The 57,671-nt window shown below is 73.2% G+C and carries 45 protein-coding genes and 1 pseudogene (2 of these 46 only partly in view); 30 read left to right on the plus strand and 16 right to left on the minus strand.

Annotated features, from left to right (window positions below; translation table 11 throughout):
* Positions 1-257: the final stretch of an agmatine deiminase family protein gene (locus tag FHR36_RS11550; RefSeq protein WP_253796163.1), read on the plus strand. Its footprint begins 919 nt before the window's first position; only the last 257 of its 1,176 coding nucleotides appear in the window; the start codon falls outside the window, past its left edge; it ends in the stop codon at positions 255-257.
* Here FHR36_RS11550 and FHR36_RS11555 read toward each other — a convergent pair.
* The gene (locus tag FHR36_RS11555) at positions 254-907 is read right to left on the minus strand and encodes a TetR/AcrR family transcriptional regulator (protein ID WP_253796164.1); all 654 of its coding nucleotides are present in this window, start codon (positions 905-907) and stop codon (positions 254-256) included. The genes FHR36_RS11550 and FHR36_RS11555 overlap by 4 nt on opposite strands.
* 107 nt (positions 908-1,014) lie before the next feature.
* Here FHR36_RS11555 and FHR36_RS11560 point away from each other — a divergent pair, with 107 nt between their 5' ends.
* The 5 genes from FHR36_RS11560 (at position 1,015) to FHR36_RS11580 (ending at position 4,812) form a co-directional block, all read left to right on the plus strand.
* On the plus strand, positions 1,015-2,190 hold the full coding sequence (locus FHR36_RS11560) for an agmatine deiminase family protein (RefSeq protein WP_253796166.1): 1,176 nt from the start codon (positions 1,015-1,017) through the stop codon (positions 2,188-2,190).
* Positions 2,191-2,336: 146 nt separating this feature from the next.
* Positions 2,337-3,038, plus strand: a complete 702-nt coding sequence (locus FHR36_RS11565) for a hypothetical protein (RefSeq protein ID WP_253796168.1) — start codon at positions 2,337-2,339, stop codon at positions 3,036-3,038.
* 34 nt (positions 3,039-3,072) lie between these two features.
* Complete coding sequence (locus tag FHR36_RS11570) at positions 3,073-3,477, plus strand: hypothetical protein (protein WP_253796169.1); 405 nt, start codon at positions 3,073-3,075, stop codon at positions 3,475-3,477.
* A gap of 42 nt (positions 3,478-3,519) precedes the next feature.
* Positions 3,520-4,083 carry a YbaK/EbsC family protein gene (locus FHR36_RS11575; RefSeq protein ID WP_253796170.1) on the plus strand — a complete coding sequence of 188 codons (564 nt, stop codon included), beginning with the start codon at positions 3,520-3,522 and terminating at the stop codon, positions 4,081-4,083.
* 27 nt (positions 4,084-4,110) lie between these two features.
* Positions 4,111-4,812 carry a ribonuclease H family protein gene (locus FHR36_RS11580; RefSeq protein WP_253796171.1) on the plus strand — a complete coding sequence of 234 codons (702 nt, stop codon included), beginning with the start codon at positions 4,111-4,113 and terminating at the stop codon, positions 4,810-4,812.
* Between the two features lie 19 nt (positions 4,813-4,831).
* Here the strand turns inward: FHR36_RS11580 and FHR36_RS11585 are convergent, their stop codons facing one another.
* On the minus strand, positions 4,832-5,545 hold the full coding sequence (locus FHR36_RS11585) for a TNT domain-containing protein (protein WP_253796172.1): 714 nt from the start codon (positions 5,543-5,545) through the stop codon (positions 4,832-4,834).
* Positions 5,546-5,705: 160 nt separating this feature from the next.
* Positions 5,706-6,545 (minus strand): Cof-type HAD-IIB family hydrolase, encoded by an 840-nt coding sequence (locus FHR36_RS11590; RefSeq protein ID WP_253796173.1) that lies wholly within the window; start codon positions 6,543-6,545, stop codon positions 5,706-5,708.
* 87 nt (positions 6,546-6,632) lie between these two features.
* Here FHR36_RS11590 and FHR36_RS11595 point away from each other — a divergent pair, with 87 nt between their 5' ends.
* On the plus strand, positions 6,633-7,625 hold the full coding sequence (locus tag FHR36_RS11595) for an asparaginase (protein ID WP_253796174.1): 993 nt from the start codon (positions 6,633-6,635) through the stop codon (positions 7,623-7,625).
* Positions 7,626-7,642: 17 nt separating this feature from the next.
* On the opposite strand, the gene FHR36_RS11600 is transcribed toward FHR36_RS11595, so the two are convergent.
* Positions 7,643-8,440 carry a class I SAM-dependent methyltransferase gene (locus FHR36_RS11600; protein WP_253796175.1) on the minus strand — a complete coding sequence of 266 codons (798 nt, stop codon included), beginning with the start codon at positions 8,438-8,440 and terminating at the stop codon, positions 7,643-7,645.
* A gap of 330 nt (positions 8,441-8,770) precedes the next feature.
* Between FHR36_RS11600 and FHR36_RS11605 the strand changes: the two genes are divergently transcribed.
* From FHR36_RS11605 to FHR36_RS11625, 5 genes are all read left to right on the plus strand, one after another.
* A complete protein-coding gene (locus tag FHR36_RS11605; protein WP_301329983.1) occupies positions 8,771-11,044 on the plus strand; it encodes a M4 family metallopeptidase in 2,274 nt (757 codons plus the stop codon).
* A 201-nt stretch (positions 11,045-11,245) separates the two neighbouring features.
* Entirely contained in the window at positions 11,246-12,568 is a 1,323-nt protein-coding gene (locus FHR36_RS11610; protein ID WP_253796178.1) for an MFS transporter, read from the plus strand.
* A gap of 35 nt (positions 12,569-12,603) precedes the next feature.
* Positions 12,604-14,424 carry an asparagine synthase (glutamine-hydrolyzing) gene (gene asnB, locus FHR36_RS11615; protein WP_253796180.1) on the plus strand — a complete coding sequence of 607 codons (1,821 nt, stop codon included), beginning with the start codon at positions 12,604-12,606 and terminating at the stop codon, positions 14,422-14,424.
* Between the two features lie 41 nt (positions 14,425-14,465).
* Positions 14,466-15,746: a cytochrome P450 family protein gene (locus tag FHR36_RS11620; protein WP_253796181.1), complete on the plus strand. Its 1,281-nt coding sequence runs from the start codon at positions 14,466-14,468 to the stop codon at positions 15,744-15,746.
* A 95-nt stretch (positions 15,747-15,841) separates the two neighbouring features.
* On the plus strand, positions 15,842-16,786 hold the full coding sequence (locus FHR36_RS11625) for an L-tyrosine/L-tryptophan isonitrile synthase family protein (RefSeq protein ID WP_253796183.1): 945 nt from the start codon (positions 15,842-15,844) through the stop codon (positions 16,784-16,786).
* 69 nt (positions 16,787-16,855) lie between these two features.
* Here the strand turns inward: FHR36_RS11625 and FHR36_RS11630 are convergent, their stop codons facing one another.
* The 9 genes from FHR36_RS11630 to FHR36_RS11670 form a co-directional block, all read right to left on the minus strand.
* Positions 16,856-17,638: an ABC transporter ATP-binding protein gene (locus tag FHR36_RS11630; RefSeq protein WP_253796185.1), complete on the minus strand. Its 783-nt coding sequence runs from the start codon at positions 17,636-17,638 to the stop codon at positions 16,856-16,858.
* Positions 17,635-18,699, minus strand: a complete 1,065-nt coding sequence (locus FHR36_RS11635; RefSeq protein ID WP_253796187.1) for a FecCD family ABC transporter permease — start codon at positions 18,697-18,699, stop codon at positions 17,635-17,637. Before FHR36_RS11635 ends, FHR36_RS11630 begins: the two co-directional genes overlap by 4 nt.
* The gene (locus FHR36_RS11640) at positions 18,700-19,773 is read right to left on the minus strand and encodes an ABC transporter substrate-binding protein (RefSeq protein ID WP_253796189.1); all 1,074 of its coding nucleotides are present in this window, start codon (positions 19,771-19,773) and stop codon (positions 18,700-18,702) included.
* A 49-nt stretch (positions 19,774-19,822) separates the two neighbouring features.
* Entirely contained in the window at positions 19,823-20,308 is a 486-nt protein-coding gene (locus FHR36_RS11645) for a copper chaperone PCu(A)C (RefSeq protein WP_253796190.1), read from the minus strand.
* Positions 20,305-22,536: a heavy metal translocating P-type ATPase gene (locus tag FHR36_RS11650; protein ID WP_344587721.1), complete on the minus strand. Its 2,232-nt coding sequence runs from the start codon at positions 22,534-22,536 to the stop codon at positions 20,305-20,307. Before FHR36_RS11650 ends, FHR36_RS11645 begins: the two co-directional genes overlap by 4 nt.
* On the minus strand, positions 22,533-22,739 hold the full coding sequence (locus tag FHR36_RS11655) for a hypothetical protein (RefSeq protein WP_253796191.1): 207 nt from the start codon (positions 22,737-22,739) through the stop codon (positions 22,533-22,535). The genes FHR36_RS11650 and FHR36_RS11655 overlap by 4 nt, the downstream gene beginning before the upstream one ends.
* Before the next feature lie 43 nt (positions 22,740-22,782).
* Entirely contained in the window at positions 22,783-23,448 is a 666-nt protein-coding gene (locus tag FHR36_RS11660; RefSeq protein ID WP_253796192.1) for a sigma-70 family RNA polymerase sigma factor, read from the minus strand.
* Positions 23,449-23,578: 130 nt separating this feature from the next.
* Entirely contained in the window at positions 23,579-24,364 is a 786-nt protein-coding gene (locus FHR36_RS11665; RefSeq protein ID WP_253796193.1) for a hypothetical protein, read from the minus strand.
* Positions 24,365-24,652: 288 nt separating this feature from the next.
* Positions 24,653-26,599: a potassium transporter Kup gene (locus FHR36_RS11670; protein ID WP_253796194.1), complete on the minus strand. Its 1,947-nt coding sequence runs from the start codon at positions 26,597-26,599 to the stop codon at positions 24,653-24,655.
* A gap of 283 nt (positions 26,600-26,882) precedes the next feature.
* Between FHR36_RS11670 and FHR36_RS11675 the strand changes: the two genes are divergently transcribed.
* From FHR36_RS11675 to FHR36_RS11715, 8 genes and pseudogenes are all read left to right on the plus strand, one after another.
* On the plus strand, positions 26,883-27,086 hold the full coding sequence (locus FHR36_RS11675; protein ID WP_253796195.1) for a hypothetical protein: 204 nt from the start codon (positions 26,883-26,885) through the stop codon (positions 27,084-27,086).
* A 33-nt stretch (positions 27,087-27,119) separates the two neighbouring features.
* Complete coding sequence (locus FHR36_RS11680) at positions 27,120-27,458, plus strand: SAV_915 family protein (protein WP_253796197.1); 339 nt, start codon at positions 27,120-27,122, stop codon at positions 27,456-27,458.
* On the plus strand, positions 27,455-28,003 hold the full coding sequence (locus FHR36_RS11685) for an Lrp/AsnC family transcriptional regulator (RefSeq protein ID WP_253796198.1): 549 nt from the start codon (positions 27,455-27,457) through the stop codon (positions 28,001-28,003). Before FHR36_RS11680 ends, FHR36_RS11685 begins: the two co-directional genes overlap by 4 nt.
* A 5-nt stretch (positions 28,004-28,008) precedes the next feature.
* Positions 28,009-29,384: pseudogene (lysA, locus tag FHR36_RS11690) on the plus strand (diaminopimelate decarboxylase).
* 64 nt (positions 29,385-29,448) lie between these two features.
* The gene (locus FHR36_RS39260; RefSeq protein WP_308199285.1) at positions 29,449-31,941 is read left to right on the plus strand and encodes an ATP-binding protein; all 2,493 of its coding nucleotides are present in this window, start codon (positions 29,449-29,451) and stop codon (positions 31,939-31,941) included.
* A 234-nt stretch (positions 31,942-32,175) separates the two neighbouring features.
* On the plus strand, positions 32,176-34,161 hold the full coding sequence (locus FHR36_RS11705; protein ID WP_253796759.1) for an APC family permease: 1,986 nt from the start codon (positions 32,176-32,178) through the stop codon (positions 34,159-34,161).
* A 369-nt stretch (positions 34,162-34,530) separates the two neighbouring features.
* On the plus strand, positions 34,531-37,125 hold the full coding sequence (locus tag FHR36_RS11710) for a DUF4118 domain-containing protein (RefSeq protein ID WP_253796199.1): 2,595 nt from the start codon (positions 34,531-34,533) through the stop codon (positions 37,123-37,125).
* A complete protein-coding gene (locus tag FHR36_RS11715) occupies positions 37,122-37,796 on the plus strand; it encodes a response regulator (RefSeq protein WP_253796200.1) in 675 nt (224 codons plus the stop codon). The genes FHR36_RS11710 and FHR36_RS11715 overlap by 4 nt, the downstream gene beginning before the upstream one ends.
* Before the next feature lie 55 nt (positions 37,797-37,851).
* Here the strand turns inward: FHR36_RS11715 and FHR36_RS11720 are convergent, their stop codons facing one another.
* Positions 37,852-39,357: an outer membrane protein assembly factor BamB family protein gene (locus tag FHR36_RS11720; RefSeq protein ID WP_253796201.1), complete on the minus strand. Its 1,506-nt coding sequence runs from the start codon at positions 39,355-39,357 to the stop codon at positions 37,852-37,854.
* 418 nt (positions 39,358-39,775) lie between these two features.
* Here FHR36_RS11720 and FHR36_RS11725 point away from each other — a divergent pair, with 418 nt between their 5' ends.
* Positions 39,776-41,251 (plus strand): GlnX family signal transduction membrane protein, encoded by a 1,476-nt coding sequence (locus tag FHR36_RS11725; RefSeq protein ID WP_253796202.1) that lies wholly within the window; start codon positions 39,776-39,778, stop codon positions 41,249-41,251.
* Between the two features lie 6 nt (positions 41,252-41,257).
* Here FHR36_RS11725 and FHR36_RS11730 read toward each other — a convergent pair whose 3' ends face one another.
* Together FHR36_RS11730 and FHR36_RS11735 are read right to left on the minus strand one after the other, a co-directional pair.
* Positions 41,258-42,802 (minus strand): Na+/H+ antiporter, encoded by a 1,545-nt coding sequence (locus tag FHR36_RS11730; RefSeq protein WP_253796203.1) that lies wholly within the window; start codon positions 42,800-42,802, stop codon positions 41,258-41,260.
* Between the two features lie 329 nt (positions 42,803-43,131).
* A complete protein-coding gene (locus FHR36_RS11735; protein ID WP_253796204.1) occupies positions 43,132-43,887 on the minus strand; it encodes a DUF4118 domain-containing protein in 756 nt (251 codons plus the stop codon).
* A 368-nt stretch (positions 43,888-44,255) separates the two neighbouring features.
* On the opposite strand from FHR36_RS11735, the gene kdpB (FHR36_RS11740) reads away from it, so the two are divergent.
* The 9 genes from kdpB (FHR36_RS11740) to FHR36_RS11780 form a co-directional block, all read left to right on the plus strand.
* Complete coding sequence (gene kdpB, locus FHR36_RS11740; protein WP_253796760.1) at positions 44,256-46,337, plus strand: potassium-transporting ATPase subunit KdpB; 2,082 nt, start codon at positions 44,256-44,258, stop codon at positions 46,335-46,337.
* A gap of 142 nt (positions 46,338-46,479) precedes the next feature.
* Positions 46,480-46,908, plus strand: a complete 429-nt coding sequence (locus FHR36_RS11745; RefSeq protein ID WP_253796206.1) for a hypothetical protein — start codon at positions 46,480-46,482, stop codon at positions 46,906-46,908.
* Positions 46,909-47,276: 368 nt separating this feature from the next.
* A complete protein-coding gene (locus FHR36_RS11750; RefSeq protein ID WP_253796208.1) occupies positions 47,277-48,113 on the plus strand; it encodes an SDR family NAD(P)-dependent oxidoreductase in 837 nt (278 codons plus the stop codon).
* Positions 48,114-48,317: 204 nt separating this feature from the next.
* The gene (locus FHR36_RS11755; RefSeq protein WP_253796209.1) at positions 48,318-50,180 is read left to right on the plus strand and encodes an APC family permease; all 1,863 of its coding nucleotides are present in this window, start codon (positions 48,318-48,320) and stop codon (positions 50,178-50,180) included.
* Between the two features lie 336 nt (positions 50,181-50,516).
* On the plus strand, positions 50,517-50,606 hold the full coding sequence (gene kdpF / locus FHR36_RS39860) for a K(+)-transporting ATPase subunit F (RefSeq protein WP_037971201.1): 90 nt from the start codon (positions 50,517-50,519) through the stop codon (positions 50,604-50,606).
* Positions 50,607-50,608: 2 nt separating this feature from the next.
* On the plus strand, positions 50,609-52,270 hold the full coding sequence (kdpA, locus tag FHR36_RS11765; RefSeq protein ID WP_253796210.1) for a potassium-transporting ATPase subunit KdpA: 1,662 nt from the start codon (positions 50,609-50,611) through the stop codon (positions 52,268-52,270).
* The gene (gene kdpB, locus FHR36_RS11770; RefSeq protein WP_253796211.1) at positions 52,270-54,363 is read left to right on the plus strand and encodes a potassium-transporting ATPase subunit KdpB; all 2,094 of its coding nucleotides are present in this window, start codon (positions 52,270-52,272) and stop codon (positions 54,361-54,363) included. Before kdpA ends, kdpB (FHR36_RS11770) begins: the two co-directional genes overlap by 1 nt.
* 17 nt (positions 54,364-54,380) lie before the next feature.
* Positions 54,381-54,998: a potassium-transporting ATPase subunit KdpC gene (gene kdpC, locus FHR36_RS11775; RefSeq protein ID WP_253796212.1), complete on the plus strand. Its 618-nt coding sequence runs from the start codon at positions 54,381-54,383 to the stop codon at positions 54,996-54,998.
* A 175-nt stretch (positions 54,999-55,173) separates the two neighbouring features.
* Positions 55,174-57,671 carry the 5' portion of an ATP-binding protein gene (locus FHR36_RS11780; protein ID WP_253796213.1) on the plus strand. 58 nt of this gene lie beyond the right edge of the window, so only the first 2,498 of its 2,556 coding nucleotides appear in the window; the start codon lies at positions 55,174-55,176; the stop codon falls past the right edge of the window.

Genomic DNA, 57,671 nt, shown 5'->3' on the forward strand with positions numbered 1-57,671 from the left:
AACTCACCGAACCCGACTTCACCGTCATCGGCGACCGCGGCAAGGACTTCCTCGCCACCTACCTCAACTACTACGTCGTCAACGGCGGCGTCATCGTCCCGCGCTTCGGCGACCGGGCCGCGGACGACCGCGCCGCCGGCATCCTCGCCGACCTCCACCCGGGAAGGAAGGTCACCCAGGTGTCCATCGACCACATCGCCTCCGGCGGCGGGGGCATCCACTGCTCCACCCAGCAGCAGCCCGCCGTCCCTGGTTAGGCGCCGCCGGTCCGGTCGGCGGTGGCGGCGAGGGCGGCCATCAGCGTCCGCAGGACGGTCTCCGCGTCCACCGCCGCGTCCAGGGAGCGGATCGCCGCGAGGCCGTCCACCGCGGAGGCGAAGGACTCACCGAGCGGCAGCGGGTCGACGCGGCCCGGGCGCTCCTCGGCCAGCACCCGGAACAGCCGGACGAAGCAGGACCGCCAGCGCCGGTACTCCGCGTCCAGACTCTCCCGCACCCGCTCGTCGCCCAGCGCGAGCCAGTGCAGCGCGGAGTGCAGGTGCGCCAGGTCCGGGCTCTCCGGCCGGGTCAGCAGGGCGATGACCCGCTCGGCCCGGTCCGCGAAGCCACCGGGACCGTCCACCGCCTCCTCCAGCGGGGCGATCCACTCCGGGCGGATGTCCTCGACCACGGCGACGATCAGGTCGGTGCGGTCCTGGAAGTGGTAGTGGCACATCCCGTGCGAGACCCCGCAGAGCGCCGCGACGTTGCGGGTGGTGAACCGTCCCGCGGTCTCGCCGGCGAGGAGCGTCCGGGCGGCGGCGATCAGCCGGGCCCGGGTCTGCTCGCCCTTCGCCGCGCGGCTGCTCCTGGCGGGGGCCGCCGTCCCGGTGGTCGCGGGGCTCTGTTCCTTCGCACGCGTCGCCATGGCGTCACTGTAACGAAGTCCGGTCCAACTCATTGACCGAGCGCTTGGTCAGTTTTACGATTCCGGTCAACCCCGTTACCCCGACGGGCAGTTGACTGGAGTTCCTGATGACCCCCCACACCCCGGACGACCGGTCCCTCGGTCGGCGGAGATTCCTCACCGCGGCCGGACTGGCCGCCGCCGGCGCCGCCGTGACCGCGGCGACCGGCTCCTCCGCCCTCGCGGCGGCCACCCGCGCACCGGGCGGGCGATCCGGCGCGGCCCAGCCCCTCGCGGGAGCCTTCGCCGTCCCGGCCGAGGACGTCCGCCACGCCCGCACCTGGATGGCCTGGCCCGACTCCACCACCATCTGGAAGAGCAAGCTCAGCGGCGTCCAGTCCAACATCGCGCTGATCGCCAAGACAATCGCCAAGTACGAGCCGGTCATCGTGTGCGCCAACCCCGCCAGCGCGGCCAAGGCCCGGTCCATGTGCGGCTCCGCCGTCACGGTGATCGACACCATCCCGGTGGACGACTGCTGGATGCGCGACACCGGCGCGGTGTTCCGCACCGACGGCACCGGCCGGATGGACGCCGTCGGCCTCAACTTCAACGGCTGGGGCAACCGGCAGACCCACGCCAAGGACGCCCTGGTCGCCCAGCGGATCGCCGCCTACGTCGGCGTGCCGTTCACCGCCGCCGGCCTGACCGCCGAGGGCGGCGCCATCGAACAGGACGGCGCCGGCACCCTGATGGCCACCCGCAGCAGCATCATCAACAGCAACCGCAACCCCGGGAAGAGCCAGGCCCAGATCGAGGCCGCGATGTGCGCCGCCTACGGCGCCACGAAGGTGATCTGGTTCGACGGCATCGCCGGCCAGGACATCACCGACGACCACGTCGACGCCACGTCCCGCTTCCTCGCGCCGGGCTCCGGCGTGGTCCAGATGCCGCTGGCGAGCGACACCGACGCCTGGGCCCAGGACGCCCGCAAGCAGTACCAGATCCTCTCCACGGCCACGACCGCCACCGGCGGCCCGATCGTCGTCACCAAGATCCAGGGCCCCGACTACTACAAGATCCGCTCCACCAGCGCCGACTTCGTCGCCGCGTACGCCAACTACTACGTCTGCAACGGCGCCGTCATCTCCGCCCAGTTCGGCGACACCTCGGCCGACTCGGCGGCCAGGTCCACCCTGGCCCGGCTGTTCCCCGGCCGCACGATCGAGCAGCTCAACATCGACTACCTGGGCGCCGGCGGCGGCGGCATCCACTGCGTCACCCAGCAGCAGCCCGCCGTCTGACGTCCCGTCGTCCGTCCGGCCGCCCCGTGATGGACGGGGGCGGCCGGCTCCGCGATTCCTCCCCCTCCCGAGAGGTGGAATTGTCGTGATATCCGGGCATACTGCCCCGCGAGAGCACGCGTCCCCGCGTCCGGGAGGGAACCACCATGAGCAGCAACGACGCGGTCGGACAGACCTGGGCGGCCGACCAGGACCGGCGGACGGTGATGCGACTGCGCCTCGGCGTCGGCGTGATCGGCGTCCTGCTGCCGATCGCCCTGCCGGTCGGCAACTGGATCGTCGTCCGACTCGGCGGCCACACCGACATCCTGCCCGGCAGCATGAGCGGCGCGTACTGGACCAGCACCCGGAACATCTTCGTGGGCGGCCTCTGCGCGCTCGGCGTGTTCCTGATCGGCTACCGCTACAACCGGCGTGACGACCTGTGGAGCAGCACCGCCGGCTGGGCCGCCATCGGCGTCGCGCTCCTGCCGACCGCACCGCGGTCCCCGAGCGACACCCAGGCGGTGATCGGCGCGGTGCACCTGACGCTCGCGGCGGTGCTGCTCTGCGCCCTGGCGGCCTTCTGCCTCCAGTCGTTCCGCGACCCGGCGGCCGCGGACCGGCGGGGCGCCAACCGGGCCTACCTGACGGCCGGTTCCCTGATCCTCCTGTTCCTGGCGGTCGCCGTGTTCGCCGGGCTGAGCGGCTGGGGCAGCCACTGGACGCTCACCCCGCTGTACCTCTGCGAGGCGCTCTCGGTCTGGGCGTTCGGAGCCGCGTGGATCGGCGCGGCGGTCGAACTCGGGGCCTTCGCCCGGACCCGCGACCTGCTGAACCCGAGCCGGGTCCGCCCGTCCTTCGGTTAGGGCCACTGTCCGTGCGGGTCGGTAGGGTCCGCCCATGGCTGAATTCACCAACCGCCGGTCGATCACCTCGGCGCAGGAGCTGACCCCCGTCCAGGTCGAACAGGTCAGGCTCTGCGGCCTCGCCTACGACGGCGAGGACCTCCCGGCGGGGTGCCGGCTCGGCGCGGACGGCGACGACGAGGAGACCGTGCTGTCGTTCTGCGAGGTGTGGGACGTGGTCGCCGACGGCGCCGCCCGGTACGAGGCGTGGTTCTACCAGGTGGACAGCGGCTCGGTCTTCCTGGCCGGGACGACCGAGATGGTCGCCGAGATCATCCAGTGCGGTCTGCAGTGCGCCGATGCCGAGCGCAGGACCGAGCTCGGCACGGCGATGGTCACGGCCGGTCTGCTGCCCGCCTCCGACTCCGCGTACCAGGAGTTCCTGCACGCTCGGGGCTGAGATCGATCGGCCCGGCGGGCGGGCGCGGGTAGAGTCCGGCCCATGACTGAGACCGTGCAGGCTCCGTTCGGCAGGTTCGAGATCGTCCGCGCGGCCCTCGAGGTCCACGGCGACCTCGCGGCGCCGGTGGCGGACGCCCTGCGGAGCTGGGAGGCGCCCGGGGCGGCGGAGTCGGTGCTGTACGTGGACACCGATCCTGAGAAGGCGGACACGCAGGTGTTCTGCGAGACCTACGACGTGGCGCCGGAGGTCTCCGCGAACTGTGTGGTGGTCGCCGCCAAGCGCGGGGGAGAGGTCACCCTGGCCGCCTGCCTGGTGCGCGCCGACACCCGGCTGGACGTCAACACGGCGGTCCGCAAGCGGCTGGGGGCGCGCAAGGCGTCCTTCGCTCCCATGGACGTCGCGGTCGCCGAGACCGGGATGGAGTACGGCGGCATCACGGCCGTCGGTCTGCCGGGTGGCTGGCCGCTGCTGGTCGACGAGGCGGTCGCCGCCACCCCGTACGTCCTGATCGGCAGTGGGCGCCGCCGCGGCAAGCTGATCCTTCCCGGTTGGGCGGTGGCGAGCCTGCCCGGCGCCGAGGTGCTCCCGGGCCTGGCGGTCTGACCGGTCCGTCCCTGGCATGATCGAGGCATGAACGAGCGCATCATCGCGGCCTGTGACGGGGCGGCCAAGGGCAACCCGGGTCCGGCGGCCTGGGCCTACGTGGTGGCGGACAGTGCCGGGGTGCCCCAGCGCTGGGAGGCGGGACCGCTCGGCCACAGCACCAACAACGTGGGCGAGCTGACGGCGTTGGAGCGGCTGCTGGCCGCGACCGACCCCGACGTGCCGCTGGAGGTCCGGCTGGACAGCACGTACACCCGGGACTCGGTGACCAAGTGGCTGGCAGGCTGGAAGCGCAACGGCTGGAAGACCGCCGCGGGCAAGCCGGTGGCCAACCGCGAACTGATCCAGCGGATCGACGCCCTGCTGGAGGGGCGGGACGTCACCTTCGTGTACGTCCCCGCCCACCAGGTGAACGGCGATCCGCTGAACGCCCTCGCGGACAAGGCTGCCAGCGGCGCGGCCCGGACCCAGCAGGCCGCCGGCGGGACCGCCGTGGACCTTCCCGCGCCGGACCCGGCGGCGGCTGCCCCGGCGCGCCGCGCACGCCCCTCCTCCTCCGCGGAATCGACCGCGACCTCGACCGGGCGCCGGTCCAAGCCCGGTGGACCCACGCTGGCCGCCCGCTACCCCGGGGTCTGCGCGTGCTCCCGTCCGTACGCCAAGGGCGAGCGGATCACCAGGGTGGGCAGCGGCTGGGGACACCCCGCCTGCGCCGCCGCGCACGCCTGACGCCGCCCCGCCGACCTGCTCAGGAGGTGTGGCCGGTGTCGACGCACTGCTCGGGTGCGGCGGTCTTCAGGTACTCGTGCTTGACCAGGTTGGCGACGTTGTAGGTCTCGGCCGGGTCGAAGTCGGTCGGCTTCAGCGCCGGGTCCAGCCACTCCTGGACGCCGAACCCCGGCTGGGCGAACCCGGCGGCGATGTGGCCCGCCTGGACTCGGAAGTCGCGGTTCACCACGTAGCAGTGGTAGCCGTTCCCGTCGCCGTTGAGCGAGTCCGGCGGCAGGGCGCGCTTGGCGTACGGCGTGCCGCCGGTGGCGAGGTACTTGCCGGAGTCGGCGCCGAAGCGGTCCAGCAGCCCGCCCGGCGTCATGGTCCTCTCGTGCATGTCGAGTTCGCCGTTGAGCTCCGCGAAGCCCCGGTTGTTCGGGTACTTCCACAGCTCGCCGGTGCGGTACCAGTCGAGGAACTGGGTCGGCTGCAGGCCGCCGAGGCGGCGGTAGCCCTTCAGCAGTTGGCCCACCGGTCCCGAGGTCGGCAGGACGGCGGGGCCGAGCTCGGGGCGGCCGCAGTAGTAGACGGCCGGGTTGTCCGGCGGCAGGAGGTCCGGACAGTCCGCGGGCAGGGCCCGGGTGGCCGCCGCCGGGGCGGGCGCGGCGGCCACGGCGTCCCCGGCCGCGGCGAGCAGCGTCAGCGGCAGCGCGACGGCGATGGACATCGAGGCGAGGGTGAGAGAACGCATGCGCGGCTCCAATGGGCGGAGGGCGGGAACGCGAGGCGCGGTGCGGAGGGCAGGGCGGTCGCGCGGTAACCGCCATTGCACACGGAAACCGGTCGGCATGCGAAGAACCTCGGCGGCGGTGGGTCGGACAGCACACCGGCGGGCTAATTGATATGACGAATCATCGGACGGGCGCGGCCGGTTCCGGGGCCGTCCCTCGGGCGAAGAGCCGTTCCAGCACGGCGGCCACGCCGTCCTCCTCGTTGGAGCCGGTGTGCCGCGCAACCGCCGCCAGGACCCTGGGGTGCGCGTTGGCCATCGCGTACCCGGCGCCGGCCCAGGACAGGATGGTCAGATCGTTGGGCATGTCCCCGAAGGCGACCACCTCGGCGGCGTCGATGCCCCGCGCCGCACACAGGTCGGCGAGCGTGCCCGCCTTGGTGACGTCGGCCGCGCCGACCTCCAGCAGCCCCGCACCCCCGGAGTGGGTGAACGACGCCAGCGGCCCGGCCGACTCCTCGGCGGCGGCCAGCATGGCGTCCGCGTCGCCGCCGGAGCGCCAGGCCAGCAGCTTCACGATCGGCTCGTCGGTCACCCACAACTCGTCGTTGCCGGCCACCGCGAACTCGGCGTGTTCGTCCCCGGCGTGGCGCAGCCCGAACTCCGGTGCGTACAGCACCCGGTGGCCCGTCTCGACGGCGAACCCGACCCCGGGCACGCTCCGCGTCAGCGCCTCGGCCACCCGGCGGGCGAGCTGTGGCGCGAGTGTGTGCGAGGCGACCACGGTCCGGGAGTCGATGTCGTACACCAGGGCCCCGTTGCTGCACACCGCCGTCCCGGTCAGCCCGTACGCCTCGGCGAGCGCGTCGATGTACCGCGGCGGCCTGGCGGTGACCACGACCACCTCCGCCCCGGCGTCGGCGGCGAGCCGCAGGGCCCGTACGGTGCGTTCGGAGATGGTCCTGCCCGCGCGCAGCAGGGTGCCGTCGAGATCGGTCGCCACCAGGCGGAATCGTGTCATCGCTGGATCCTACGACGGGCCGGTAGATTGCCGGACGGGCGGTCCGCCGCCGCTGCCCGGTTCGCGCGAGAGAGGGAGTCAGCAGCCTTGAGCACCCGAACGGTTGGGGTCTTCTCGCTGGGCGGGACGATCGCGATGACCACCGACCCGGCCACCGGTGGGGTGGTGCCGGCCCTGTCCGCCGGGGACCTCCTCGACGCCGTGCCCGCCCTGCGGAGCCTGGACGTCGAGCTGCAGGTCCACGACTTCCGGCGGCTGCCGGGCGCCTCGCTCGGCTTCGAGGACCTGTACGCACTGTCGGACGCCGTCGCCGACGCCTTCCGGAGCGGGTGCGACGGGGTCGTGGTCACCCAGGGCACCGACACCATCGAGGAGACCGCCCACCTCCTCGACCTGTTGCACGCGGGCGACCGGCCGATCGTCGTCACCGGGGCGATGCGCAACCCGACCCTGCCCGGGGCGGACGGTCCGGCCAACCTGTACGCCGCCGTCCTCGCCGCGGCCGACCCGGCGCTGACCGGCGTCGGGGCGGTGGTCGTCCTCGGCGACGAGATCCACGCGGCGCGTGCGGTCCGCAAGTCGCACACCACCAGCCCGGCGGCGTTCACCTCGCCGGCCAGCGGGCCGCTGGGCGGCCTGTACGAGGGCCGCGCCCACCTGAACCGTCCGCTTGCCCGCAGGGTGGCCTTCCCCGGTCGGCCGGTCCGCGCGGCCCCGCGGGTCGGCCTGTACACCGCGACGCTCGGCGACGACGGCGCCCTCCTCGCGGGCATGGCCGCGGCGTGCGACGGGCTGGTCGTCGCCGCCTTCGGCGTGGGCCATGTCCCGCAGTCCTTCGTCGCCGTCCTCGGGGACACCGCCGCCCGCATTCCGGTGGTGCTCACCAGCAGGATCGGCAACGGCCCGGTCCTGTCGGCGACGTACGGCTTCCCCGGTTCGGAGAAGGACCTGCTCGACCGGGGCCTCGTCCGCGGCGGCCACCTCGACGCGTACCGGGCGCGGATCCTGCTGCACCTCCTGCTCGCCCAGGGGCGTACCCCTGCCGAGATCGCCGACGCCTTCCGGGCGCTGGCCGACTGACGGGCCCGGGGCTCGGGTCAGGGCCGCCGGCCCCAGGCGGTGAGCATGCCGGCCGACAGTGCGGCGCACTCGTCGGAGTCCAGGTAGCGGACCGCCTCGTCCACGGCGGCGTCGTCCACGAGGCCGGTGGCCACCATGGCGGCCCTGCTCCGCTCCCAGGTGTCCGCCCAGAAGCGGCTGATCGGGCTGCCCGGCAGCAGCGGCGGCACGTGGAGTTCGGCGCCGACCCGGCGCAGCCCGGCCGCGTGCAGCAGTTGCGGGTACGACGGCACCCAGGTGACGTCCGTGCCGATGGTCGCCCGCAGTCCCTGCCACATCGCCCGCATCGCCGCGCGGTACGGCGTGCCGGGCGTCCGGTCGCCGGTCAGGTCGACTGCGTCACTGAGCACCAGGACCCCGCCGGGCTCGACGAGATCGGCGAGGGTGGCGATCAGGCGCCGGTACGCGGGCAGGTGCATCAGCACGAAGCGGGCGTGGACCAGCCGGAACCGGCCGGGCGCGAAGCCGGGCGCGGTGATGTCGGCCTCCAGCAGGTCAAGCCCGGGTCGCCGGGTGAGGAACCGGACGTCGCGGTCGACCGCGAGCACGCTCGCCACCCCGAGCTCTTCGAGGAGCCGGCGGGACACCGTGCCCGTGCCGGCGCCCACGTCCAGGCAGTGCCACCCCGGCCCGACCCCGAGCGCCCGCAGCCGCGCCAGCGTGATGTCGTCGTAGGCGAGGGCGCCGAAGTCGATGCGCTCGCCCTCGCCCGCCTGCTCGGGCCGGAAGACGGCCTCGCCGTACCGGCTGGCGGCGTCCGCGTCGAGCTCTCCCATGGCCGGACCCCTTCACCCGCCGAACGGCAACGACCGACGGCCGCCCCGTCGATCCTGCACCGGCGCCCACCGTCACGACCGAGGCGCGCCGACCTCGGCGGGATCCGTCACCCAGGGGTGCTGCCGCCATCTGTACGTACCCGTTGAACCGGGGCTACGGATGGCAACCCTGACGGTTCCTCGGCGAGGATTCCGCTCACCGGTGCGCACTGACATGTCCGCACCAACCCCACTGTGCAACGCACCAACGCACCTCCAGTCCCGTCCGGCGGCAACGAGCCGTCCGGCCGTCACCGGCCCCACCCTCGGGCCGTCGCAGAAGGAGTTCCGTTGTCACGTTCCCCCCGCAGAGTCGCGGCCGTGAGCGCCTGGATCGTCGGCGCCGCCCTGGTCACCGCGACCGTCCCCGCCGGCGTCGCGAACGCCGGATCCGGTCCCTCCGCCCAGTCGTCCACGCTCTCCGTCCAGCCGCTGGCCGGCGCGCTGGCCGCCCCGCTCAGTGCGGGCGAGCAGTCGGCGCTGCTGTCTGCGGCCGAGGCCGGCGCCGCCCGGACCGCTGCCGCGCTGCAGCTGGACGCCCGCGAGACGCTGAAGCCGCGCTCGGTGCTCAAGGACGCCGACGGCACGGTCCACACCCGCTACGACCGGACCTTCGCCGGTCTGCCCGTGCTCGGTGGCGACCTGGTCGTGCACACCGCCCCGGACGGCTCGATCAAGGGCGTCGACAAGGCCGCCAGGGGGCCGGTGGCGGTGGCCTCCACCACCCCGGCCAAGAGTGCCGAGGCGGTGAAGAGCTTCTCGATCGGCCGGGCCGAGGCGGCCGGTGCCAAGGAGGCGAAGGCCGACTCGGTGCGGTCCGTCGTCTGGGCGGCCGGTGGTACCCCGGTGCTGGCCTGGGAGACCGTGGTCGGCGGCTTCCAGCCGGACGGCACCCCGAACGAACTGCACGTCATCACCGACGCCACCACCGGCGCGAAGCTGTTCGAGCGCCAGGCCATCGAGGCCGGCACCGGCACCGGCCAGTTCAATGGCGAGGTGACCATCGGCACCACCAAGTCCGGCTCCGGCTGGACCATGACCGACGCCGCCCGGGGCAACCACACGACCAGCGACCTCAACGGCGGCACCTCCGGCACCGGGGCGCTGTTCACCGACGCGGACGACGTGTGGGGCAACGGCAAGCAGAGCGACCGTCAGACCGCCGGCGTGGATGCCGCCTTCGGCGCCCAGGCGACCTGGGACTACTACAAGAACGTCCACGGCCGCACCGGCATCAAGGGCGACGGCGTCGGCGCCACCTCCCGCGTGCACTACGGCAACGGGTACGTCAACGCGTTCTGGGACGACAGCTGCTTCTGCATGACGTACGGCGACGGTGCGGGGAACAACAACCCGCTGACCTCGCTGGACGTCGCCGCCCACGAGATGACCCACGGCGTCACCTCCGCCACGGCGGGCCTCGAGTACTCCGACGAGTCCGGCGGCCTGAACGAGGCCACCTCCGACATCATGTCCGCCGCGGTGGAGTTCTACGTCAACTCGCCCGCCGACCCCGGCGACTACCTGGTCGGCGAGAAGATCAACGTCCGCGGCGACGGCAAGCCCCTGCGCTACATGGACAAGCCGTCCAAGGACGGCTTGTCCGCGAACTCGTGGTACCCGGGCCTCGGCTCGCTCAATGTGCACTACTCCTCCGGCCCGGCCAACCACTGGTTCTACCTCGCCTCGGAGGGCAGCGGCGCCAAGGTGGTCAACGGCGTTTCCTACGACAGTCCGACCGCCGACAACGTCCCCGTCACCCCGATCGGCCGGGACGCCGCCGCGAACATCTGGTACCGCGCGCTGACCACGTACATGACCTCCACCACCGACTATGCCGGCGCCCGCACCGCCACCCTCAAGGCCGCGGCCGACCTCTACGGCATGAACAGCACCACGTACCTCAACACCGCCAACGCCTGGGCCGGCGTCGCGGTCGGCAGCCGGATCACCCCTGGCGTCACCGTCGTCAACCCCGGCACCCGGTACACCGTGGTCAACAAGGCGGCGAGCCTTCAGATCCAGGCCAGCAGCACCAACCCGGGTGCCCTGTCGTACGCGGCCACCGGACTGCCGGCCGGCCTGTCGATCAACGCCTCCACCGGCCTGATCTCCGGCACCCCCACCAAGCTCGGCACCCGCAGCGTGACCATCAAGGTCACCGACAAGACCGGCGCCGGCTCCACGGCGGCCTTCACCTTGAACGTGGTGACCAAGATCACCACCTTCGAGAACACCGACGACGTCCAGATCCCCGACGTCCGCCCGGCCGCCTACTCCGACATCACCGTCAGCGGCCTGAGCGGCAACGCGCCCAAGACCCTCAAGGTGGGCGTCGACATCAAGCACACCTACCGGGGTGACCTCGCCATCGACCTCGTCGCCCCCGACGGCACCACGTACCGGCTCAAGGACGAAGACGTGATGGACCCGGCCCACGACGTCATCACCACCTACACGGTCAACGCCTCCGGCAGGGTCGCCAACGGCACCTGGCGACTCAAGGTCCAGGACCTGGACGTCGGCTACCGCGGCTACATCGACAGCTGGAAGCTGACCTTCTGACCGGCTCCCGGCACTATGGAGGGCCCGCGCCTCACGGCGCGGGTCCTTCCACACGTCGGCCTCCGGGAACGCGTTCGGGCCCATGCCTCGCAAGTGTGTTCGCAAGGTCGTGGCGATGTTCGGGAACTCGCGGCGGCCGGTGGCCGACTGCTGTGACGGGTGCCGTCGACCGGCGGTGCCCGTCACGACGGGGGGACCGGAATGGGGCCGGACGGGCAGGACCGCTGGAGCCTGGTCGCGGTGGCGGGGATGCTGTCCTTCGTCGCGATGCTCGACATGAACATCGTGAACGTGGCGCTCGCCGACCTGTCCCGTGACCTCCAGGTCTCCACCGAGACGGCGCAGTGGGTGGCGCTCGGCTACCAACTCCCGCTCGTCGCGCTGCTGTTGCCCGCCGGGCGCTGGCTGGACCAGGTCGGTGTCCGGCCCGCACTGCTGTCGGCCGTGGCGGGGTTCGCGCTGTGCAGTGCGCTGGCCGCCGCCGCGCCCGGGGCGCTCTGGCTGATCGCCGTCCGGCTGGTCCAGGGAGCCTGCGGGGCGGCGCTGTTCGTACTGATGCCGGTGCTGGCGGCGAGGTCGGTCCGGCCGGAGCTGCGCGGCCGGGCGATGAGCGTGCCCGCGACCCTGGGCCCGCTCGGTGCGGTCACCGGACCGGCCGCCGGCGGCTTCCTGCTGGACCACCTGGGCTGGCGGGCGATCTTCCTGGTGAAACTCCCGGTCTGCCTCGCGGCCTGGCTCCTCGCCCGCCGGAACGCGCCGGGCGGTGGCCGGCTCCGACGGCCCGACCCGGCCTCGCTCCTCGACGCCGCCCTGATCGGTGGCGCGGTGGCCGCGCTGCTGCTGGCGCTCAGCCTGTCACCGGCCTCACCCGCCTGGTTCCTGCTGGCTCTTGTGGCCGTCCCGCTGGCCGTGCTGTGGTTGCGCACGCCGGGCGGCGGGCCGGTGCGCGCGGTGCTGCGCGAGGGCGGCACCTACGGCGTCCACGGCGCGGTGCTGTGCGTCGCCGCGGGCTTCGGGGCCGTGCACTACCTGCTCGCTCTCCATCTCCAGCGCGACGAGGCGGTGAGCGCCACCGCCACCGGGCTGACGGCGCTCTGCTTCCCGCTCGCGATGGGCGTCGCCGGGCCGCTTGGCGGGCGGCTGGCCGACCGCGTCGGGGCGCGCCGGACCGCCGCCCTCGGAGCGGCCGTCACCGCACTCGGCCTGCTGCTGCTCGTACCGCTGGACGGCACCCGGTCGCTGCCGGACGTCGCCGGGCGGCTCGCCCTCGCCGGCGCCGGCATGGGCCTGTACGGCGGGCCGGTCCAGGCGCTGGTGATGACCTCGGCCCCGCCGCAGCGGGCCGCGACCGCGGGATCGGCCGTCCAACTCGCCCGCAGCCTCGGCTTCACCCTCGGCCCGGCCCTCGGGGCCGCCGCCTGGGGCCTGGGCGGTCTCCGGGCCGGCCTCGGCCTCGCCGCAGCCTGCGCCTGCCTCGCCGTGCCGCTGATCGCCCGGGCCGGCCGCCCGGCACCGACTGCCTGACACTTCTCACTCCCGCCCACCAGGAGGGCACTCGTATGTGCGGAATCACCGGCTGGGCGTCCTTCCGCCAGGACGCCCGCACCCACGCCCCGGTCATCGCGGCGATGACCACCACCATGGCCCTGCGCGGCCCCGACGCCGGCGGCGTCTGGCTCGGCCCCCACGCCGCCCTCGGCCACCGCCGCCTGGCGGTCATCGACCCGGACGGCGGCGCGCAGCCCATGGCGGACGGCGGAACCGTCCTCAGCTACAGCGGCGAGCTGTACAACCACCACCTGCTGCGCGCCGAACTCCGCCGCCTCGGCCACGAGTTCCGCACCCGCAGCGACACCGAGGTGGTGCTGCGCGCCTACCGGGAGTGGGGCGAGGCACTGGTGCACCGGCTGGAGGGCATGTACGCCTTCGCGGTCTGGGACGAGCGACGCGAGCGACTGCTGCTGGTGCGCGACCGCCTCGGCGTGAAGCCGCTGTTCTGGGCTTCCGTCGACGGCGGCCTCGCGTTCGGCTCCGAGCCCAAGGCGCTGTTCGCCCACCCGGAGATCAGCCCCGCCGTGGACGCGGACGGGCTGCGCGAGGCGTACAGCCTGGTCTTCGGCACCGGCGCCACGCTCTGGGCGGGCGTGCGCGAGGTCGAACCGGGCGGTCTGCTCACGGTCGGCCGGGACGGCGTGCGGGAGCGCCGGTACTGGCAGTTGGAGGCAAGGCCGCACACCGACGACCTGACCGCGACCGTCGCGCAGGTCGGCTCCCTGCTGAACCGGGCCGCCCGGGCGCAGCTGGAGGCGGACGTCCCGCTGTGCAGCCTGCTCTCCGGCGGTCTGGACTCCACCGTGCTCACCGCCCTCGTCGCCGACGAACTCCGGCTCGCCGAGGGGCCGCAGGCACGGCTGCGCTCGTACGCGGTGGACTACAGCGACCAGGCCGAGCACTTCACCGGCGACGTGCTGCGCACCGGGCACGACACCCCGTACGCCGTCGAGGCCGGCGCGTTCATCGGTACCGACCACTCCACCGTCGTGCTCGACCCGCACCGGCTGCTCGACCCCGAGCAGCGGCTGGCGGTGGTCGTCGCCCGGGACTCGCCGATCGGCGTGGGCGACATGGACACCTCGCTCCACCTGCTCTTCGGCGAGATCCGCCGGCACTCGACCGTCGCCCTCTCCGGTGAGGCCGCGGACGAGGTCTTCGGCGGCTACCCGTGGTTCCACGACCCCCGGGCGCTCGCCGCGGACACCTTCCCGTGGCTGCTGGTCACCGGCGACGGGGCGGCGATGCCGCTCCACCCGGACCTGGCCGCGACCCTGCGCATCGGGGAGTTCCGGGCCGACACCTACCGCGCGGCGCTGGCCGCCGTGCCGCACCTGGACGGCGAGAGCCGCGAGGAGCACCGGCAGCGCGAGCTGCAGCACCTCTCGCTCACCCGCTGGCTGCGCCAGCTGCTGCACCGCAAGGACCGCCTCTCCATGGCCCGCGGCCTGGAGGTCCGCGTCCCGTACTGCGACCACCGGCTCGTCGAGTACGCCTTCAACACGCCGTGGGCGATGAAGAGCCACGACGGACGGGAGAAGAGCCTGCTGCGGTCGGTCGGCACCGGCATCGCGCCCAAGGCGGTGCTGTGGCGACCCAAGAACCACTACCCGGCCACGCACCACCCCGACTACAACCGCGGCCTCCAGCGGCTGGCCCGCGAGGCGTTCGACGTGCCGGGCGTGCGCGACATCGCCGACGAGACCGCGATCGGGACCGGCCTCGACACCCCCGCCGACCGGCTGTCCTGGCCGCAACGGCTGCGCCTGGAACGGGTGGTGGACCTCGGCCTCTGGCTGGACCACTACCGGCCGACCCTCAGCCTATGACCTCACCGCCCGACCTCGAGACCCGCGAAGGGACCACCCGCATGACCACCTCCGACCAGAGCCCCGACACCACGCCGCGGTGCCCGGTCACCGGCCGGGCGGCCGGCGAGCCGATCCCCCTGTACGGCAGCGAGTACAAGAGGGACCCGTACGACCTCTACCGCCGGATGCGCGAGGCCGGGCCGGTGCACCGGGTCCGCTTCCCCTCCGGGATCGCGGCCTGGCTGGTCACCGGCTACGAGGCCGCCCACCGAGCGCTGAACGACCCGCGCCTGGGCAAGAACCACGGCCTCGGCAACGACAACTGGCGCGCGCTCGCCTCGATCATGCCCGAGCCGCAGCACTCGCAGCTCCAGGTCCACCTGCTGCACCAGGACCCGCCCAAGCACACCGCGATGCGTCGACTCGTCCTCGACGCCTTCGCCCCGCGCCGCGTCGAGGCCCTGCGCCCGCGCTTCCAGCAGCTCGCCGACGCGCTGGTCGACGACCTGCCGGAGACCGGCGGGGCCGACCTCGTCCAGGCGTTCGCCGCACACTTCCCCTTCCGGGTCCTGGCGGAGGTCATCGGTCTGCCACCGCAGTGGGCGAGCCGGTTCGACCGCGACTGGGGCAAGGTCGTCCAGCCGGTCGGACCCCACGACCCGGGCCGGCCGGCGTACGAGGCGCGGCTGCGCGCCCTGCAGGCGTACATCGCCGATGTCGTCGCCGACCGGCGCGCCCACGGGGCGGACGACCTGCTCAGCCGCCTGGTCGCGGCCCACGACGGTGGCGAGCTGAGCCGGGAGGAGCTCGACTCGATGGTCTTCCAACTGCTGGTCGCCGGCCAGGAGCCGGTCACCAACCAGATCAGCACCATGCTGGTCACCCTGCTCCGCCACCCCGACCAGCTCGCCCGGCTGCGCCGGGAGCCTGAGCTGCTGCCCCGCGCGATCGAGGAACTCCTGCGCCACGACAGCGCGTTCGAGCTCACCACCTGGCGGTTCTTCGCCGAGGACAGCGACCTGCACGGCACCCGCATCCCGGCGGGGGACTCGGTGATCGTCTCCCTGTGCGCGGCCAACCGCGACCCCGAGCACTTCCCCGACGCCGACACCCTCGACCTCGACCGCACCCCCAACGCCCATCTCGCCTTCGGCCACGGCATCCACTTCTGCCCCGGCGCGGCCCTCGCCCGTGCCGAACTCCAGGTCGCCATCGGCACGTTGGTGACCCGCCTGCGCGGCCTGCGCGCGGCCGGCGACCTCGACCGCCTCGGCTGGATCCCCGCCGTCCTGGCGCGGGGCGTCAACAGCCTGCCCGTGCGCTACGACCGGCGCGTCTGACCGGCCCCGAACCCATCCGCCCCGCCCGCAGGCGGTCCGGCCGACCGATCCGAGTCGCCGGGCCGCCGTCCCGCCATGCCCTCGTGGAGGACCGCATGCCGCCCGTCTCCACCATCGACCCGCTCGCCGCCACCGTCGAACGCACCTGCGCGGCGGTGCTCGACCTGCTGCTGCCGCACCGCCGCGCCACCGACCCGCAGCCCCGCGCCGTCGCTGCGGACTTCCCCGAACAGCTCGGCCAGTTGGCCCGGTTCGTCGCGGCCGGGGAGGAGATCGTGTTCACCCTGCCCGGCTTCCCGTGCAAGTCGCCCAGCCCGGCCAAGGTCCTCGGACACCTGCCCGACGAGGGCGAGCGCCTCTCCCTCACCTTCCTGAACGAGCTGTGCGCCGCGGTGGGGGAGGTGTACCGGCCCGGCGCGCGGATGGTCATCTGCTCGGACGGCCACATCTTCGGCGACCTGATCCGGGTACCCGATCACCACATCGACGCCTACTCCGACGAACTCGCCGCGATGATCCGGCGCGAGAAGCTCGACCGGCTGTCGGTCTTCGACCTGCGCAACGTCCTGGGCGCCCTCCCGTACGACGAGAAGCGCGCCCACGTGCACGCCCGGTACGCCCCCACCGTCGAGGAGCTGCGGGCCGAGGCGAGGGCGGACGAGGGCGCGCGTGCGCTGTACCTCGGCATCACCCGCTTCCTCACCGAGGACACCGTCGACTTCACCGGCACCAGATCCGCGCTCCAGCGCGAGTGCAGACGGCGGGCCTACGGCGTCATCCAGCGCAGCCGCGCCTGGGGGGACCTGATCGCCGAGCACCACCCCCGTACGGTGCGGCTCTCCATCCACCCGCAGCCGCGGGGTGCGGCCAAGTTCGGCATCCGGCTGCTCGATGCCGAGGACGCCTGGACGACGCCGTGGCACTCCGTGGTCGTCCACCGGGCGGACGGAGGACGGCAGTTGATGCGACGCGCGGACGCCGAGCAGTGCGGCCGCGTGGTGCTGCGGGACGGCCGGCCGAGCCACTTCGAGGCCGGGTAGGACGGCAACGGGTCCCGGCACCCCAGGTGAGGGGCGCCGGGACCCGGCACGTTCGGCCGGAATCGGGACTCAGAGCGGCGTCGCCGGTCCGCGGTGGTCGAAGGCGATCAGCGGATCGCCGGTGAGGGGATGGTCCACCACGGCTGCCCGTACGCCGAAGACGTCGGCCAGCAGCTCCGGGGTCAGGATCTCGCGCGGCTTGCCGGACGCCACCACGGCGCCCCGGCGCAGGACGTGCAGGCGGTCGCAGACCGAGGCGGCGGCGTTGAGGTCGTGCAGTGCGACCAGCGTGGTGGTGCGCTGGGCGCGCAGCAGGGCGAGCAGCTCGACCTGGTGGCGGACGTCGAGATGGTTGGTGGGCTCGTCGAGCACCAGGACGTCCGGCTGCTGGGCGAGCGCCCGGGCCAGCAGCACCCGCTGCCGCTCGCCGCCCGACAGGTCGGCGAAGCGCCGCTCGGCATCGGCCGTCATGCCCACGCGCTCGAGCGCGGACGCCACCACGGCACGGTCCTCCGTGCTGTCCGCCGCGAACGCCCGCTGGTAGGGGATACGCCCGAGCGCGACCATCTGGCGTGCCGTCAGCTCGAAGTCCCCGCCGCGCTCCTGGGGGAGGGCGGCGATATGGCGGGCGGAGCGGGCGGGAGTCAGGTCGGCCAGGTCGCCGCCGTCCAGCAGGACCCGGCCCGCGCGCGGCTTCAGATGCCGGTAGACCGTGCGCAGCAGGGTGGACTTGCCGCTGCCGTTCGGGCCCACCAGGCCGGCGATCTCGCCCTCCTCGGCGACCAGGTGGACGCCCGCGACGACGGTGCGCCCGGCGAGGGCGACGTGCAGGTCCTCGACGGCGATTCTCAACTGCGCTCCAGGCGTCGGTCCAGCAGGTACAGCAGGGCGGGGGCGCCGAGCAGCGCGGTGACCACGCCGATCGGCAGCTCCTGGGTGTCGAGCGCGGTACGGGCCGCGGTGTCGACGACGACGAGCAGCACCGCGCCGGTCAGGGCGGCCAGCGGCAGCAGCCTGCGGTGGGCGCCGCCGACCACCAGCCGGCACAGGTGCGGGACGAGCAGGCCGACGAAGCCGATCGCTCCGGAGACCGCGACCAGCACGCCGGTGAGCAGGCTGGTGACCACGAACAGTTCGCGGCGCAGCCGGTCGGGGGCGATTCCGAGTCCGGCGGCGGCCTCGTCACCCAGCAGCAGGGCGTCGAGCGAGCGGGCCCGGGCCTGCAGCACGACCAGGCCGAGTGCCACACAGGCGGTGGGGACGGCGAGTTGACTCCAGGTGGTGCCGCTGAGGCTGCCCATCAGCCAGAACAGCACACCGCGGGTCTGCTGCTCGTCCCCGGCCTGCAGCACCAGGTAGCTGCACACCCCGTTGAGGAACTGCCCCACCGCGATGCCCGCCAGGACCAGGCGCAGCGGCGAGAAGCCGCCGCCCCGCCGGGCGATCGTCCAGACCAGGGCGAAGGAGACCAGCGAGCCGGCGAAGGCGGCGACCGAGACGCCGAGCCCGAGCGGGCCGCCCGCGCCGACGCCGAGCACGATCACGGTGACCGCGCCGAGCGAGGCGCCCGAGGAGACGCCCAGCAGGTACGGGTCGGCGAGCGGGTTGCGGACCAGGCCCTGCACGGCGGTGCCCACCAGGCCGAGTCCGGCGCCGACCACGGCGGCGAGCAGGGCGCGCGGAACGCGCAGCTGCCAGACGATCAGGTCGCGGGTGCCGGGCGCGGGGGGCTGCCCGGTCAGGCGGCGTCCGACCACCGTCCACACTTCGACGGCGGGGATGTCCACGGCGCCCAGGGAGACGGCGAGGGTGAGCGCGGCCACCAGGGCGAGGGCGAGCGCGCCGGCCACGACCCCGGCCCGCGCGGCCCGCACCGGCCGGGGCCGGGCCGCGGCGGGGGCGGCGGCCGTCATCTAGCGGCCGTCCTTGACCAGGTCGGGGTGGAGGGCCCGGGCGATCTGCTGCACCGTGTCGGCGTTGCGGACTCCGGCGATGGTGGTCGTCTCGGAGCCGATCCGCAGCAGGTGGCCCTCCCGGACCGCGGTGAGGCCCTGGGCGGCGGGGAAGGTGCGCAGGAACTGCTCGGCCGCGTCGAAGGCCTTCCGGTTCTCCTCCTCGCTGCCCTGGTTGCGCACGCCGAGCTGGATCCAGTCGGGGTTCCGGGCGACGACGTCCTCCCAGCTGACGGGCTTGAAGTCGGAGTCGCAGTCGGCGAAGACGTTGCGCGCGCCGGCCAGCGTGATCACCGCGTTGGCGACCTGCCTGCCGCACACCGCCATCGGCTGCTTGGTGCCGGCGTCGAAGTCGAAGAAGAAGTACGACGGCCGCTGGTCGGCCGGGAGAGCGGCGAGCGCGGCGCCGACCCTGCCGGTCTTCTCCTCCATGCCGGCGACCAGCTGGTCGGCCCTGGCGAGGGTGCCGGTGACGGCGCCGAGCCGCTTGATGTCCTGCTCGACCTCGGCCAGGTCGGTCTTGGCGGACGTGGCGCCCGCCGCGCAGGCCGTGGAGAGCAGGTAGAGGTGCTTGACGCCGGCCGAGGCGAACTCCTGGTCGCTCGGCGGGCCGCCCATCGCGCCGCCGCCCATGGCCATCGCGCCGAAGGTGTCGACGTACAGGTCCGCGCCGGAGCCCAGCAGCTTCTCCTTGGCGATCACCGTCCGGCCGAGCACCGGGACCTTCGTCCCCTGCTCGGCGACGTCCGGGGGCAGGTAGCCGTTGCCCGGTGGGAAGCCGGTGCCGATCACCCGGTCGCCCGCGCCGAGTTCGAGCAGCATCTCCAGGCTCGAGGCATTGCTGGTGACGATCTTCTGCGGCGCCGCGTCGAAGACCGTCTCCCGGCCCGCGCAGTCCGCGACCCTCACCGGGAAGGCGGACGGGGACGTCGCGGCCGCGGGTCCCGCGTCCTTCGACGCGGGACCGCCGCTGCCGCACCCCGTGGCGAGGAGGGCGACCGCGGCAGCGACGCCGCACAACACGCGAGAACGCATGGAACACTCCTGAAACTCCGTGACACCGGGCCGCCGGTGCGAGCCCGCACTAGTGGTCGTGCGGCACCCCAGCCCAGTTCCCGGCCGGCACAACCGCGAGTGCCCGCACCGTCAGGTCGGGGCTGTGCCGGAAGTGCAGCGTGAACGCGACCCACTGACCGGGCTTCAGCGCCGGGGGACGCGGGATCAGCAGGTCCGCGCCCTCCGGGGACATCCGCAGCTCGCCGCGGGCCGGGACGGCCAGGGACGCGGCCGGCGCCCAGCTTCCCGCCGCCCCTCGGTGGAGGTGCTGTTTCAGCGCGACCGCACCGCCCGGCTCCCAGGAGGCCCCGGTCAGCTCGTCCGGTACGTCGCCCGGGTTGCGCAGGGTGAAGAACGCGGCGGTCGCCGACTCGGTCACCGGTACGAGGATCCGCCCCTCGGCCGCCTCGACGGGCTCCGGCCGCCCGGCCCGGCCGGCAGCGGTCCAGCCGCACAGCAGCACCAGCGCCGCGGCCGCGGCGGCGAGCGGCACAACGGCCGCGGTCCGGCTCACCGTGTCCGCCGGGAAGCAGGCGCGGGCTGCCAGCTGCGCAGCCGCAGGCTGTTGCCGACCACCAGGAGCGAACTGGCCGACATCGCGGCGGCCGCGAGCATCGGGTTGAGCAGGCCGACGGCCGCCAGCGGCATCAGGACGGCGTTGTAGCCGAACGCCCAGACGAGGTTGGTACGGATCGTGGCCGAGGTCCGCCGGGCGAGGCGCATCGCGACCACCACGGCGTCGATGTCGCCGCGCACCAGGGTCAGCCCCGCCGCGCCGATCGCCGCGTCCGAGCCCGAGGCCACCGCGATGCCGAGGTCCGCCGAGGCGAGTGCGCCCGCGTCGTTGACGCCGTCGCCGACCATCGCCACCGTACGGCCCGCGGCGCGCAGTTCGGCCACCACCTCGGCCTTGCGCTCGGGGGAGACGCCGGCGTGCACCGCGGCGATGCCGAGCTCGGCGGCGACGGCATGGGCCGGTCCTGCTCGGTCGCCGGTCAGCAGGACCGGCTCCAGCCCCAGGCCGCGCAGCTGTCGTACGGCCCGCCAACTGCCGGACCTCACCGTGTCGCCGAGCGTCAGTACGGCCACCGGGCGACCGTCCAGCTCCACGACCGCGGCGGTGCGGCCCTGGGACTCCGCGTCGGCGAGGGCGTCCCGCAGTGCGTCGAGCGCTCCGCGAACGGCGTCCGGGCGGACGACCCGTACCGTCCGGCCCTCGACCGAGCCCCGGACGCCTACGCCCGCGCCGGCCGCGAACCCGGTGACCGGCGGCAGCTCCTCCCCGCAGCGCTGCCGCGCCGCCGCGGTGACGGCGCGGGCGATCGGGTGCTCGGAGCCGTGCTCGACGGCGCCGGCCAGCCGCAGCAGGTCGGTGGCGTCCTCGCCCGGTGCCGCGGTGATCCCGGTCAGCTCCATCCGGCCGGTGGTCAGCGTGCCGGTCTTGTCGAGGAGGACGGTGTCGACCCGGCGCAGGCTCTCCAGCACCTCGGGCCCGCGGACCAGTACGCCCAGTTCGGCACCGCGACCGGTCGCCGCCAGCAGCGCCGTCGGCGTCGCGAGTCCGAGCGCGCAAGGGCACGCCACCACCACCACGGCGACGGCCGCGGTGACCGCCGCCTGCGGATCCGCGCCCGCACCGAGCCAGAAGCCGAGGACGCTCACGGCCACCGCCAGCACGGCCGGCACGAACACTCCGGCGACGGCATCGGCGATCCGCTGCGCCTTGGCCTTCCCGGCCTGCGCATCCGCCACCAGGGCGGTGATCGCGGCAAGGCGGGAGTCCGCGCCGACCGCGGTGGCGCGGACGACGAGCGCGCCGCCGACGTTCAGCGTCCCCCCGGCGACCGGGTCACCGGGGCCGACCTCGACCGGTACGCTCTCGCCGGTCAGCAGGCTCGAATCGAGGGCCGAGGCCCCCTCGACGACCACCCCGTCCGTGGCGACCCGCTCGCCGGGCCGCACCACGAACTCCCGGCCGGGGAGCAACTGCCCGATCGGAACCCGGCGTTCGACGCCGTCCTCGCGGATGCACACGTCCTTCGCGGCGAGGTCGGCCAGCGCCCGCAGCGCGGATCCGCCGCGTCGCCGGGCCCGGCCCTCCAGCAGCCGCCCGGCGAGGACGAACACCGGGACACCGACGGCGGCCTCCAGGTACACATGGGCGCCACCGCCGCCACCGGCGGTGAGCGAGAACGGCATCCGCATGCCGATCCCGCCCGCGCCACCGAGGAACAGCGCGTACGCCGACCAGCCGAACGACGCCACGACGCCCAGGCTCACCAGGGTGTCCATGGTGGCGGTCGCCTGGCGAAGTCCGTGCCAGGCCCGCCGGTGGAAGCCGTACGAGCCCCAGGTCACCACCGGCAGGGCGAGCGCGAAGCACACCCACTGCCACGCGGGGAACTGCAGCGACGGCACCATCGACAGCAGCAGGACCGGCCCGGCCAGGGCGGCGGTCATCACCAGCCGCACGCGGTCGCCCCCGTCCTCGGCCGGATCCGGCCCCTCGGGCTGCTCGGCCACCGGCGCCGCGGTGCAGCCGGCCCGCTCGACCGCGGCGACCAGCTCCGCCACCGCGACCCGCGGGGGATGCACGACCCGGGCGCGGCCGGTGGCGAGGTTGACGGACGCGCTGACACCGTCGATCCGGGCGAGGCGCTTCTCGACGCGCGACACGCAGGCCGCGCACGTCATACCGCCCACCGTCAGATCGGTGGTCACGCTCTCCGCAGCGGCGCTCACCGGCCCGCTCCCAGGTCGTGGCCGGTCATCCCCGGCATGGTGCCGCCGGAGTGGCCTGATCCGCCCGTTCCCGGCCCGAGGCCCGGTGCGACCGGGCCGACAGCGTGTCCCACCGCCAAGGCGCCGAGGAACACCAGGACGAGCAGCAGGGCGAAGCCCGCGAGGACGAGGTACGGCCGGGTGCCCGGCTCCGTTGCTTCCACACTCCAGCAGTCGGAGCCGGGCCGCGGTGAGTTCCCGGACCGTTCAGGCCGCGCAGCCGACCAAGGACCTGTCCCACCGGTGCGCGGCGGGGCCGGCCGGGACGTCGGGCGGCCGCTCGGCCTCGGCGAGCAGCTTGATCAGCGCGCTGCGGGCCCGGCTGACCCGGGACCGTACGGTGCCGATCGGGCAGCCGGTGATCTCGGCCGCCTCCTCGTACGGCAGGCCGAGCAGCGTCGTCAGGACGAAGGCGTCGCGCCGCTCGGCCGGAAGCGCCGCCAACAGGTCGGCCAGCGCCACCCCTTCGTCGAAGCCCGGGAGGCCGCAGGGCTGCGCGCCCTCGACCGCCGACTGCCAGTCGTCGGTGTCCAGCAGGCGGGGCCGGGCGGCGGCGAACCGGAACCGGTCCGCGACGGTGCGGCGGGCGATCGACAGCAGCCAGGTCCGGGCGGAGGAGCGGCCCTCGAAGCGCGGAAGGCTGCGCAGCGCCCGCAGGTAGGTGTCCTGGGTGAGGTCGTCGGCGGCCTGCGGCTCACCGCTCACGTGCGCGACGTAGCGCCACACGTCACGGCGGGTGGCGCGGACGAACCGCTCGACGGCGGCCGGATCGCCGCTGCGGGCTTCGAGCGCCCACCCGGTGACCGTCGCGTCGTCGTGCGGCGAACGGCATCGGGGCGTGCGTGAGCCCGGCAGGGCAGGAGTCAGTGCCATGGGTCCTTCTCGGGAAGGTGGAGGCGGCCGAGCGGCCGCGGGGACCGTGCCGGGGCGCGCGCCAGTACCGCCGGACCGGGACGGGTACGGCGTTCGAAGGAGGCGGGGCGACCCCGGGAGGGGCGAGCCGTCAGGCGACGGCGGGCACGGTCGGCGGGCCCCGGGACGTGATGGCATGGGCGAGCAGGAGCTCGCGGGGGCGCCGTGCGGAGACGGCACGCAGCGGGCGCAGGTACGGCCGGTGCGGCGGGCGGGCCGGGCGCAGCAGCAGGAGCAGCGGCGCGAACAGGCGGGTGGCGACGGTGCGGCCGAGCCGGAACACGGCCCGCTCGCCGGCCGACAGCCACAGGCCCATGAGGAGTGCTGCCAGCAGGTGGGCGGCCAGCATGCCGACGGCGCCGCCGCCGTGGTGGTGCACGGACGTGGTCAGGGCCGAGGCGGCGTGGTGCGCGTGGGCACCCATGTCCATGCCGGGCATGGATCCGGCGAGGTCGGGCAGGTCGACCAGGTCGACCGTCAGACCCGCGCCGGACGCCGACCCCGGGTCGAGACCGGCCGCCTCCACCATCCTCGCCGCCTCGGCGGGGGAGGCGTCATGGCCGTTGCACAGCAGCAGCTGCGCCCACTGCGCGGCGGTCCCGCCGGTCGGCCGGTCGGCCGCGGTGGCCTGCCCGAGCGAGAACAGCGTGTGCAGGACGGCCTGGACGCCGACGGTCAGCCCGGTCACCAGTACCGGTCCGCGCTCGCGGTCGGCGAGCAGCCAGGCGACGCCGGCCGTTCCGGCGAACGCGGCGGCCGGCGGCCACCACGGCAGCGGTGTGCCCGACATCAGTACGTGGCCGAGCGAGGCGAGCAGCACGCAGACGGCCGCGAACACCGCGGCCCGTCCCGTACGCACAGCTCGTCCCATCGTCATCGCCGGCTCATCGTCGCACCTGTCACGCCGTCACTACAGTGCAGGGTCGGCCGGATCCGGGCCCGATGGGTCGGGTACGGCCCATGTGTCACGCATCACGGCGGAAGGCTGGAACCGGAGGTCGCGACGGCCCGACTATCGCAGGGGCCCGCTGTGGCAGGCCACCGTCTCCCGCGCGGAACGCCGGAACTGGGGGCGGGCCGACGGCCGGTGTCGGGGCGTCGGGCGGTACGGAAGGAGCGGGCGTGAGAAACGCCACGCCGTGTCCGCCGGTGGTGCCAACGGCGGCTACACCTCGATGTGGGAGCCCATGATGATCGTGCGGTCGCGGGGCAGGCCGAAGTACTCGGCGGCGTCGGCCGTGATGTAGGAGGTGGCGACGAACAGCCGCTTGCGCCAGGGCGCCATGGTCGGTTCCTGGCCGCGCCGGAGTTCGATCGTGGACAGGAAGTAGGACGCCTGGTCGACCTCCACCCGCCCCTCGGTCACGGCCGGGTCGAGCAGCGCGAGCGTGCCGGGCACGTCCGGGGTCTCCATGTAGCCGAACCGGGCGGTGACGTGGATGATCCCGTCCTCCGCGTAGCCGAGGTCGTCGACCAGGATCCGCCGCTCGGCCGGGACGCGGGGCACGGTCTCGGTCTCGATGGACAGGATGACGACCTGGTCGTGCCGGACGTGGTTGTGCTCGACGTTGGCCCGCATGGCGAGCGGGGCGGTCTGCTTGCCCCGGTTGAGGAAGACCGCCGTGCCGGGGACCTTCTGCGCCCGTACCCGGCCGCTGTGCAGGTCGTCGACGAATTCGCGCAGCGAGCCTTCGTGCCGGCCGCGCTCCGCGGTGACGATCTCGCGGCCGCGCTGCCAGGTCGTCATGACGGTGAACGCGGTGATGCCGATCAGCAGCGGGAGCCAGGCGCCGTGCAGCAGCTTGGTCGCGTTGGCGGCCACGAACAGCAGGTCGACGAAGAGCAGCACCGTCGCCCCGATGGCGACCAGCCACTTGGGTGTGCCCCAGCGGGCCCGGGCGACGTAGAAGAACAGCAGGGTGGTGATGGTGATGGTGCCGGTGACCGCCATGCCGAAGGCGAAGGCGAGCGCCGCGGAGCTGCGGAAGGCGAAGACCAGGGTGAGGACGGAGACCATCAGCAGCCAGTTGATCCACGGGACGTAGATCTGACCCATGGTCGACTCGGAGGTGTACGCGATGCGCAGGCGCGGCAGGTAGCCGAGCTGGGCGGCCTGGGAGGCGACCGAGTACGCGCCGGTGATCACCGCCTGGGAGGCGATCACGGTGGCGGCGGTGGCCAGCAGGATCATCGGCCAGCGTCCCCAGCCGGGCACCAGCAGGAAGAACGGGCCGCTGATGTTGGCCGGGTCGGCCAGGATCAGCGCGCCCTGGCCGAGGTAGCTGAGGACGCAGGCGGGGAAGACCAGGAACAGCCAGCCGCGGGTGATGGAGCGGCGGCCGAAGTGGCCCATGTCGGCGTAGAGCGCCTCGGCGCCGGTGACCGCGAGGACGACGGCGGCGAGGGCGAAGAAGGCGGTGCCGAAGTGGCCGAACAGGAAGCCCAGCGCGTAGCTGGGTGACAGGGCCCGGAGGATCTGGGGGTGGTCGGTGATGCCGGAGATGCCGCAGGCGCCGATGGCGGTGAACCAGACGATCATCACCGGCCCGAACACCCGGCCGACCGCGGCGGTCCCCCTTCGCTGGACCAGGAACAGCACCACGATGATCGCCGCGGTGATCGGCACCACCGCGTCCTCCAGGGACGGTTCGACCACCTTGAGGCCCTCGACGGCGGACAGCACCGAGATCGCCGGGGTGATCATGCTGTCGCCGAAGAACAGGGACGCGCCGAAGATGCCGAGTGCGGACAGCACGAGGGTCGTTCTTCGCCCTCGTCGGGAGGCCGACCGGCGCAGCAGGGTGATCAGCGCCATGATGCCGCCCTCGCCGTCGTTGTCGGCGCGCATCGCCAGCAGCACGTACGTGACCAGGACGATGATCACCACGGACCAGAAGACCAGCGACACCACCCCGTACACGTTCTCCGTGGAGACCGGCACCGGGTGCGGGTCGTCCGGGTTGAACACGGTCTGGAGGGTGTAGATCGGGCTGGTCCCGATGTCGCCGAAGACCACGCCGAGCGCGCCGACCACGAGCCCGAGGCGCGCCGAGTCGTGCGCGAGCCCGTGGCCGGCTCCCGCCGGCCGGGCGGCGGAATCGCGATCGGCCATGGTGATCCTCCTGCGCTGCCGCGGGTCGGGTGGTGCGGGATGTGGCCCGGTGGAGCGGAGACTACCGATCGTTTTGTCCGACCGGCGGCAGGCGGCGCCGCTCGTGTGGTGTCGCAGGGTCGGGCCTGCCGGTGCACTCGGCGTCAGCGTTCCGTCAACGCGGGCCCGATCCGCGTAGCCCCTGCGTCAAGGCCTGGTGCGGTCGAGGGACGGAGACGCTGCACTGGAGCTGCGGGCGGGACCGGCCGAGGTCCTCGCCACCACCGGAAGGAAGCGATGAGCCATGATCGACCACCAGGTCGTCGCGGGGCCCGCGGACCGCGGACCGCGTGCCGCACGGGAGGACGCGGCACTTCGCAGGCTGCTGAGCGGGACGGTCTTCGACCCCCGGGCCGTCAGGAGTGCGCAGGAGCCGCAGGACCCTGCGGGTGAGCAGGACAGCCGCCCGGCCGCCCACTGCCGGTATGCCATGTACTACGCCGACTGACGTCGCGTCGCCGGATCCACTGCGGAGAGCGCGATGATCACCGAAGGCGGGGCAGCGGACGACCCCCACGAACACGGACTGCGTCACGTTCCGGTCCGCACCGTCGGAACGGCGCAGGTGCTGCGACTCTTCCGGCACCGCGACGGCAGCCGCTGCGCGGTCGCCTTCAGCACCGCGAAGGCACTGCACGCCCTGCTGGGGGCCGACCAGGAGTCGGCGGAGCTCACCGAGCCGGCCCTGCGCGAACTCACCGAGCCGCTCGGCGTCCACCACCTGGTCCTCGACCCCGCGCTCGTCGCACCCCCGGCAGGGACCCGCGGCCGCGTACCGACCGCGTCCGACGCCGAGCGCCGACTGGAGCACCAGCGGTGACGCGGCACCAGTCCCCGTACCAGCTCGACGACGTGGACCTCGCCCTGCTGCGCGCCCTGCGCGCCGACGGCCGCACCCGCGCCAGTACGCTCGCCCGCCGCTTCTGCCTCAGCGAGACCGCGGTCGGTGCCCGACTCCGCAGGCTCGCCGCGAGCGGCGCGCTGACCGCCGTCCGGGCCGAGATCGACCCCGACATCCTGGGCCGTCCGCTCCAGGCGGTGGTCCGGGTCCGCTACGGCCCCGAACCGCTCGACTTCGACCGCCTGGCCGCCCGCCATCCGGCCGTCCAGTCCGGGCTGGCGCTGGCCGGCGAAGCCGACCTCGAACTCCAGCTCGCCTGCACCGACCAGCGTGAACTGCACGCCGTCGTCGCCGAACTGCGCCACGCCGGACCCGCCCGCGTCCAGGTGGAACTGGTCCTGCGCAGGCTCGCGCCCGCGCCGGCGCCCGAGGCCGGCTACGAGCACCCGTCGCCCGATGAGCCCGTGCGCGCCGCGGTCCGCACACCGTCCGGTCCCGTTCTGAGCAGGAGCACCCCGTCATGACCACCATGCCCGGCCTCCCCGCCGTCGACCGCCCGTCCGAGGTGCCCCGGCCGACCGCCGAACGGGACGTTCCCCGGCCGCTCGGCAGCCCCTGGCCCGCGTCCGCGCGGCCCGCTCGCGGCAGCGGCCTCCTGGTCGGCGGCGTCGACCTCGCCGAGGCCGCCGACCGGTTCGGCACCCCGCTGTACGTCCTGGACGAGGGCGAGGTCCGCGCTCGCGCCCGGGCCTGGCGGCGGGCCCTGCCGCAGGCCGACGTGCACTACGCGGCCAAGGCCTTCCTGTGCACCGCCATGGCCGAGTGGATCGCCGACGAAGGCCTCGGGCTCGACGTCTGCTCGGCCGGCGAGCTGCGCCTGGCCGCCGGTGCGGGCTTCCCGCCCGAGCGGATCCTGCTGCACGGCAATGCCAAGACCCCGGAGGAACTCCGGCTTGCCCACCGGCTGCGGGTCGGCCGGATCGTCGTCGACAACCTGGCCGAGATCCCCCGGCTCGCCGCCCTCACCGTCGCCGACACCCCGCAGCGCGTGCTGGTGCGCGTGGTCCCCGGGGTCGCCGCCGGACACCACCGCGCCGTGCGGACCGGCGTCGCCGGGCAGAAGTTCGGCTTCCCGATCACGGGCGGGGACGCGGCCGAGGCGATCGACCGCGTCCTGGCCCAGCCGGGCCTGCGGCTGGTCGGCCTGCACTGCCACCTCGGCTCCCAGATCACCGACACCGGTCCCTACCTGGCCGCCCTGGACCGCCTGGTCGACCTGCTGGCCGGGATCCGCGACCGGCACGGCGTCGAACTGCCGGAACTCGACCTGGGCGGCGGCCACGGCGTCCGCTACCTCCCCGGGGACGCCGAACTCGACCCGGTCCGGTCCGGTTCGCCGCCGACACCACCGCCCGGCTCGCCGCCCGCTGCGCCGAGCGGGGTCTCGCCGTCCCCCGGCTGCTGGTCGAGCCCGGACGGGCGATCGCGGGGCCCGCCGCGGTGGCCCTCTACCGGGTCCTCGCGGTGAAGCACGGCGCCGACGGACGGGCGTTCGCGGCCGTCGACGGCGGCATGAGCGACAACCCCCGCCCCGCGCTGTACGGGTCCACCTACCACGTACGCCCCGTCGGCCGGCCCGCGACGGCCCCCACCGCCCGCTTCGACGTGGTCGGACGGCACTGTGAGGCGGGCGACGTCCTGGTCCGCGACGCCGAACTCCCGGCCGACCTGCGCCCCGGCGACCTGCTGGCCGTCCCGGCGGCCGGCGCCTACCAGGTCTCGATGGCCTCCGCGTACAACCTCGTCGGCCGCCCCGCCGTCGCCGCCGTCCGCGACGGGCGGATCCGGCTCCTCATCCGCCGCGAGACCGTCGAGGACTTCCGGGCGCGCGAGGTCGGACGCTGAGCGGCCGGGACCGGGCGACGGCGCATGATGGGGGTGAGGTGCCCGGCTCGTCGGTAGGTGACTGGTGGCGGTTCGCGGGAAGCTGCGGGTGTTCCTGGGCGCGGCGCCCGGGGTGGGGAAGACCTTTGCCATGCTCGCCGAGGCGCGGCGGCTCCGTGCGGGCGGGCTGGACGCGGTGGTCGGCCTGGTCGAGACGTACGGGCGGAGCGGCACCGAGGAACAGCTGACCGGGCTGCCGGTGCTGCCCCGCCGGGCGGTGCACTACCGGGGGATGGAACTGACGGAGCTGGACCTGGACGGGCTGCTGGCCCGTCGGCCGGCCCTGGCCCTGGTGGACGAGCTGGCGCACAGCAATGTCCCCGGCAGTCGCAACCCGAAGCGGTGGCAGGACGTGTGGGAGCTGCTCCGGGCCGGGATCGACGTGGCGACCACGCTGAACATCCAGCACCTGGAGTCGCTGAACGACGTGGTGGAGCAGATCACCGGCATCGTCCAGCGCGAGCAGATCCCTGACGCGGTGGTCCGTGCCGCCGATCGGATCGAGCTGGTCGACCTGAGCCCGCAGGCACTGCGCACCCGGATGGAGGAGGGCGACGTCTACCCGGCGGACCGGATCGACGTGGCACTCGACAACTACTTCCGGGCCGGGAACCTCGGCGCGCTGCGCGAACTGGCGCTGCTGTGGCTGGCCGACCGGGTGGAGGAGGAGCTGGCCGACTACCGGGCCAGGCACGGCATCCGGGCGCCGTGGGAGACCAAGGAGCGGATCCTGGTCGCCCTGGACGGCGCCCCGCAGGGCGAGCACCTGATCCGCCGCGGCGCCCGGACCGCGACCCGGGTGCACGGAGACCTGCTCGGCGTCCACGTCCGGCCGGACGACGGCACCGCGGGCGGCGAGCCACCCGGACTGGAGACGCAGCGCCGGCTGCTGCGCGAGCTGCACGGCACGTACGTCGAAGTCGGCGGGACGGACGTCGCGCGTTCGCTGGTGGAGTTCGCGCGGGCGGAGAGCGCCACCCAGATCCTGCTGGGGCCGACCAGCCGCTCGCGCCTGCGGGAACTGGTGGGCGGCTCGGTGATCAACCGGGTGATCCGGATGGCCGGTCCGATCGACGTCCGGGTGCTGCCGCCGCCCGACTCCGCGCAGGTCGCCCTTCCGGCCGGGCCCCGTCGGCGGCGTCCGGCCCGGCTGCCTGCGCGGCGGCGCCGGGCGGGGTGGCTGCTCGGACCGGCCGGGGCGGTCGCGCTCGCGGCGGCGCTGTCGCCGTTGCGCGACTCGCTCGGGCTGTCCGGGGCGCTGCTGGCCCTGCTGCTGGTGGTGGCCGGGGTGGCCCGGCTCGGGGGCCTGGCACCGGCGGCCGGGACGACGGCGGCAGCCGCGCTGGCCGCGGACTTCTTCTTCACCTCGCCGTGGCACAGCCTCGCCGTCGACCGGGTGGCGGACGGGGCGGCCCTGGTGGTGTTCCTGGCCGTCGCCGGGATCGTCAGCCATGTGATCGACGGCTTGGCCCGCCACTCCCAGGAGGCGTCCCGGGCGCGGGCGGAGGCCCAGGCACTGGCACGGCTGGCGGGGGAGAGCGTCCGGACCACCGGACGCTCGCTGCCGCACCTGCTGACGGAGCTGCGGCGGACGTTCGGGCAGGACGCGGCCGGGATCATGGTGCCGACCGTGGACGGCTGGCGGACGGTCGCCGCCAGCGGCTCGCCCCTGCCTGCCAGGCCCGAGGACGCGCCGTTCGCAGCGGAGTGCGACCAGGGCGCGATGCTGGTGCTGGCCGGGCCGCCGCTCAGTGAGGAGAACCTGCGGCTGCTCGGTCCGTTCGTCACCCAGCTGCGGCTGGCGGAGGAGCGGGAGCGCCTGGTCGGCCAGGCGGCGACCGCCGAGGCGATCGCCCGCACCGACGCGCTGCACACCACCCTGCTGGAGGCGGTCGCCCACGATGTGCGCGGTCCGCTGGCGGCGATCCGGGCAGCATCGGCGCGGCTCGGCGCAGGACGTGGCGAGGCGGCGGAGATCGAGGAGGAGTCCGGCCGGCTGGGCCACGTCGTCGACAACCTGCTCGACCTGAGCCGGCTGACGGCGGGCCGGATGCCGGTGGAGGTCCGGCCAGTGGCCGTGGCGGAAGTGGTGCGGTCCGCCGCCGACAGCCTGCCCGGGGGGCGGGCGGGCCTTGCCGTGGCGGTCGGCGACGGCCTTCCGGCGGTGGAGGCCGACCCGGGTCTGCTGGAGCGTGCCCTGGCCAACGTGCTGGCCAATGCCAGGACCTGGTCGCCGCCGGGCGCGACGGTGACCGTGGACGCGGGCGCCGTCGCCGGGCGGGTCGACCTGCGGGTCATCGACCACGGCCCCGGCGTGCCGGCCGAGGAACGGGAGCGCCTGTTCGAGCCGACCGGTTCACGGTCCGGCCCGGGAGCCGGGCTCGGACTGGTGGTGGCCAAGGCCTTCGTCGAGGCGATGGGCGGCGAACTGGACTTCGAGGAGACCCCGGGCGGCGGCGCCACCTTCGTCTTCGCTCTGCGTACGGTGGATCGCCGGCACCCGTCCGGGGGTTCCTAATTGTCCGAATTGTCGACTAGGGGGGAGATATTGACGATTCCTTAACGACCGTCCTAACGCCCCCGCCGGAGGTGGTGGACGGTCGATGTCTACCCCTCTGACCTGCGTAAATGCCCGGCATGAGGGTGCCCGGTGGCATCTTCCCGGGCGGTTTTCCCGGCGCCCGGGCGCCCTACTCTCGCATACGTGTTCAATGCTCCCCAGGCGCTCAAGCGTCTCGTGATCGGCAAGGCCATGCGCAGCGAGGAGCTGGGCGAGACGCTGTTGCCCAAGCGGTTGGCGTTGCCGATCTTCGCTTCCGACCCGTTGTCGTCCGTCGCGTACGCGACCGGTGAGATTCTGCTGGTGTTGACGGTGGGCGGTACCGCCTTCCTGACCCTGACGCCGTGGATCGCGGCGGGCGTGGTCGCGCTGATGGCGGTGGTGGTGATGTCCTACCGGCAGGTGGTGCACGCCTACCCGTCGGGCGGTGGCTCGTACGAGGTGGTGTCGAAGAACCTCGGGGCGAACGCGGGTCTGGTGGTGGCGGCGTCGCTGCTGGTCGACTACGTGATGACGGTCGCGGTGTCGGTGGCGTCGGGGGTGGACAACATCATCTCGGCGTTCGGTGGCCTGGCGGGTTACCGGGTGGCGCTGGCGGTGGGGTTCGTGGTGCTGCTGACGGCGATGAACCTGCGCGGGGTGCGGGAGTCGGGGCGGGCGTTCGCCGCGCCGACGTATCTGTTCATCGGCGGCATTCTGCTGATGGTGGTGACCGGTCTGGTCCGGGTGGTGTTCGGGGACGATCCGCAGGCGCCGACCGCCGCGTTCGGGATCCACCCCGCCGAGGGTGGTGACAACCTCGCGGGCCTCGGTCTGCTGATGCTGGGCCTGCGGGCGTTCGCGTCGGGGTGCACCGCGCTCACCGGGGTGGAGGCGATCTCCAACGGCGTCCCGGCGTTCCGGGCGCCGAAGTCGCGGAACGCGGCGAGCACGATGAGTGCGATGGGCATCCTGGCGGTGGTGATGTTCATCGGCGTGACGGTGCTGGCGATGACGTCGAACGTGCACTACGTCGACGACGCCTGCCAGTTGAGCGGTCTGGCGGGTGACTGCTCGACGTACACGCAGCAGACGGTGATCGCGCAGCTGGCCTCGACGTTCCTCGGCGGCGACAACAGCATCCTGTTCTACTTCATCCAGGCCGTGACGGCGCTGGTGCTGATCCTGGCGGCGAACACGGCGTTCAACGGCTTCCCGCTGCTGGCCTCGATCCTGGCCCAGCACCGGTACCTGCCGCGGCAGATGCACACCCGCGGCGACCGGCTGGCGTTCTCGAACGGCATCATCGCCCTCGCCGTGGTGGCCGGCGGCCTGCTGTGGTTCTACAAGGCGGACGTCACCAGCCTGATCCACCTGTACATCCTGGGCGTGTTCACCTCCTTCACGCTGTCGCAGATCGGCATGGTCCGGCACTGGAACCGCGCCCTGGCGACCGAGAGCGACCCGGCGGTCCGCGGCGCGGCCCAGCGGTCGCGGGTGATCAACGGGCTGGGTGCGGTGACGACGGCGCTGGTGCTGGTGATCGTGCTGATCACCAAGTTCACCCAGGGCGCCTGGCTGGCGGTGCTGGCCGCGGTGGCGCTGTGGGCGATGATGCGCGGCATCCGCCGCCACTACGACGCGGTGTCCTCCGAGTTGGCGGTCGAGGACCCGGCGGAGGAGTCGGCCAAGCCGACCCGGGTGCACGGCGTGGTGCTGGTCTCCAAGCTGCACAAGGCGACCCTGCGGGCGCTCGGCTACGCGCAGGCGTTCCGCCCCGACACGCTGGAGGCGCTGACGGTGGCGGTGGAGAAGGACGCCACCGACGAGTTGCGGGCGCAGTGGGACGCGTACGGGATCGAGGTGGCGTTGAAGGTGCTGGACTCGCCGTACCGGGAGATCACCAAGCCGGTCGTGAGTTACGTCCGGGAGTACCGCAGAGCCAGTCCGCGGGAGGCGGTCGCGGTGTTCATCCCGGAGTACGTGGTGGGCCACTGGTGGGAGCACCTGCTGCACAACCAGTCGGCGTTGTGGCTGAAGTCCCGGCTGCTGTTCACGCCCGGCGTGATGGTGATCAGCGTGCCCTGGCAACTCGCCTCGGCCCCGCGGGCCGACCGCCCGGCCCGCCGCGCCCCCGGCGCCATGCGCCGCGGCGAACCGGCACCGGTGAAGGGGACCGCCGAGCCCGAGCGGGTCTGACGGTGAACGGGATGGCCCCCACGCGACAGCACCCGCTGTCGCGTGGGGGCCATCGGCACGAGCCGGTCCAGCCGTGCTGCCGGGCTGCCGTGCGTATGACGAGGGCGTCAAGGTCCCGTCAATGTTGTGGGCCCACCCGTATGGAGGGCGTCAGGAAACCGAAGTCGGTCCCGACCGGCTGATTTGCTGCTGTCGCCGGTCTCCGCCGAGGATCACCCGCTCGGCAACCGACCCGGGCCGCGAGAGAAGATCCCGCGCCCGGGTCGATCCGCCGAATCCGGTGTCCGCTGAGCGGAACACCGCACTCCGCCGGAACGCTGACCATGCAGTACCCGCACCCGGTCGCCCTACCTCGAGAGAGCAGCGCCCATGTCCCGTGACCTCAGCCCCGGCACCGCCGTCCGCCGGGGGCAGTTGAGGGTGTACCTCGGATCGGCCCCGGGCGTCGGCAAGACGTACCGGATGCTCGACGAGGCCCGGCGCAGACGCGACCGGGGTGCGGACGTGGTGGTCGGGTTCATCGAGTGCCACGGCCGGCGGCACACCGAGAACATGCTGCAGGGTCTGGAGACGGTGCCGCGGCTGACCCGCAGCTACCGGGACACCGAGTTCCCGGAGATGGATGTGGACGCGGTCCTGGCGCGCAGGCCCGCCGTCGCCCTGGTGGACGAGCTCGCGCACACCAACATCCCCGGCGGGCGCAACGCCAAGCGCTGGCAGGACGTCGAGGATCTGCTCACCGCCGGGATCGACGTCATCACCACGGTCAACATCCAGCACCTGGAGTCGCTGAACGACGTGGTGCAGAAGATCACCGGCATTCCGCAGCGCGAGACCGTCCCGGACGAGGTGGTGCGCCGCGCGGACCAGATCGAGCTGGTGGACATGGCGCCGCAGGCGCTGCGCCGCCGGATGGCCCACGGAAACGTCTACAAGGCCGAGAAGGTGGACGCCGCGCTCTCCAACTACTTCCGGGTCGGCAATCTGACCGCCCTGCGCGAACTGGCCCTGCTCTGGGTGGCCGGCCGGGTGGACGAGGGACTGCGCGACTACCGGGCCAGCCACAACATCGACCGGGTCTGGGAGACCCGCGAACGCGTCGTCGTCGCGCTGACCGGTGGACCCGAGGGCGAGACCCTCATCCGGCGGGCCGCCCGGATCGCCGACCGTACGGCGGGCGGAGATCTGCTGGCCGTGCACGTGACGCGCAGCGACGGGCTGGCCGGGGCCTCGCCTGGGGCGCTGGCCGAGCAGCGGCAGCTGGTGGAGAGCCTGGGCGGCAGCTACCACGTGGTGGTCGGTGACGACATCCCGAGCGCCCTGCTGGCCTTCGCCCGCGCGCACGACGCCACCCAGCTCGTGCTGGGCACCAGCCGCCGGGGCCGGATCAACCGCTTCCTCACCGGTCCCGGCACCGGGCAGACCACGGTGGACGGCTCCGAGGACATCGACGTCCACATGGTCACCCACGCGTTCACCGGCCGCGGCCGGCTCCCCTCCCTCGGCCGCCGGCACTCCACCCGGCGCACCGTCGCCGGATACCTGGCCGGCGTGGCGGTACCGACCCTGCTGACCGCGGTCCTCGCGCAGTTCCACTCCCAGGTGAACCTGACGACGGATGCACTGATCTTCCAACTGGGCGTCGTCGGTGTGGCGTTGCTCGGCGGGGCGACCTCCGCGCTGCTGGCCTCCCTGGTCGCCTCGCTGCTGCTCAACTACTACTTCATCCCGCCCGTCCACACCTTCACCATCGGCGAACCCAACAACGTCATCGCCCTGCTGGTCTTCGCGGTCGTCGCGCTCGCCGTCTCGACCGTGGTCGACCGGGCAGCCCGGCTCACCCAGCGGGCGGCCCGGGCGACGGCCGAGGCCGAGACCCTCTCCACCCTGGCCGGCAGCGTGCTGCGTGGCGCCGACGCCGTACCCGCCCTGCTGGAGCGGACCGGCACCGCCTTCGCGCTCGAATCCGTCGCTCTGCTGGATGCGGTCGGCAGGGACACCATTGCCCGTTGGGGCACGACCCGGCCGGTGCCCGGGGACGCCCCGGCCCCGGACCGTACGGTCACCGAACTCCCCGTCGGCAAGACCACCGTGCTGATCCTCACCGGGCGGAGACTGCCGGCCGCCGACCAGCGGGTGCTGATCGCCTTCGTCGCCCACATCGCCGCCGCCCTGGAGCGCGACCGCCTCGCCACCGTCGCCGCCGAGGTCGAGCCGATCAAGGCCGCCGACCGGATGCGCACCGCCCTGCTCGCCGCCGTCAGCCACGACCTGCGCACGCCGCTGGCCGTGGCCCTCGCCTCGGTCGGCTCGCTGCGCAGCCCGGACGTGGAGTTCTCCGACGAGGACCGGGACGAACTCCTCGCCACCGCCGACGAGTCGCTGGTCAAGCTCACCCGCCTGGTGGAGAACCTGCTCGACATGAGCCGCCTGCAGGCCGGCGCCCTCACCCTGCACCTCGGACCCACCAACCTCGAGGACGTGCTGCCCCGCGCGCTCGACTCCCTGCTCGACGGATACGCACCGGTCCAGCCGCTCGACCTCGACGCCGTGCCGCCCGTGCTCGCCGACCCGCCCCTGCTGGAACGGGTGCTGGCCAACGTGTTCACCAATGCGCTGCGGTACAACGCCCCGGGCGCGCCCGTGCTGGTGGCGGCCAGTCACCACCTGGAGCGGGTGGAGATCCGGGTCATCGACCGCGGCCCCGGCATCGCGCCCGAGGACCGCGACCGGGTCTTCCTCCCGTTCCAGCGCCTCGGCGACACCGACAACACCACCGGCGTCGGCCTCGGCCTCGCGCTCTCCCGCGGCCTCGCCGAGGCCATGGGCGGCTCCCTGGAGGTCGAGGACACCCCCGGCGGCGGCACCACCATGCTCCTCACCCTGCCCGCGGCCGAACCGCCGGCGGGCGGACCGCCCGCACCCGACCTGCCCGATGACGAAGAAGGAGGGACGGGGGAGTGACCCGGATCCTCGTCGTGGACGACGAACCGCAGATGCTGCGGACCCTGAAGATCAACCTCCACGCGCGGCGCTACTCGGTGCTCACCGCCGCCACCGGCAGCGAGGCCCTGGAGTCCGCCGGCCGGACCCCGCCCGACGTGGTGCTGCTCGACCTCGGCCTGCCCGACCTCGACGGCATGGACATCATCCGGGGCCTGCGGGCCTGGAGCGCGGTGCCGATCATCGTGCTCTCCGGCCGCACCGACGCCTACGACAAGGTCGACGCCCTCGACGCCGGCGCCGACGACTACCTGACCAAGCCCTTCGTCATGGAGGAACTGCTCGCCCGGATGCGCGCGGTCCTGCGCCGCCCCGCCGGAGAGGCCGCCCCGGCCAGGATCGCCGTCGGCGAGCACACCGTGGACCTCGCCGCCGCCGTGGTGACCGGGCCCGACGGCCCGGTCCGGCTCACCCCCACCGAGTGGAAGATCCTTCGCCTGCTGCTCGCCAGCCCGGGGCGACTGGTGCCCGGGAAGCAGATGCTCCGCGAGATCTGGGGTCCCGAGGCGGAGAACCACGGCAACTACCTGCGGGTCTACCTCGCCGGCCTGCGCCGCAAGCTCGAACCCGACCCCACCCGCCCCCGCCATCTGATCACCGAACCCGGCATCGGCTACCGCTTCGAGGCCTGACCCGGCACGCCGTGCGTCGTGGTTCTCCGCTGCGACGGTGTCCGGCGGTGCTGCTTCAGCCGAAGGCGAAGGCGGGCGACCGCCCGTCGGTGCCGTCCACCTCGACGAAGACGAACCGCCTGTCGAACGCCCAGAGGTCGCCCGGGGCCGCCGCGGCGGGGCCGCTGCCGGCGTCCCGCTCGACGGTCCGGTGTCCGGTCGCGGCGGTGAGGCGGACGAGGCTCCGGCCGGTCAGGACCCAGACCGAGTCGCCGTCCACGGCCAGACCGCGCACCCGATCGTCCAGGTCGGCGGTCCACTGCCGGCGGCCGTCGGCCAGCGAGTAGGCGACGACCCGGCCCTTCGTGGAACGGGACTTGGCGTTGACGACCACGTCGCCGGGCTTCTCCGCCGGGACCAGCAGCAGGCCGTCCGCCACGACGGCCCCGTACGAGGGACGGGCGGTGAAAGCGCCGAAGCCGCCGAGAGCGACGTCCAGGGTGTACTCGTCCACCACCGGGATCGTCGCGGCGGCACGGCCCGCCGCGTCGAAGCCGATCACCGCATGGGTGCCCCGCTCGGCGGCCTCGTCGACCCAGACCGTCAGCGGCGCGGTGGCCAGGACGGCCAGGTGGGTCAGGTCGCTGCTGACGGGGAGCGCGGTGCGCAGCCGCTCGCTGCCGTCACCGGCAGCGAGTTCGCGGAGCACGGGTGCGTCCGTACCGCAGCGGGAGACGGTGACGACGTCGTCGGGTCCGGCCGCGACGGCCAGCGGGGAGCAGCCGGGGCCGGTGGTGCTGCGCCACAGGTCGTGGCCGTCGGCGAGGGCGGCGGCGTGCCAGCCGTCGGCGCCCTGGAGCACGGCTGTGGAGCCCGCCACGGCGATCAGGTCGGGAGCGCTCGGATCGCCGACGCGGGCCGGTGCCGCGACGGTGGCCGTCCAGCGGGGAGCGCCCGTCGCGAGGTCGAGGGCGACGGCGGCCGCGCACGGCTGGTCGTGGGCGGCATGACCGAGCAGGCCGATGCCCTGGCCGGTGGCGCGGCTCATGGCGCAGACGGTGTCCGTGCCGGGCGGTGTCCACTGCCAGGCGGTCTCGCCGGTCGCGAGCCGGTAGGCGGTGACCCGGTCCGGCCGCACCCGCACCACCAGGTCACCGGCGGCCCAACTGCCCACCGCCTGCGTGCCGAGCGGTCGTTCGGTGTCCACCCGCCAGAGGGGCGCGAGGTCGCGACCGCCGAACACGGCGTTGCCCCAGAGCGGAACGCTCCCCGCGGTCAGCAGGGCCGCGGCGGCCATGGCGGACAGGCCGGCCCTGGGCCGTTCGAGGGCCCACCAGAGGCAGGCCAGCAGGGGAATGCCGAGAAACAGACCGGCGAAGAGCAGCAGAGCGGCGGTCGAGTCGTGGCCGGTCCCGGCGGCGGAGGCCGTCACGGCCAGGCAGAAGCCGGTGATCGCGCCGCAGACCCCGGACTTGACCGCGGAGGATCCGGCGCTGCCGTGCCGCCACCAGCTCCGCCGTTCGCCCGGCTGCTCTGCCGCTGCCGTCGTCCCGTCCGCTTCGTCGATGTCGGCGTTCGCCATCCGTGTCTCCCCCGAGAAGGCCGACCCGCCTGCGCGACTGCGGGACGGTTCGGGCGCGGAAAGCCTACAAGCTCCCCGCCCGCGGGGAAGCGGGCGCCAAGGACGCGTCAGGACACGGGGCCAGGGCGTCAAGAAAGCGTCAGGGCCGCCCTGATCGACACCCCGCCGGGCCTAGCGTCAGCTGCGAGGACGCGGTCCCGCTCCGTGGGGGAGGGAGGACCGGGTCCCCGCCGGTGGAGACCTTCACCGACCACCCATCGGCGGCCAGGTGAAAAGGGGAGGGGGACGCGCGGCCATGGCAGCGGGTACGACGGGCAGAGGTACCGCACCGGGCAGGAACGACGGATCGCCGGGGGTGGCGAACCGTGGTGCAACCACCGGCCCGACCGCTCGGCCGAGCGCTTCCCGCACCTGGGCAGTGGGGAACCCACAGGTACCGGGCCCGGACGCGGGAGCCACGCGTCCGGGCCCGGCGCACCGCCGCCCGCCCCAGCTCACGCGCGCCTGGTGGAACACCCCGCGCCTGGTCCGAGGCCTTGCCGCGCTCTGCCTGACCACGCTGCTCGGCTGCGCCGCCGCCACCGCGCTCGTGCTGAGCGGTGCCCGGGACGGCATGGACGCGATCGGCCACCGCGCCGCCCCGCAGGCCGTCCGCGCCGCCGACCTGTACTTCGCGCTCAACGACATGGACGCCCAGGCCGCCAACCTGCTGCTGCTGGGCGCCGACCCCGACTACGCCGGCCTGCGCAAGCAGACCCTCGACACGTACGAGCAGCGGCGCACCCAGGCCGACACCGACCTCCAGCGCGCCGCGGAGGCGGCGGCCGACGACCCCGCCGGGCGGCAGGCCGTCCAGACCGTGATCGGTGAACTCGGCCACTACGAAGCCCAGGTGGCCCGCGCCCAGCTGCTGGAGGAGCAGGCGCACGCCCCCGCCGGACGGCCCTCGCCGGAGGCGCTGGAGGCGTATCGGCAGGCCACCGACCTGCTCCGGCAACAGCTCCTGCCCGCCGCCGACCGGGTCATCGCGGCCAACTCCGCGGACGTGGACCGGATCCACGCGGCGCAGCAGGGCGACCTGGCGTCCGGCCGGTGGTGGATGCTCGGCACCGGCGCCCTCGCGCTGGCCGCCCTCGCGGTGTTGCAGCGCATCCTGACCGTCCGCTTCCGGCGCCTGGTCAACCCACCGCTCGCCCTCGCCACGCTGCTGCTGGCCGCCGGCCTCACCGCCGGAGTCGTCCTGGTCTCCCGGGCGGAGGACCACCTGGCCGTCGCGAAGTCCAACGCCTACGACTCCGTGCTCGCCCTCAGCCGCGCCCGGGCCGCCGCGTACGACATGAACGCCGACGAGAGCCGTTACCTCACCGACCCCGCCCGGGCCGGGGCGTACGAGCGGACCTTCCTCGACAAGACCCAGTCCTTCGCCCGGCTCGACGGCGCCACCCTCACCACGTACGACGCGCGGCTGGCGCAGGCCGCGAACCGGCACCGCGCCGACCACCGCACCGTCCCGTTCGGCGGCTTCCTCGGCGCGGAACTCGGCAACATCACCTTCCCCGGCGAGCAGGACGCCGCCGAGCGGGTGCTGACCGCGTTCCAGCAGTACCAGCGGGACGACCGCGTCATGCGCGACCTGCTCGACAAGGGCCGGCTCAAGGACGCCGTCACCTTCAACACCGGTCTCGCCGCCGGCCAGTCCAACGCCGACTTCACCGCCCTCGACAACGCCCTCGGGGACGTGCTCACCATTAACCAAGGCGCCTTCGACCGGACCGTCGCCGCCGCCGACGACGACCTCGGAGCGGCCACCGCCGCCACCGGAGCACTCGCCCTGACCGCCGCGCTCGCCCTGACCGTCCTCGGCGTCCGCCCGCGCCTGCGCGAGTACCGCTGACGCTCGTCAGGCGGTGCCGAGACCGGTCTCTTCGAGGTCGAGGTCGCGTTGGAGTTGGCGACGGGTGGTGTCGCTGATGCGGTGGTCGTCGTAGAGGCGGCGCAGTTCGGTGGTCTGGACGGCGATGACCTCGTGGCGCAGTTCGCGGTAGACGACGAGTGCGGGGGTGCCGGCGACGGGTTCGTTGTCGTGTTCGAGCTTGGCCTCCAGGCCGCGGCGGACCCGGTCGACGACGTGCCCGGGGATGGTCTCCAGGTCGGCGAGCTGGTCGAGGTGGGCGAGGCCGGCGCGGGTGAGGGCCTTCCGGGCCTGTTCCTCCTCGCGGGCGGTGTGCTCGGGCTCGAGGGCGAGGCCGGAACGGTTCACCACGGGGGCCAGGCTCAGTCCCTGGACGACCAGGGTGAAGACGACGACGGCGGTGGTGAGGACCAGGACCAGGGCACGTCCGGGGAGGCCGCTGCCGTCCTCGGCGGCGAGCGGGATGGACAGGGCCGCCGCGAGGGGCATGACGCCGCGGGTGCCGGCCCAGCTGACCACGGTGGCGATGCGCCAGGAGGGCCGCCGCCGGCTGGGCCCGACGGCGGCGGAGAGGGGAAGCATCCACAGGACGCGCAGGGCGATCAGGGTGGCGGCGATGACGAGGGCCTGCAACGGCCACATGCCGCTCCCGGCCGGGAGTTCGCGGACCAGGGTGGGCAGTTCCAGGCCGACGATGCTGAAGACGACGCTCTCCAGGAGGAAGACCACGACGGCGTACACGGCGTGCAGCTGGAGGCGGATCCGGGCGTCGGTGAGGCGGTGGCCGGAGCGGCCGAGGAGGACGCCGGCGACGACCACGGCGGTGACGCCGGACGTGTGGGCGGACTCGGCGAGGACGTAGGCGCCGTACGGGGTGACCAGGGCAATCACCGTCTCCAGGACCGGGTCGGTGGTGCGGCGCCGGATGAGGGTGACGGCGCCCGCGACCGCCACCCCGATGGCGCTGCCCCCGCCCGCGAGCAGGGCGAACTGGCCGCCGGCCGCCTGCCAGGTCACCGTGCCGGAGGCGACCGCGACGGTGACGGCGACCCGGAAGAGCACGAGGGAGGTGGCGTCGTTGAACAGGCTCTCGGCCTGGACCAGGACCTGCACCCGGCCGGGCAGGGCGAGCCGCCGGCCGAGCGCGGTCACCGCCACGGGGTCGGTGCTGGCCAGCACGGCACCGAGGACGAAGGCCATGGCGGCGGGCAGCGGGGTCAGGGCGGCGGCGAGGGCTCCGACGAGGGCGGCGGAGGCGAGGACGAGGCCGAAGGCCAGGACGGTGACCGGGCGCCACACCGACCGCAGGTCGCGCAGCGAGAGTTCCTCGGCGGAGGCGTACAGCAGCGGGGGCAGCACGACCAGGCCGATGGTCTCCGGGGCGATGTGCAGGGCGGGTGCCCCGGGTATCAGGGCGACGGCGAGTCCGGCGAGGACCAGCAGGGAAGGGGCCGGGATGCGCCATCGGCGGGCGCCGGTGGCCACCGTGGTGGCCAGGACGACGAGAAGGAGGACTGCCCCGACCGCGCGCATCCGTGAAACCCCAGCTCAGTTCGCGGGGGCGCCACGGCGGTCGCCGCGGTCCGTCCCCCGGCCGACCAGACTTCCCGGCACACCGTAGCGGCCATTTTATCGACTTCTTCGGCGTCCAGCAGCAGCCGGTCGCATCGCGGTAGGCCGTCAGTGATCCGTCAGGACGGCTGGGCCGAACGACAGGAACGCGTAAGGACGGCCGGAAACCGGCCGCTGGCGACGTAGTGTCGGCCGTACCGAAACCGACTTCGACGGCCGGGTGACGGTTGAGGCCGGCCGCAGGACACTGTCCTGCGGCCGGCCTGTCGTTGCGGCCCGTCCGGTGTCGGTCAGGCCGCCTTGACGGGACGGGAGAGGCTGTCGAGTGCGGCACCCGCGTGGTCGGCGAGGGTCAGCGCGACCAGGCGGGCCTGGCGGCTGGGCACCGTCCCCGGGGTGGGCTCCAGCATGAACCGGCCGATGTACTTGCCGCTTCCGAACATCCGCAGCTCCACGTCCTCCTCGGGCAGGCCGAGCACATCGGCGTCCCAGCGGCGGCTGCCCACCAGGACGGAGCCGTCGGGCTGCAGGCTCGGCGGGTGGCCGATCAGCGAGCCGTACTCGAAGCGGCAGTTGCGCAGCTGGAGCAGGTCGATCAGCTCGTCGCGGACGTGATCCACGACGGTGAGGGCGGAGTTGGAGCTGCGGGCCAGGACGGCGGTGTCGTGGATCCGGGCGAGATAGCCGGCGTCGGTGATCGCGACCACCTGGAAGCGCCGGGCCCGGGCAGCCAGTTGGGAGACCGCGAGGCCCACGGCGAGCAGCAGCACCGCGGTGGTGAGGTCGGACGTCTTGCTGATGGCGAGCTGCTGGTACGGGTGGGTGAAGAAGAAGTCGAACCAGACGGCGGCGCTCACCGCTGCGACGGCACCGGCCAGCCGGTGGCCGAACGCGGCCACCGAGACCACGACCACGACCAGCAGCAGAGCCACATTGGTGTTGGCGATGCTGTCGCGCAAGGGCAGCAGGACCAGGCTGAGCAGCAGCGGGGCGGCGGCCGCCACGATCAGGGACAGCGGGCCCCGGGGGGCGAGGTATCGGCGCATGGTGCACCTCCTGGTCTCCGGTGTAACAGGCGCCGGGCGGAAGTCGAGCCCGGCCGCGGCGGCGTTAACGGGATCCTTGCGCTCGGCTCCCGCTCCCGGTCGGCGGGAGCGGTGGTGTCCCGGGCGATGACCCGCCACCGGCCGGCACCGAAAGCACGCGCCACGGTGTGGCCGACCCGTGTCAACGCTTCGTCAATCACTCCTGGCTGAGCGTCAGGATCGTGTCAGGACAGGGATTTTGGCACCGATGGCGCGTTTGGCTTGACCGCCGGCCGTTCGGGCCGGTCCCCAACCGCCGCTCCGCGCCCGAGAAGGTCTGCCGCATGCTTCCCCTGGCTCCCGAGAAGGACGTCGTCACGCCCGCTCCGATGGCACCGGCGTCCAAACGGCGCCACCGCGCGGGCGGCGCCCTGCTCGATCCCCAGCAGCTGGCCGCGGCGCTCCCGGAGGCGCTGCGCAAGCTGCACCCCCGGGTGATGGTGCGCAACCCCGTCATGTTCGTGGTCGAGGTCGGATCGGCGCTGACCACCCTGTCGGCGATCCTGTCGCCGAGTGTGTTCGCCTGGTTGATCAGCGTCTGGCTGTGGCTCACGGTGGTGTTCGCCAACCTCGCCGAAGCGGTTGCCGAGGGCCGGGGCAAGGCGCAGGCGGCCTCGCTGCGCCGCGCCAGGACCGGCACCACGGCGCGGCGGCTGCGCAGCTGGCGGGTGGGGATGACGCGCTTCGAGGAGGAGCGGGTCGCCGCGGAGAAGCTGCGCCTGCACGACTTCGTGGTGGTGGAGGCGGGGGAGACCGTCCCCGGGGACGGCGACGTGGTCGACGGCATCGCGGCGGTCGACGAGTCGGCGATCACCGGCGAGTCGGCGCCGGTGATCCGGGAGGCCGGCGGCGACCGCTGCTCGGTCACCGGCGGCACGACGGTGCTGTCCGACTGGATCGTCGTCCGGATCACCTCCAAGCCCGGGCTGACCTTCATCGACCGGATGATCGCCCTGGTCGAGGGGGCCGAGCGGCAGAAGACCCCGAACGAGATCGCGCTCAACCTGCTGCTCGCCTCGCTGACCGTCGTGTTCGTTTTGTCCGTGGTCACCCTGCAGCCGATGGCCATCTACGCCGGCGCCGAGCAGTCCACCGCGGTACTGGTCGCCCTGCTGGTGGCGCTGATCCCGACCACCATCGGCGCGCTGCTCTCCGCCATCGGCATCGCCGGCATGGACCGCCTGGTGCAGCGCAATGTGCTGGCCATGTCCGGCCGCGCCGTGGAGGCGGCCGGCGACGTGGACGTCCTGCTGCTCGACAAGACCGGCACGATCACCTTCGGCAACCGGCAGGCGGTCCGCTTCCTGCCCGCCCCCGGCATTCCGGACGACCGGCTCGCCGAGGCCGCCCAGCTGTCCTCGCTGGCCGACGAGACCCCCGAGGGCCGCTCCATCGTGGTCCTCGCCAAGGCGTACGGGCTGCGCGAACGGGCGCCCGGGGAGCTGGGGCGGATGGAGTTCGTGCCGTTCAGCGCGCAGAGCCGGATGAGCGGCGTCGACCTGCTCCGGTCCGACGGGACGGTCATCGCCGTCCGCAAGGGCGCCTCGGCGGCGATCTCCGCCTGGGTGTACGAGCGCGGCGGTCTGGTGCAGGGCCAGGTGCTGGAGGCCGTCGACGCCATCTCCGCCCTCGGCGGCACCCCGCTGCTGGTGGCCGTCCACGACCGGCACGGGGCGCGGGTGATGGGCGTCGTGCAGCTCAAGGACGTGGTCAAGGACGGCATCCGGGAGCGCTTCGCCGAGCTGCGCCGGATGGGCATCCGTACGGTGATGGTCACCGGCGACAACCCGCTCACCGCCCGGGCGATCGCGGCCGAGGCCGGCGTGGACGACTTCCTCGCCGAGGCCACCCCCGAGGACAAGCTCGCGCTCATCAGGCGCGAGCAGGAGGGCGGGAGGCTGGTCGCGATGACCGGCGACGGCACCAACGACGCCCCCGCCCTCGCCCAGGCGGACGTGGGCGTGGCGATGAACACCGGCACCTCCGCCGCGAAGGAGGCCGGGAACATGGTCGACCTGGACTCCAGCCCGACCAAGCTGATCGAGATCGTCGAGGTCGGCAAGCAGCTCCTCATCACCCGGGGCGCGCTGACCACCTTCTCGATCGCCAACGACGTGGCGAAGTACTTCGCGATCATCCCGGCGATGTTCGCCGGCGCCTACCCGGGCCTGCGCCACCTCAACATCATGGCGCTGCACAGCCCGACCTCCGCCATCACGTCCGCGATCATCTTCAACGCGCTGATCATCATCGCGCTGATCCCGCTCGCCCTGCGCGGCGTCCGCTACACCCCGGCCTCCGCCTCCCAGCTGCTGGCGCGCAACCTGCGCGTCTTCGGTCTCGGCGGACTGGTACTGCCGTTCCTCGGCATCAAGCTGATCGACCTGCTGGTGGTGCAGTTCCTGTTCTGACCGGCGGGTCGCCGGCGTCGCGCGTCAAGAAGGCGTTGGGATCGGGGCTCCGGGCGTCAGGAATTCGTCAGGGCCGGCTGTGCGGGCCGTGAGGGCGGCTTGGCTGCTGACCGAGCATGTCCGACCGCCGAGGGAGGCACCCGTGAGGCTGTACCGTGTCCGGCCCGGCGGCCGCTGGTTCCACCCGGCGGTGCAGCGGCTGGGCGCCGGCATGTCCCTGGCCGTGGCGCTGACGCTGAGCGGCCTGCTGACCCCGGCGCTCGGCTGGGTGGGCGAGCTGAACGCGGGCTGGTTCGCCTTCGGCGCGTACGCCCTGCTGTGCACCCTCGTCGGCGCTGTGTCCCGGCCGTCGTCGGCGCCGCTGGTGGGCCTGTCGGGCTGGCTGTTCTTCAACGGCTTCGCCGTCCACCGCTACGCCGCGCTGGGCTGGGCCGGCCGGGCCGACCTGCTGCGCCTGGGCGTCCTCACGGCCGTCGCGCTGTGCGTCGCCCTGCCCGGCTCGCTGCCCCGTCGGAAGATCAGGACCGCAACCGTCCCGCTCGCCGATCTCCCGGTGAACGACCGCTGTTGAGCGATGTCAAGGATTCATCAGAGCGGGTGACGGCTCCTTGCGGCGGCCGGTCGCGCACACTTGAATGGACGTCATGAACCGACCGGCACGCCACCACGACCGCCCGCCGCATCCGCGGGCGCTCGGCTGTGCCGCAGTCGCCGTTCGCGCCGTCCGGTAGGGGTCGCCTTCCCGCGTCCGTACCCGATCGCGCCACCGCAGACGGGCCGAACAGCAGCCCGTCTGCCGGTCGTACCACCGCCAGGCACTCAGAGCGCCGACGCTCCCGCCCCGCGGCATTCCGCTGTCATCACCCGCACCTCCGGCACCCGGCCGCGCGCTCTCGCGCGCCCCGGCACCCCGGGGTGCCCTCCTACCCGGGACCCACCATGTCCGAAGTCCTGTCCGCCCGCATCGCCCTCGTGACTGGAGCCTCCTCCGGGATCGGCTGGGAGACCGCCCGACTGCTCGCCGAACACGGTGCCACCGTCGTCGTGCACGCCCGTACGGCCCACGAGGCCGAGGACGCCGTCGAGCGGCTGGCCGCCCGCGGCATCGCCCGCGAGCTGCTCCACCCGGTCGCCGCGGACTTCACCCGCCTCGCCGACGTCCGCCGGCTGGCCGACACCGTCGCCGGTGCCTTCCCGGCGCTGCACCTGCTGGTCAACAATGCCGCGATCATGGCGCCGGAGCGGTGCACCCTGAGCGATGACGGCATCGAGGTGTCCCTCCAGGTCAACTTCCTCGCCGCGCACATGCTGGCAGGACTGCTGCGGGAGAAGCTGGCCGGCGCCGAGGACGCGCGGATCGTCAACGTCTCCTCCTCGCTGCACCGCACCGCCTCGATGAACTGGAACGACCCCAACCGGGTCAAGAAGTACTCCCGGGTCGCCGCCTACGCCCAGTCGCAGCTCGCCCTGAGCATGGACACCCTCGCGATGGCCCCCGACGGCTCCGGGATCACCGCCGTCAGCGTCAACCCCGGCCTGTGCGACACCGCGCTGCTGCCGCTGTACGGGCGGGTCGGCGCGCCGCCGGCCGAGGGCGCCGCCGCGGTCGTCCGCCTCTGCCTGCCGGAGGTCCGCCTCACCAACGGCGAGTACTACGACGGCGGCGACATCGCCCCGACCGCGATCGCCGTCCACGAGGACCGCTCGCAGCGCCGGCTGGGCCGGCTCGCCGAACAGCTCGCCACCAAGGCATACCCGGCCTTTAGCCGCTCCTGAACCACCCGGCGCCGCGTGCCACCGGCGCCGGGTGCCCGCTCCGAACCCCCGGGCGTCGGCCGACTCCCGGGGGTTCGGCCTGCCCGGACGTCAGGATGTAATCAAGATCACGGGCTGCGCCGTCAGGGCGTCGTACGGAAGAGCTCCGCAGGAGAGGCGGTGTCGGACGATCACAACCACCGTCCCCTTCCCTGGAGGTCCCCGATGTCCGGTCCCGTCGAGCCGTCGCCCGTCAGACTCCGGGAGCTTGCCGAGCCCGAACCGCCCGACACCCGTCAGGCCGACGAGCGGCACAAGCTGACCGCGCTCGGTGGTCTGGCGGCGCTGTCGTTGGACGCGATGGCCTCGGTGGCGTACGGACCGGAGTCGATCGTCCTGGTGCTGGCCGCGGCCGGCGGTTACGGCCTGGGCTTCACGCTGCCGGTGACGGTGGCGATCGCGGTGCTGCTGGCGGTGCTGGTGGCCTCGTACCGGCAGGTGATCGCGGCGTTCCCGGACGGCGGCGGCTCCTACGCGGTGGCCAAGGCGCACCTGGGCCGGCGCACCGCGCTGACGGCGGCGGCCTCCCTGGTGATCGACTACGTCCTGAACGTGGCGGTCTCCGTCACGGCGGGTGTCGCGGCGCTGACCTCCGCCTTCCCAGGCCTGTACGGAGACCGGGTGTGGCTGTGCCTGGGCGTGCTGGCGCTCGTCACGGCGGTGAACCTGCGGGGCATCGCCGAGTCGGCCCGCTGGTTCATGGCGCCGACCGCGGTCTTCGTGCTGTCGATCCTGGCGATCATCGTCGTCGGCCTACTCCGGGACGCACCCGCCTCCACCGCGGCCGCCGCCGGGCACACCTCCGCGCTGGCCGGGAACGCCACCACGGTCGGTGCGCTGCTGCTGCTCAAGGCCTTCGCCGCCGGCTGCTCGGCGCTGACCGGCGTCGAGGCGATCGCCAACGCCGTGCCGTCCTTCCGTACCCCCGCCGTCCGCCGCGCCCAGCACACCGAGGTGGCGCTCGGCGGCCTGCTCGGCGTGATGCTGATCGGCCTGGCCGTCCTGATCGGCCGCTTCCACCTCCAGCCGGTCGAAGGGGTGACCGTGCTGGCCCAGCTGGCGGACGCCTCGCTCGGCCACGGCTTCGGGTTCTACCTGGTCCAGTTCGCCACCGTGGTCCTGTTGGCGCTGGCCGCCAACACCTCGTTCGGCGGCCTGCCGGTGCTGATGCACCTGCTCGCCCGCGACAACCACCTTCCGCACGTGTTCGCGCTGCGGGCCGACCGGCAGGTGCACCGCCACGGCGTGCTGTTCCTGGCCATGGTCTCGGCCGCCCTGATGGTCGCTTCCGGCGGTGACGTGAACAGCTTGGTCCCGCTCTTCGCGATCGGCGTCTTCGTCGGCTTCACCATCTGCCAGGTCGGCATGGTCCGGCACTGGCGGCAGCAGCGCGGCCCGGGTTGGCGCGGCAAGGCCGCCCTCAACGGCCTCGGCGCGGTGCTCACCGGCATCGCGACCCTGGTGGTGACCGGCACCAAGTTCACCGAGGGCGCCTGGGGCATCTGCCTGGCCCTGCCGCTGCTGGTGCTGCTGTTCGAGGCGATCCACCGCGCCTATGCCCGGATCGGCCGGCGTCTGGACCTCGGCCGGGTGCCCGCGCCGGTCACCCGGCAGCGTTCGCTGGTGGTCGTCCCGGTCCACGCCATCACCAGGCTCACCCGGGACGCCCTCTCCGCCGCCGTCAGCCTTGGCGACGAGGTGCAGGCCGTCACCGTCGTCCACACCCATCCCGACGCCGAGGACCGGCAGGCCGCGGAGGCGCTGCGCCGCGACTGGGAGCTGTGGCGGCCCGGCGTATCCCTGATCGAGATCCCGGACGGTCATCGGCGCCTCGGCCGTCCCATCGCCGACCACGTCAATGCCCTGGCCGTCGAGCGCGCGTACGACCGGATCACCGTCCTGATCCCCGAGGCCGAACCCGCCCGGCTGTGGCTGCGGGCCCTGCAGAACCAGCGCGGCGCCGTCATCGACCGTGCCCTGCGCCGCCACACCGACGCGGTGGTCTGCCGCCTCCGGCTGCGCATGTGACCGCTGTGCCGGCGTCGCGGCCCTCCACCGAAGTCCTGGTGGGGGGCCGCGCGCCGTTTCGGCCAAGTCGGGATCTCGAGCGAATGACGTGGTCGTCAAGGCGGTGTCAATAATCTCGGTTCACCCGTATGGAGGGTGTCAGGGATCGCGGAGGACGCCGATTCCGCTGATTGGCTGCTTCTCGCCGGCTTCCCGCCGGTGCCGTGAGGAAGTTCGTGGGGGCCCGCGGCCAAATCCCTGACCAGTTGGTGGAGCCATGCTCGATCTCGTCTTCGTCGGTGTCACGGTCGCCGTGTTCGCCGTCATCGCCCTGATCGCACGGGGGGTGGAGAAGCTGTGAGCGCCGAGAACATCGCAGGTCTCATCGTCGCCGTCGCGCTCGTCGGCTACCTCGTCGTCGCGCTGATCTTCCCGGAGAAGTTCTGATCATGAGCTCCACTCTCGCTGGGTGGCTGCAGGCCCTCGCCCTGGTGGGCGCCCTGGCCCTGTGCTACCGCCCCCTCGGCGACTACATCGCCAAGCTCCTCACCACCGCCAAGCACCTGAGAGTCGAGCGCGGCCTGTACAAGCTGGTCGGCGTCGACGGTGACGCCGACCAGCGCTGGCCGGTCTACCTGCGCTCGGTCCTGGCCTTCTCGGCCCTCTCGATCCTCTTCCTCTACGGCCTGATCCGTCTCCAGACGCACCTGCTGCTCAGCCTGGGGATGCCGGAGATGGCCCCGCACCAGGCGTGGAACACGGCCGTCTCGTTCACCACGAACACCAACTGGCAGTCGTACTCCGGTGAGGCCGCCCTCGGCCACCTGGTGCAGATGGCCGGTCTCGCGGTGCAGAACTTCGTCTCCGCCGCCGTCGGCATCGCGATCGTGGCCGCCCTGATCCGCGGCTTCACCCGCAACCGCACGGACCGGGTGGGCAACTTCTGGGTGGACCTGACCCGAATCGTGCTGCGCCTGCTGCTGCCGCTGTCGATCGTCTTCGCGCTCGTCCTGGTCGCGAACGGCGTCATCCAGAACTTCCACGGCTTCCACGAGCTGTCCACCCTGGCCGGCGACACCCAGTCGATCCCGGGCGGTCCGGTGGCCTCGCAGGAGGTCATCAAGGAACTGGGCACCAACGGCGGTGGCTTCTTCAACGCCAACTCGGCCCACCCGTTCGAGAACCCGACCGGCTTCACCAACTGGCTGGAGATCTTCCTGCTGCTGGTGATCTCCTTCGCGCTGCCGCGGACCTTCGGCAGGATGGTCGGCGACAACCGCCAGGGCTACGCGATCGTCGCCGTGATGGCGATCTTCTGGGTGGCTTCGGCCGCGCTGATCACCTTCTTCGAGGCCCAGCACTCCGGCACGGCGCTGCAGGCGGCCGGCGGGGCGATGGAGGGCAAGGAACAGCGTTTCGGCGTCGCCGCCAGCTCGCTCTTCGCCGCCTCCACGACGCTGACCTCGACGGGTGCGGTGGACTCCTTCCACGACTCGTTCTCCGCGTTCGGCGGCGGGTTGACGATCTTCAACATGATGCTCGGTGAGATCGCGCCCGGCGGCACCGGTTCGGGCCTGTACGGGATGCTGATCCTGGCGATCGTCGCGGTGTTCGTGGCGGGCCTGATGGTCGGCCGCACCCCGGAGTACCTGGGTAAGAAGCTCGGCGGCCGGGAGATGAAGTTCGCCTCCCTCTACATCCTCACCACCCCGACCATCGTGCTGATCGGCACCGGTGTGGCGATGGCTCTGCCCGGTGAGCGCGCCGGCATGCTCAACAGCGGCCCGCACGGCTTCTCCGAGGTGCTGTACGCCTTCACCTCCGCCGCCAACAACAACGGCTCCGCCTTCGCCGGCATCACCGTGAACACCCCGTGGTACGACACCGCGCTAGGCCTCGCGATGGCCTTCGGCCGGTTCCTGCCGATGGTGTTCGTGCTGGCGCTGGCGGGTTCGCTCGCGCAGCAGCAGCCGGTGCCGGCGAGCGCGGGCACGCTGCCCACCCACAAGCCCCTGTTCGTCGGGCTGCTCTCCGGTGTGGTGCTGATCGTCGTCGGCCTCACCTACTTCCCGGCCCTGGCCCTCGGCCCGATCGCAGAAGGTCTCCACTGATGTCCACCACGCTCACCCCCGCACCGGTCGATCACAGCACGACCCCGCACAGAGTCTCCGGCGGTCTGCTGGATCCCAAACTGATCGTCAAGTCCCTGCCCGACGCGGTGAAGAAGCTCGATCCGCGGGTCATGGTCAAGAACCCGGTCATGTTCGTGGTCGAGGTCGGATCGGTGGTCACCACCGTCTCCGCGATCGCCGACCCGTCCGTGTTCGCCTGGGCGATCACCGTCTGGCTGTGGCTGACCACGATCTTCGCCAACCTGGCCGAGGCCGTCGCCGAGGGCCGCGGCAAGGCGCAGGCCGACACCCTGCGCAAGACGAAGACCGAGAGCGTCGCCCGTCGGCTCCTCGACTGGCCCGCCTCGCAGGCCGAGGAGGAGGTCGCGGGCACCGCGCTGCGCCTCGGCGACCACGTGGTGGTCGAGGCCGGGCAGATCATCCCCGGCGACGGCGACGTCGTCGAGGGCGTCGCGTCGGTGGACGAGTCGGCGATCACGGGCGAGTCCGCGCCGGTGATCCGCGAATCGGGCGGTGACCGCTCGGCCGTCACCGGCGGCACCAAGGTCCTCTCCGACCGGATCGTGGTGAAGATCGCCTCCGAGCCGGGCAAGTCCTTCATCGACCGGATGATCGCCCTGGTGGAGGGCGCCGCCCGGCAGAAGACCCCGAACGAGATCGCCCTCAACATCCTGCTGGCCTCCCTCACGATCGTGTTCCTGATCGCGGTGGTGACCCTGCAGCCGATGGCGACCTACGCCGGCGCCCCGCAGTCGATGATCGTGCTGGTCGCGCTGATCGTGGCACTGATCCCGACCACCATCGGCGCCCTGCTCTCCGCGATCGGCATCGCCGGCATGGACCGCCTGGTCCAGCGCAACGTCCTGGCCATGTCCGGCCGCGCCGTCGAGGCCGCGGGCGACGTGAACACCCTGCTGCTCGACAAGACCGGCACCATCACCCTCGGCAACCGGCAGGCCGCCGAGTTCCAGCCCGCGAGCGGGGTGGAGATCGGCGAGCTGGCCGACGCGGCGCAGCTGTCCTCCCTCGCGGACGAGACGCCCGAGGGCCGCTCGATCGTCGTCCTCGCCAAGACCGAGTACGGTCTGCGGGCCCGTGCGCAGGGCGAGTTGGCCCACGCCACCTGGGTGCCGTTCACCGCCCAGACCCGCATGTCGGGCGTCGACGTGGACGGCAAGCAGGTCCGCAAGGGCGCGGCGGGTTCGGTCTCCAACTGGGTCACCGAGAACGGCGGCTCCGTCGGCGCGGACGTGGCGCAGCTGGTCGACGGCATCTCGGCCGCCGGCGGCACGCCGCTGGTCGTCGCCGAGAAGGACGGCGGGAAGGCCCCCCGGGTCCTCGGGGTGATCCACCTCAAGGACGTGGTCAAGGAGGGCATGCGGGAGCGCTTCGAGGAGCTGCGCCGCATGGGCATCAAGACCATCATGATCACGGGCGACAACCCGCTGACCGCCAAGGCGATCGCGGACGAGGCCGGCGTGGACGACTTCCTCGCCGAGGCCACCCCCGAGGACAAGATGGCCCTGATCCGCAAGGAGCAGGAGGGCGGCAAGCTGGTCGCGATGACCGGCGACGGCACCAACGACGCCCCGGCGCTCGCCCAGGCCGACGTCGGCGTGGCGATGAACACCGGCACCATGGCGGCCAAGGAGGCCGGCAACATGGTGGACCTGGACTCCAACCCGACCAAGCTGATCGAGATCGTCGAGATCGGCAAGCAGCTGCTCATCACCCGCGGCGCGCTGACCACCTTCTCGATCGCCAACGACGTGGCCAAGTACTTCGCGATCATTCCCGCGATGTTCGCCGGGGTCTACCCGGGTCTGAAGCACCTGAACATCATGGGCCTGCACAGCCCGCAGTCCGCGATCACCTCGGCGATCGTCTTCAACGCCCTGGTCATCATCGGTCTGATCCCGCTCGCCCTGCGCGGCGTGAAGTACCGTCCGTCGGACGCGAGTTCGCTGCTGGCTCGGAACATCGGGATCTACGGCATCGGCGGTCTGATCGTGCCCTTCGTCGGAATCAAGGCGATCGACCTGATCGTCCAGTTCATCCCCGGCCTGAGCTGAGAGAGGCCAGAACCCACATGCCCACGTTTCTGCGCACCCACCTGACCGCGCTGCGGATGCTGCTGGTGATGACCGTCATCCTCGGCATCGCGTACCCGCTGCTGATCACCGGTGTCAGCCAGGCCGCCTTCGCCGACAAGGCCAACGGCTCGATCGTCAAGTCGGGAGGCCAGGAGGTCGGTTCCAGCCTCATCGGCCAGAACTTCAACCTGCCGAAGAAGAACCCCGACGACCCGAACGAGGAGGCCCAGCCGGACCCGAAGTGGTTCCAGCCGCGCTTCTCGGCCGGCGGATACGACCCGAAGGCCTCCGGTGCCTCCAACCTCGGCCCGAACGACGAGAAGCTGACCCAGACCGTCCAGGACCGCCGCGCCGCGATCGCCGCCTTCGACGGCGTCGACCCGGCGAGCGTCCCGGTGGACGCGGTCACCGCCTCCGGCTCCGGCCTCGACCCGCACATCTCCGTGGCCTACGCCAAGGAGCAGGTCGACCGGGTCGCCAAGGCCCGCGGCGTGTCCGCCGACACGCTGAACCAGCTGATCGGCAAGTACACCGAGGACCGCTCACTCGGCTTCCTCGGCCAGGACGGCGTCAACATCGTCCTGCTCAACAAGGCACTGAGCGAGACCAAGTGAGGTCGCACCAGTGGTCTGAATGACCGAACCGACCCGGGCGCGGGGGACACCCCCCGCACCCGGGTCGGTTGCCCGTATGTCGCGTCCGGTGAGCGGAGCACAGTGCCCCGCACGGGACGGCGCGACGAGATCCACCTCATGCCCGGCCGCCCTTCGTGGAGAAAGAGCAGCGCCCATGTCCCCTGATCTCAGCCCCGGCTCCGTCCGCCGCGGGCAGCTGAGGGTGTACCTCGGATCGGCCCCGGGCGTCGGCAAGACGTACCGGATGCTCGACGAGGCCCACCGCAGACGGGACCGCGGCGCCGACGTCGTCGTCGCCTTCATCGAGTGCCACGGCCGGCGGCACACCGAGAACATGCTCCAGGGCCTCGACCTGGTGCCGCGGCTGACCCGCAGCTACCGGGGCACGGACTTCCCGGAGATGGACCTGGACGCGATCCTCGCCCGCCGCCCGAACGTCGCCCTGGTGGACGAGCTCGCGCACACCAACATCCCGGGCGGGCGCAACGCCAAGCGCTGGCAGGACGTCGAAGAGCTGCTCGCCGCCGGGATCGATGTGATCACCACGGTCAACGTCCAGCACCTCGAGTCGCTCAACGACGTCGTTCAGAAGATCACCGGCATTCCGCAGCGGGAGACCGTCCCGGACGAGGTGGTGCGCCGAGCCGACCAGATCGAGCTGGTGGACATGGCGCCGCAGGCGCTGCGTCGCCGGATGGCCCATGGAAACGTCTACAAGGCGGAGAAGGTGGACGCCGCGCTCTCCAACTACTTCCGGGTTGGCAATCTGACGGCGCTACGGGAGTTGGCTCTGCTCTGGGTGGCCGGCCGGGTCGACGAGGGCCTGCGCGACTACCGGGCCAGCCACAACATCGACCGGGTCTGGGAGACCCGCGAACGCGTCGTGGTCGCGCTGACCGGCGGCCCGGAGGGCGAGACCATCATCCGGCGGGCGGCGAGGATCGCCGACCGTACGGCCGGTGGAGAGTTGCTGGCCGTCCACGTGACCCGTAGCGACGGGCTGGCCGGGGCCTCCCCCGGGGCGCTGGCGGAGCAGCGGCAGTTGGTGGAGACCCTGGGCGGCAGCTACCACGTGGTCGTCGGGGACGACATCCCGAGCGCCCTGCTGGCCTTCGCCCGGGCCCACGACGCCACCCAGCTCGTCCTGGGCACCAGCCGGCGCGGCCGGCTCAACCGCTTCCTCACCGGCCCGGGCAACGGGCAGACCACCGTCGACCTCTCCGAGGACATCGACGTCCACATGGTCACCCACGCCTTCACCGGCCGCGGCCGTCTCCCCGCCCTCGGCCGCCGACACTCCCCGCGCCGCACCGTCGCGGGCTTCGCGGCGGGCCTGCTGCTCCCCGTCCTGCTGACCGTGGTCCTCTCGCAGCTCACCGGCAGCCTGAACCTCACCACCGACGCACTGATCTTCCAACTCGGCGTGGTCGCAGTCGCGTTGCTCGGCGGGGCGACCTCCGCACTGCTGGCCTCCCTGATCGCCTCGCTGCTGCTCAACTACTACTTCATCCCGCCCGTCCACACCTTCACCATCGCCGAGCCCAACAACGCGATCGCGCTGGTCGTGTTCGCCGCCGTCGCCCTCACCGTCTCCACGGTCGTCGACCGGGCCACCAAGCTCACCGCCCGCGCGGCCCGGACCACCGCCGAGGCCGAAACCCTCTCCACCCTGGCCGGCAGCGTTCTCCGCGGCGCCGACGCCGTACCCGCCCTGCTGGAGAAGACCCGCACCGCCTTCGCCCTCGACTCCGTCGCCCTGCTCGACCGCACCACCGGCGACACCCTCGGGCGCAGCGACGCCGACGGCGATCCCGCCCCGGACCGTACGGTCACCGAAGTCCCCGTCGGCCCCGCCGGGTTGCTGGTGCTGGCCGGCCGCCGGCTGCCAGCCGCAGACCAGCGCGTGCTGACCGCCTTCGCCGCGCACATCGCCGCCGCCCTGGAGCGCGACCGCCTCGCCACCGTCGCCGCCGAGATCGAACCGATCAAGGCCGCCGACCGGATGCGCACCGCCCTGCTCGCCGCCGTCAGCCACGACCTGCGCACCCCGCTCGCCGCCGCCCTCGCCGCCGTCGGCTCCCTGCGCAGCCCCGATGTCGAGTTCGCGCCCGAGGACCAGGCCGAACTCCTCGACATGGCCGACGAGTCACTGGTCAAACTCACCCGCCTGGTCGACAACCTGCTCGACATGAGCCGCCTCCAGGCCGGCGCCCTCACCCTGCACCTGGAATCCACCCCGCTGGACGAGGTGCTGCGCCGAGCCATGGACTCGCTCGCCCGCCCGGACGCCCCCGTCCAACCGCTGGACCTGGACACCGTTCCGCCGGTCCTCGCCGACGCACCGCTGCTGGAGCGGGTGCTGGCCAACGTGATCACCAATGCGCTGCGGTACAACGCCCCGGGCGCGCCCGTGCTGGTGGCGGCCAGTCACCACCTGGAGCGGGTGGAGATCCGGGTCATCGACCGCGGTCCCGGCATTCCCTTCGAGGACCGCGACCGGGTCTTCCTGCCGTTCCAGCGTCTCGGCGACACCGACAACACCACCGGCGTCGGCCTCGGTCTCGCGCTCTCCCGCGGCCTTGCCGAGGCCATGGGCGGCTCCCTCGAGGTCGAGGACACCCCCGGCGGCGGCACCACCATGCTCCTCACCCT

The organism is Kitasatospora cinereorecta (assembly GCF_024172095.1).
Classification (GTDB): Bacteria; Actinomycetota; Actinomycetes; order Streptomycetales; family Streptomycetaceae; genus Kitasatospora; species Kitasatospora cinereorecta.

Coding starts and splice junctions, on each gene's coding strand:
- kdpC (WP_253796212.1), top strand. CDS start 54,381: ATGCCCACGTTTCTGCGCACCCACCTGACCGCGCTGCGGATGCTGCTG.
- FHR36_RS11720 (WP_253796201.1), bottom strand. CDS start 39,357: ATGGCGAACGCCGACATCGACGAAGCGGACGGGACGACGGCAGCGGCA.
- FHR36_RS11585 (WP_253796172.1), bottom strand. CDS start 5,545: ATGCGTTCTCTCACCCTCGCCTCGATGTCCATCGCCGTCGCGCTGCCG.
- FHR36_RS11565 (WP_253796168.1), top strand. CDS start 2,337: ATGAGCAGCAACGACGCGGTCGGACAGACCTGGGCGGCCGACCAGGAC.
- FHR36_RS11600 (WP_253796175.1), bottom strand. CDS start 8,440: ATGGGAGAGCTCGACGCGGACGCCGCCAGCCGGTACGGCGAGGCCGTC.
- FHR36_RS11705 (WP_253796759.1), top strand. CDS start 32,176: ATGCGCAGCGAGGAGCTGGGCGAGACGCTGTTGCCCAAGCGGTTGGCG.
- FHR36_RS11670 (WP_253796194.1), bottom strand. CDS start 26,599: ATGGCCGATCGCGATTCCGCCGCCCGGCCGGCGGGAGCCGGCCACGGG.
- FHR36_RS11625 (WP_253796183.1), top strand. CDS start 15,842: ATGCCGCCCGTCTCCACCATCGACCCGCTCGCCGCCACCGTCGAACGC.
- FHR36_RS11640 (WP_253796189.1), bottom strand. CDS start 19,773: ATGCGTTCTCGCGTGTTGTGCGGCGTCGCTGCCGCGGTCGCCCTCCTC.
- FHR36_RS11710 (WP_253796199.1), top strand. CDS start 34,531: ATGTCCCGTGACCTCAGCCCCGGCACCGCCGTCCGCCGGGGGCAGTTG.
- FHR36_RS11730 (WP_253796203.1), bottom strand. CDS start 42,802: ATGCGCGCGGTCGGGGCAGTCCTCCTTCTCGTCGTCCTGGCCACCACG.
- kdpB (WP_253796760.1), top strand. CDS start 44,256: ATGGCACCGGCGTCCAAACGGCGCCACCGCGCGGGCGGCGCCCTGCTC.
- FHR36_RS11560 (WP_253796166.1), top strand. CDS start 1,015: ATGACCCCCCACACCCCGGACGACCGGTCCCTCGGTCGGCGGAGATTC.
- FHR36_RS11555 (WP_253796164.1), bottom strand. CDS start 907: ATGGCGACGCGTGCGAAGGAACAGAGCCCCGCGACCACCGGGACGGCG.
- FHR36_RS11675 (WP_253796195.1), top strand. CDS start 26,883: ATGATCGACCACCAGGTCGTCGCGGGGCCCGCGGACCGCGGACCGCGT.
- FHR36_RS11680 (WP_253796197.1), top strand. CDS start 27,120: ATGATCACCGAAGGCGGGGCAGCGGACGACCCCCACGAACACGGACTG.
- FHR36_RS11635 (WP_253796187.1), bottom strand. CDS start 18,699: ATGACGGCCGCCGCCCCCGCCGCGGCCCGGCCCCGGCCGGTGCGGGCC.
- FHR36_RS11580 (WP_253796171.1), top strand. CDS start 4,111: ATGAACGAGCGCATCATCGCGGCCTGTGACGGGGCGGCCAAGGGCAAC.
- FHR36_RS11575 (WP_253796170.1), top strand. CDS start 3,520: ATGACTGAGACCGTGCAGGCTCCGTTCGGCAGGTTCGAGATCGTCCGC.
- kdpB (WP_253796211.1), top strand. CDS start 52,270: ATGTCCACCACGCTCACCCCCGCACCGGTCGATCACAGCACGACCCCG.
- FHR36_RS11610 (WP_253796178.1), top strand. CDS start 11,246: ATGGGGCCGGACGGGCAGGACCGCTGGAGCCTGGTCGCGGTGGCGGGG.
- FHR36_RS11570 (WP_253796169.1), top strand. CDS start 3,073: ATGGCTGAATTCACCAACCGCCGGTCGATCACCTCGGCGCAGGAGCTG.
- FHR36_RS11590 (WP_253796173.1), bottom strand. CDS start 6,545: ATGACACGATTCCGCCTGGTGGCGACCGATCTCGACGGCACCCTGCTG.
- FHR36_RS11755 (WP_253796209.1), top strand. CDS start 48,318: ATGTCCGGTCCCGTCGAGCCGTCGCCCGTCAGACTCCGGGAGCTTGCC.
- kdpA (WP_253796210.1), top strand. CDS start 50,609: ATGAGCTCCACTCTCGCTGGGTGGCTGCAGGCCCTCGCCCTGGTGGGC.
- FHR36_RS11665 (WP_253796193.1), bottom strand. CDS start 24,364: ATGACGATGGGACGAGCTGTGCGTACGGGACGGGCCGCGGTGTTCGCG.
- FHR36_RS11660 (WP_253796192.1), bottom strand. CDS start 23,448: ATGGCACTGACTCCTGCCCTGCCGGGCTCACGCACGCCCCGATGCCGT.
- FHR36_RS11620 (WP_253796181.1), top strand. CDS start 14,466: ATGACCACCTCCGACCAGAGCCCCGACACCACGCCGCGGTGCCCGGTC.
- FHR36_RS11735 (WP_253796204.1), bottom strand. CDS start 43,887: ATGCGCCGATACCTCGCCCCCCGGGGCCCGCTGTCCCTGATCGTGGCG.
- asnB (WP_253796180.1), top strand. CDS start 12,604: ATGTGCGGAATCACCGGCTGGGCGTCCTTCCGCCAGGACGCCCGCACC.
- FHR36_RS11750 (WP_253796208.1), top strand. CDS start 47,277: ATGTCCGAAGTCCTGTCCGCCCGCATCGCCCTCGTGACTGGAGCCTCC.